Annotated in this window: 58 protein-coding genes, 2 pseudogenes and 1 riboswitch (1 of these 61 only partly in view); of the genes and pseudogenes, 31 read left to right on the top strand and 29 right to left on the bottom strand. The window is 62.9% G+C overall.

The annotated features are described in order from the left end of the window. On the top strand, positions 1-792 hold the 3' portion of the coding sequence (locus tag NKJ37_RS12530) for an alpha/beta fold hydrolase (protein WP_352773906.1). The gene continues 51 nt to the left of window position 1, outside the view; 792 of the gene's 843 nt are visible here — the last part of the coding sequence; the start codon falls outside the window, past its left edge; the stop codon is at positions 790-792. An 82-nt stretch (positions 793-874) separates the two neighbouring features. Here NKJ37_RS12530 and NKJ37_RS12525 read toward each other — a convergent pair whose 3' ends face one another. Further along, positions 875-1,660, bottom strand: a complete 786-nt coding sequence (locus NKJ37_RS12525; RefSeq protein ID WP_352773905.1) for an NIPSNAP family protein — start codon at positions 1,658-1,660, stop codon at positions 875-877. A 98-nt stretch (positions 1,661-1,758) separates the two neighbouring features. Here NKJ37_RS12525 and NKJ37_RS12520 point away from each other — a divergent pair, with 98 nt between their 5' ends. Next, positions 1,759-2,433 (top strand): TetR/AcrR family transcriptional regulator, encoded by a 675-nt coding sequence (locus NKJ37_RS12520; RefSeq protein ID WP_352773971.1) that lies wholly within the window; start codon positions 1,759-1,761, stop codon positions 2,431-2,433. A gap of 258 nt (positions 2,434-2,691) precedes the next feature. Here the strand turns inward: NKJ37_RS12520 and NKJ37_RS12515 are convergent, their stop codons facing one another. Beyond that, entirely contained in the window at positions 2,692-3,267 is a 576-nt protein-coding gene (locus NKJ37_RS12515; RefSeq protein ID WP_352773904.1) for a hypothetical protein, read from the bottom strand. Positions 3,268-3,324: 57 nt separating this feature from the next. Between NKJ37_RS12515 and NKJ37_RS12510 the strand changes: the two genes are divergently transcribed. After that, entirely contained in the window at positions 3,325-4,455 is a 1,131-nt protein-coding gene (locus NKJ37_RS12510) for a metallophosphoesterase (RefSeq protein WP_352442936.1), read from the top strand. A 57-nt stretch (positions 4,456-4,512) separates the two neighbouring features. On the opposite strand, the gene NKJ37_RS12505 is transcribed toward NKJ37_RS12510, so the two are convergent. Then, positions 4,513-4,692, bottom strand: coding sequence for a CsbD family protein (locus tag NKJ37_RS12505; protein WP_023814141.1), 180 nt, complete (start codon positions 4,690-4,692; stop codon positions 4,513-4,515). Between the two features lie 195 nt (positions 4,693-4,887). Between NKJ37_RS12505 and NKJ37_RS12500 the strand changes: the two genes are divergently transcribed. The 7 genes from NKJ37_RS12500 to NKJ37_RS12470 all read left to right on the top strand — a co-directional run bounded on the left by NKJ37_RS12500 (position 4,888) and on the right by NKJ37_RS12470 (position 8,408). Continuing rightward, the gene (locus NKJ37_RS12500) at positions 4,888-5,541 is read left to right on the top strand and encodes a glutathione S-transferase family protein (protein ID WP_023814142.1); all 654 of its coding nucleotides are present in this window, start codon (positions 4,888-4,890) and stop codon (positions 5,539-5,541) included. A 425-nt stretch (positions 5,542-5,966) separates the two neighbouring features. Beyond that, a complete protein-coding gene (locus NKJ37_RS12495) occupies positions 5,967-6,176 on the top strand; it encodes a cold-shock protein (protein ID WP_010915421.1) in 210 nt (69 codons plus the stop codon). Positions 6,177-6,541: 365 nt separating this feature from the next. Next, positions 6,542-6,769 (top strand): hypothetical protein, encoded by a 228-nt coding sequence (locus NKJ37_RS12490; protein ID WP_013532399.1) that lies wholly within the window; start codon positions 6,542-6,544, stop codon positions 6,767-6,769. Further along, entirely contained in the window at positions 6,769-7,176 is a 408-nt protein-coding gene (locus NKJ37_RS12485) for a hypothetical protein (protein ID WP_013532398.1), read from the top strand. The genes NKJ37_RS12490 and NKJ37_RS12485 overlap by 1 nt, the downstream gene beginning before the upstream one ends. A 1-nt stretch (position 7,177) precedes the next feature. Next, complete coding sequence (locus NKJ37_RS12480) at positions 7,178-7,345, top strand: hypothetical protein (RefSeq protein WP_023814145.1); 168 nt, start codon at positions 7,178-7,180, stop codon at positions 7,343-7,345. Between the two features lie 4 nt (positions 7,346-7,349). After that, a complete protein-coding gene (locus NKJ37_RS12475) occupies positions 7,350-7,715 on the top strand; it encodes a YkgJ family cysteine cluster protein (protein WP_023814146.1) in 366 nt (121 codons plus the stop codon). Positions 7,716-7,796: 81 nt separating this feature from the next. Continuing rightward, on the top strand, positions 7,797-8,408 hold the full coding sequence (locus NKJ37_RS12470) for a LysE family translocator (RefSeq protein ID WP_031213900.1): 612 nt from the start codon (positions 7,797-7,799) through the stop codon (positions 8,406-8,408). Between the two features lie 99 nt (positions 8,409-8,507). Here NKJ37_RS12470 and NKJ37_RS12465 read toward each other — a convergent pair whose 3' ends face one another. Together NKJ37_RS12465 and NKJ37_RS12460 are read right to left on the bottom strand one after the other, a co-directional pair. Next, positions 8,508-8,894, bottom strand: a complete 387-nt coding sequence (locus NKJ37_RS12465) for a nuclear transport factor 2 family protein (RefSeq protein ID WP_128306034.1) — start codon at positions 8,892-8,894, stop codon at positions 8,508-8,510. 16 nt (positions 8,895-8,910) lie between these two features. Further along, the gene (locus NKJ37_RS12460; protein WP_352442934.1) at positions 8,911-9,357 is read right to left on the bottom strand and encodes an OsmC family protein; all 447 of its coding nucleotides are present in this window, start codon (positions 9,355-9,357) and stop codon (positions 8,911-8,913) included. Positions 9,358-9,475: 118 nt separating this feature from the next. Here NKJ37_RS12460 and NKJ37_RS12455 point away from each other — a divergent pair, with 118 nt between their 5' ends. Next, entirely contained in the window at positions 9,476-10,084 is a 609-nt protein-coding gene (locus tag NKJ37_RS12455) for a TetR/AcrR family transcriptional regulator (RefSeq protein ID WP_352442935.1), read from the top strand. Between the two features lie 82 nt (positions 10,085-10,166). Here the strand turns inward: NKJ37_RS12455 and groL are convergent, their stop codons facing one another. From groL to NKJ37_RS12440, 3 genes are all read right to left on the bottom strand, one after another. Beyond that, a complete protein-coding gene (gene groL, locus NKJ37_RS12450; protein WP_127289069.1) occupies positions 10,167-11,822 on the bottom strand; it encodes a chaperonin GroEL in 1,656 nt (551 codons plus the stop codon). Positions 11,823-11,886: 64 nt separating this feature from the next. Beyond that, a complete protein-coding gene (gene groES / locus NKJ37_RS12445; RefSeq protein ID WP_006203049.1) occupies positions 11,887-12,183 on the bottom strand; it encodes a co-chaperone GroES in 297 nt (98 codons plus the stop codon). A gap of 233 nt (positions 12,184-12,416) precedes the next feature. After that, positions 12,417-13,211, bottom strand: a complete 795-nt coding sequence (locus NKJ37_RS12440) for a class I SAM-dependent methyltransferase (RefSeq protein ID WP_352442485.1) — start codon at positions 13,209-13,211, stop codon at positions 12,417-12,419. A 72-nt stretch (positions 13,212-13,283) separates the two neighbouring features. On the opposite strand from NKJ37_RS12440, the gene NKJ37_RS12435 reads away from it, so the two are divergent. Beyond that, positions 13,284-14,135 (top strand): ATP-grasp domain-containing protein, encoded by an 852-nt coding sequence (locus tag NKJ37_RS12435; RefSeq protein WP_023813508.1) that lies wholly within the window; start codon positions 13,284-13,286, stop codon positions 14,133-14,135. A 67-nt stretch (positions 14,136-14,202) separates the two neighbouring features. Here the strand turns inward: NKJ37_RS12435 and NKJ37_RS12430 are convergent, their stop codons facing one another. Continuing rightward, positions 14,203-14,829, bottom strand: coding sequence for a TetR/AcrR family transcriptional regulator (locus NKJ37_RS12430; protein ID WP_023813509.1), 627 nt, complete (start codon positions 14,827-14,829; stop codon positions 14,203-14,205). A 123-nt stretch (positions 14,830-14,952) separates the two neighbouring features. Between NKJ37_RS12430 and NKJ37_RS12425 the strand changes: the two genes are divergently transcribed. The 3 genes from NKJ37_RS12425 to NKJ37_RS12415 are packed head-to-tail and all read left to right on the top strand — an operon-like array spanning position 14,953 to position 18,570. Further along, positions 14,953-16,140, top strand: coding sequence for an MFS transporter (locus NKJ37_RS12425; protein ID WP_023813510.1), 1,188 nt, complete (start codon positions 14,953-14,955; stop codon positions 16,138-16,140). Positions 16,141-16,153: 13 nt separating this feature from the next. After that, on the top strand, positions 16,154-17,431 hold the full coding sequence (locus NKJ37_RS12420) for a D-arabinono-1,4-lactone oxidase (RefSeq protein WP_352442484.1): 1,278 nt from the start codon (positions 16,154-16,156) through the stop codon (positions 17,429-17,431). Beyond that, positions 17,431-18,570: a DSD1 family PLP-dependent enzyme gene (locus NKJ37_RS12415; RefSeq protein ID WP_352442483.1), complete on the top strand. Its 1,140-nt coding sequence runs from the start codon at positions 17,431-17,433 to the stop codon at positions 18,568-18,570. Before NKJ37_RS12420 ends, NKJ37_RS12415 begins: the two co-directional genes overlap by 1 nt. A 4-nt stretch (positions 18,571-18,574) precedes the next feature. On the opposite strand, the gene NKJ37_RS12410 is transcribed toward NKJ37_RS12415, so the two are convergent. Beyond that, positions 18,575-19,408: an AraC family transcriptional regulator gene (locus NKJ37_RS12410; protein WP_352442482.1), complete on the bottom strand. Its 834-nt coding sequence runs from the start codon at positions 19,406-19,408 to the stop codon at positions 18,575-18,577. A gap of 293 nt (positions 19,409-19,701) precedes the next feature. Then, a riboswitch (cobalamin riboswitch) is annotated at positions 19,702-19,908 on the top strand. Positions 19,909-20,070: 162 nt separating this feature from the next. Between NKJ37_RS12410 and NKJ37_RS12405 the strand changes: the two genes are divergently transcribed. The 3 genes from NKJ37_RS12405 (at position 20,071) to NKJ37_RS12395 (ending at position 22,974) form a co-directional block, all read left to right on the top strand. Continuing rightward, positions 20,071-20,859 carry an ABC transporter ATP-binding protein gene (locus NKJ37_RS12405; RefSeq protein ID WP_352442481.1) on the top strand — a complete coding sequence of 263 codons (789 nt, stop codon included), beginning with the start codon at positions 20,071-20,073 and terminating at the stop codon, positions 20,857-20,859. A gap of 45 nt (positions 20,860-20,904) precedes the next feature. Then, positions 20,905-21,852, top strand: coding sequence for an ABC transporter substrate-binding protein (locus NKJ37_RS12400; RefSeq protein WP_352629671.1), 948 nt, complete (start codon positions 20,905-20,907; stop codon positions 21,850-21,852). Positions 21,853-21,987: 135 nt separating this feature from the next. Then, positions 21,988-22,974, top strand: coding sequence for a FecCD family ABC transporter permease (locus NKJ37_RS12395; protein WP_352773969.1), 987 nt, complete (start codon positions 21,988-21,990; stop codon positions 22,972-22,974). A 24-nt stretch (positions 22,975-22,998) separates the two neighbouring features. Here the strand turns inward: NKJ37_RS12395 and NKJ37_RS12390 are convergent, their stop codons facing one another. The 4 genes from NKJ37_RS12390 to NKJ37_RS12375 all read right to left on the bottom strand — a co-directional run bounded on the left by NKJ37_RS12390 (position 22,999) and on the right by NKJ37_RS12375 (position 26,556). Further along, the gene (locus NKJ37_RS12390; RefSeq protein WP_502895153.1) at positions 22,999-23,847 is read right to left on the bottom strand and encodes a metal ABC transporter permease; all 849 of its coding nucleotides are present in this window, start codon (positions 23,845-23,847) and stop codon (positions 22,999-23,001) included. Next, on the bottom strand, positions 23,847-24,707 hold the full coding sequence (locus NKJ37_RS12385; RefSeq protein ID WP_127267054.1) for a metal ABC transporter permease: 861 nt from the start codon (positions 24,705-24,707) through the stop codon (positions 23,847-23,849). Before NKJ37_RS12385 ends, NKJ37_RS12390 begins: the two co-directional genes overlap by 1 nt. Further along, a complete protein-coding gene (locus NKJ37_RS12380) occupies positions 24,704-25,564 on the bottom strand; it encodes a manganese/iron ABC transporter ATP-binding protein (RefSeq protein WP_352773968.1) in 861 nt (286 codons plus the stop codon). The genes NKJ37_RS12385 and NKJ37_RS12380 overlap by 4 nt, the downstream gene beginning before the upstream one ends. A gap of 77 nt (positions 25,565-25,641) precedes the next feature. Then, positions 25,642-26,556, bottom strand: coding sequence for a metal ABC transporter substrate-binding protein (locus NKJ37_RS12375; RefSeq protein ID WP_502896775.1), 915 nt, complete (start codon positions 26,554-26,556; stop codon positions 25,642-25,644). A 177-nt stretch (positions 26,557-26,733) separates the two neighbouring features. Here NKJ37_RS12375 and NKJ37_RS12370 point away from each other — a divergent pair, with 177 nt between their 5' ends. Next, positions 26,734-27,162 carry a Fur family transcriptional regulator gene (locus tag NKJ37_RS12370; RefSeq protein WP_023813521.1) on the top strand — a complete coding sequence of 143 codons (429 nt, stop codon included), beginning with the start codon at positions 26,734-26,736 and terminating at the stop codon, positions 27,160-27,162. Between the two features lie 64 nt (positions 27,163-27,226). Here the strand turns inward: NKJ37_RS12370 and NKJ37_RS12365 are convergent, their stop codons facing one another. Genes NKJ37_RS12365 through NKJ37_RS12340 form a run of 6 tightly spaced genes read right to left on the bottom strand, consistent with a single transcriptional unit; the run spans position 27,227 to position 33,023 of the window. Next, the gene (locus tag NKJ37_RS12365) at positions 27,227-28,162 is read right to left on the bottom strand and encodes a phosphatidate cytidylyltransferase (RefSeq protein WP_352442479.1); all 936 of its coding nucleotides are present in this window, start codon (positions 28,160-28,162) and stop codon (positions 27,227-27,229) included. Further along, the gene (locus NKJ37_RS12360) at positions 28,162-28,824 is read right to left on the bottom strand and encodes a lysophospholipid acyltransferase family protein (protein WP_127289051.1); all 663 of its coding nucleotides are present in this window, start codon (positions 28,822-28,824) and stop codon (positions 28,162-28,164) included. The genes NKJ37_RS12365 and NKJ37_RS12360 overlap by 1 nt, the downstream gene beginning before the upstream one ends. Next, positions 28,821-29,264, bottom strand: coding sequence for a hypothetical protein (locus tag NKJ37_RS12355; protein WP_352442478.1), 444 nt, complete (start codon positions 29,262-29,264; stop codon positions 28,821-28,823). The genes NKJ37_RS12360 and NKJ37_RS12355 overlap by 4 nt, the downstream gene beginning before the upstream one ends. A 4-nt stretch (positions 29,265-29,268) precedes the next feature. Beyond that, positions 29,269-30,585 carry a phosphatase PAP2/dual specificity phosphatase family protein gene (locus tag NKJ37_RS12350; protein WP_352773903.1) on the bottom strand — a complete coding sequence of 439 codons (1,317 nt, stop codon included), beginning with the start codon at positions 30,583-30,585 and terminating at the stop codon, positions 29,269-29,271. 5 nt (positions 30,586-30,590) lie between these two features. Further along, entirely contained in the window at positions 30,591-32,375 is a 1,785-nt protein-coding gene (locus tag NKJ37_RS12345) for a bifunctional alpha/beta hydrolase/class I SAM-dependent methyltransferase (protein ID WP_502896774.1), read from the bottom strand. A gap of 39 nt (positions 32,376-32,414) precedes the next feature. Next, complete coding sequence (locus NKJ37_RS12340) at positions 32,415-33,023, bottom strand: CDP-alcohol phosphatidyltransferase family protein (protein WP_023813526.1); 609 nt, start codon at positions 33,021-33,023, stop codon at positions 32,415-32,417. Between the two features lie 213 nt (positions 33,024-33,236). Between NKJ37_RS12340 and NKJ37_RS12335 the strand changes: the two genes are divergently transcribed. The 3 genes from NKJ37_RS12335 (at position 33,237) to NKJ37_RS12325 (ending at position 36,728) form a co-directional block, all read left to right on the top strand. Then, positions 33,237-33,716: a MarR family winged helix-turn-helix transcriptional regulator gene (locus NKJ37_RS12335; RefSeq protein WP_023813527.1), complete on the top strand. Its 480-nt coding sequence runs from the start codon at positions 33,237-33,239 to the stop codon at positions 33,714-33,716. After that, positions 33,713-34,894 (top strand): HlyD family secretion protein, encoded by a 1,182-nt coding sequence (locus tag NKJ37_RS12330; protein WP_352752972.1) that lies wholly within the window; start codon positions 33,713-33,715, stop codon positions 34,892-34,894. The genes NKJ37_RS12335 and NKJ37_RS12330 overlap by 4 nt, the downstream gene beginning before the upstream one ends. Positions 34,895-35,195: 301 nt before the next feature. After that, complete coding sequence (locus NKJ37_RS12325) at positions 35,196-36,728, top strand: DHA2 family efflux MFS transporter permease subunit (protein WP_023813528.1); 1,533 nt, start codon at positions 35,196-35,198, stop codon at positions 36,726-36,728. Between the two features lie 9 nt (positions 36,729-36,737). On the opposite strand, the gene NKJ37_RS12320 is transcribed toward NKJ37_RS12325, so the two are convergent. Beyond that, complete coding sequence (locus tag NKJ37_RS12320) at positions 36,738-37,247, bottom strand: CAP domain-containing protein (RefSeq protein ID WP_023813529.1); 510 nt, start codon at positions 37,245-37,247, stop codon at positions 36,738-36,740. Between the two features lie 59 nt (positions 37,248-37,306). Continuing rightward, entirely contained in the window at positions 37,307-37,663 is a 357-nt protein-coding gene (locus NKJ37_RS12315; RefSeq protein ID WP_352442472.1) for a winged helix-turn-helix transcriptional regulator, read from the bottom strand. Between the two features lie 106 nt (positions 37,664-37,769). On the opposite strand from NKJ37_RS12315, the gene NKJ37_RS12310 reads away from it, so the two are divergent. After that, complete coding sequence (locus NKJ37_RS12310; RefSeq protein WP_352442471.1) at positions 37,770-38,486, top strand: glutathione S-transferase family protein; 717 nt, start codon at positions 37,770-37,772, stop codon at positions 38,484-38,486. 134 nt (positions 38,487-38,620) lie between these two features. Here the strand turns inward: NKJ37_RS12310 and NKJ37_RS12305 are convergent, their stop codons facing one another. Next, entirely contained in the window at positions 38,621-39,844 is a 1,224-nt protein-coding gene (locus NKJ37_RS12305) for a TadE/TadG family type IV pilus assembly protein (protein WP_128304793.1), read from the bottom strand. A gap of 300 nt (positions 39,845-40,144) precedes the next feature. Between NKJ37_RS12305 and NKJ37_RS12300 the strand changes: the two genes are divergently transcribed. Beyond that, the gene (locus tag NKJ37_RS12300) at positions 40,145-40,969 is read left to right on the top strand and encodes a DUF2189 domain-containing protein (protein WP_023813533.1); all 825 of its coding nucleotides are present in this window, start codon (positions 40,145-40,147) and stop codon (positions 40,967-40,969) included. A 48-nt stretch (positions 40,970-41,017) separates the two neighbouring features. Here the strand turns inward: NKJ37_RS12300 and NKJ37_RS12295 are convergent, their stop codons facing one another. Further along, positions 41,018-41,767 (bottom strand): CTP synthase C-terminal region-related (seleno)protein, encoded by a 750-nt coding sequence (locus NKJ37_RS12295; RefSeq protein WP_023813534.1) that lies wholly within the window; start codon positions 41,765-41,767, stop codon positions 41,018-41,020. A gap of 81 nt (positions 41,768-41,848) precedes the next feature. Here NKJ37_RS12295 and NKJ37_RS12290 point away from each other — a divergent pair, with 81 nt between their 5' ends. Continuing rightward, positions 41,849-42,718 carry a LysR family transcriptional regulator gene (locus tag NKJ37_RS12290; RefSeq protein WP_352773902.1) on the top strand — a complete coding sequence of 290 codons (870 nt, stop codon included), beginning with the start codon at positions 41,849-41,851 and terminating at the stop codon, positions 42,716-42,718. Positions 42,719-42,757: 39 nt separating this feature from the next. Here NKJ37_RS12290 and NKJ37_RS12285 read toward each other — a convergent pair whose 3' ends face one another. Further along, positions 42,758-43,390 carry a LysE family translocator gene (locus tag NKJ37_RS12285; protein WP_023813536.1) on the bottom strand — a complete coding sequence of 211 codons (633 nt, stop codon included), beginning with the start codon at positions 43,388-43,390 and terminating at the stop codon, positions 42,758-42,760. 131 nt (positions 43,391-43,521) lie between these two features. After that, positions 43,522-45,508 (bottom strand): annotated as a pseudogene (locus NKJ37_RS12280) (TadE/TadG family type IV pilus assembly protein). A 230-nt stretch (positions 45,509-45,738) separates the two neighbouring features. Here NKJ37_RS12280 and NKJ37_RS12275 point away from each other — a divergent pair. Both NKJ37_RS12275 and NKJ37_RS12270 read left to right on the top strand, forming a co-directional pair. Next, entirely contained in the window at positions 45,739-46,599 is an 861-nt protein-coding gene (locus tag NKJ37_RS12275; protein WP_352773901.1) for a TIGR01459 family HAD-type hydrolase, read from the top strand. Positions 46,600-46,605: 6 nt separating this feature from the next. Continuing rightward, entirely contained in the window at positions 46,606-47,586 is a 981-nt protein-coding gene (locus NKJ37_RS12270) for a bifunctional riboflavin kinase/FAD synthetase (RefSeq protein ID WP_023813539.1), read from the top strand. A gap of 18 nt (positions 47,587-47,604) precedes the next feature. Here NKJ37_RS12270 and NKJ37_RS12265 read toward each other — a convergent pair whose 3' ends face one another. After that, positions 47,605-48,159 carry an HdeD family acid-resistance protein gene (locus tag NKJ37_RS12265; protein ID WP_023813540.1) on the bottom strand — a complete coding sequence of 185 codons (555 nt, stop codon included), beginning with the start codon at positions 48,157-48,159 and terminating at the stop codon, positions 47,605-47,607. A gap of 194 nt (positions 48,160-48,353) precedes the next feature. Here NKJ37_RS12265 and NKJ37_RS12260 point away from each other — a divergent pair, with 194 nt between their 5' ends. Continuing rightward, a complete protein-coding gene (locus NKJ37_RS12260; protein ID WP_023813541.1) occupies positions 48,354-49,160 on the top strand; it encodes a MipA/OmpV family protein in 807 nt (268 codons plus the stop codon). Here the strand turns inward: NKJ37_RS12260 and NKJ37_RS12255 are convergent. Next, a complete protein-coding gene (locus NKJ37_RS12255) occupies positions 49,150-49,407 on the bottom strand; it encodes a hypothetical protein (RefSeq protein WP_352611820.1) in 258 nt (85 codons plus the stop codon). The two genes, NKJ37_RS12260 and NKJ37_RS12255, sit on opposite strands and share 11 nt — an antisense overlap. Before the next feature lie 43 nt (positions 49,408-49,450). On the opposite strand from NKJ37_RS12255, the gene ileS reads away from it, so the two are divergent. Together ileS and NKJ37_RS12245 are read left to right on the top strand one after the other, a co-directional pair. After that, positions 49,451-52,444, top strand: a complete 2,994-nt coding sequence (gene ileS, locus NKJ37_RS12250; protein WP_352773900.1) for an isoleucine--tRNA ligase — start codon at positions 49,451-49,453, stop codon at positions 52,442-52,444. Positions 52,445-52,650: 206 nt separating this feature from the next. Then, the gene (locus NKJ37_RS12245; RefSeq protein ID WP_023813543.1) at positions 52,651-53,331 is read left to right on the top strand and encodes a hypothetical protein; all 681 of its coding nucleotides are present in this window, start codon (positions 52,651-52,653) and stop codon (positions 53,329-53,331) included. A gap of 39 nt (positions 53,332-53,370) precedes the next feature. Here NKJ37_RS12245 and NKJ37_RS12240 read toward each other — a convergent pair whose 3' ends face one another. Further along, positions 53,371-53,820 carry a nucleoside deaminase gene (locus NKJ37_RS12240; RefSeq protein ID WP_352773899.1) on the bottom strand — a complete coding sequence of 150 codons (450 nt, stop codon included), beginning with the start codon at positions 53,818-53,820 and terminating at the stop codon, positions 53,371-53,373. 281 nt (positions 53,821-54,101) lie between these two features. Between NKJ37_RS12240 and NKJ37_RS12235 the strand changes: the two are divergent. Further along, positions 54,102-54,531 (top strand): annotated as a pseudogene (locus NKJ37_RS12235) (pseudouridine synthase); the annotation flags it as partial.

The raw sequence follows: 54,531 nt of genomic DNA, 5'->3' as shown, positions 1-54,531 counted from the left end.
CAGGGCGCCTGGGCCGGCCGCAAGCAGTTCGTCACTGTCGGCGATCTCGACATCGCCTATGTCGAGATATCGGGCGCCGAGCCGGCACTTCTGTTGGTGCACGGCTTCACCGACACCAGCCGCAGTTTTTCGCTTCTGGTGCCATATCTGGCCGGCCGCCGTCTGATCATGCCGGATCTGCGCGGCCACGGCGCCTCGCAGGCTGGCAAGAACTGCGGCATCGCCGATCTTGCCGATGATATCGCCGGGCTGATCCAGAGTTTACAACTCGACCGACCGGTCGTCGTCGGCCATTCGCTGGGCGCCATGGTGGCTGTCGCTTTGGCTGCGGGGCACAAGGAGTTGATCGGCGGGCTGGTGGTCCTGGCCGGCACGTTGAAGCCCGATTTCGCGCCGGGTCATCCGCTGGTGGTGAGCGTCGAGGCCCTGCGAGATCCGATATCGCCGACCGATCCGTTCTATGCCTGGTGGCATGCCTGTCGTCCCGACGTGCCCGCAGCCTTTCTCACCGGCTTGGCGCAAGAGGCCTCGGCGATGCCGATCCCGCGCTGGCGCGCGATTCTCGAGGAAATCCGCCGCGCCGACCTGACCGATGCTGCGCGGGCCGTGCAGGCCCGGACGCTGATCATCGCCGGGGCCTGCGACCCGCTGTTCGGCGCGGCGCACCAGCAGGCGTTGCAATCCGCTCTTGCCGGAGCCGTCTTCGTTCGGGCCGAGAGCTGTGGCCACAACCCGCATTGGGAAGATCCAGGCCTCGTGGCGAAGGTCATCTTCGAGGCGTTTGAAGTCTGATGCATGTCGCCCAAAAGTGCCCCCGGTTTTGGGAGAACGACATGCACAAAAAAGGCCTATTCCTAAAGCGCGTCGACGCGCTTTAGGAATAGCGCCCGACCAATGATTGCGATGTCGGCGACAGCCGCAAAGTCTCCGTTGGTTTGGTCAGGCCGAGCTGCGCGGCCTGCCAAAAATCCTGCCATGCCGGAGAAGCGGCGAGGGCGGCCTGGTGGCGGGCATGCGCCTCGGTGCTGGCAAAACCCATGACGCTGATGAAGACGCTTTCATCAGCCCGTACCGGCAGGCGCGGAAAACTGTTTTCGGCATGCTCGGTAACGAAAGCGGCGAACAGGCGTGCGTCGGCCGTCATCAGGCACGCCGTCTCAGTCTCGAAGCGATTGGCGAAATCAGCCTCTGTGCCGGGCTGCAAATGATGAATCTCGATGACAACGATGCCGGTCAGCGGTTTGTTTTGAATGGGCTTTTCGTCATCGGCCAGGCTTGGCCGCTGCTTGCCCGCGAGGTCGAAGCCGGCGCCCGGCCACGCCGGCTTGAGCAGCAGCACATCGTCGGAATCGATCATCGTTGAGTTGGCCGCATCACTGTGCGCCGCCCAGACCGGCCCGCCATAAAAAGCGGCGAGAGCATTTTTCCGCGCATCCATGCCGTCGAAGCCGCGCATCCAGACGAACATGTCAGGCCGATCGAGGTCCCGGAACTGGCCGATGATGGTCATGCCGGCGTCCTCCTGGCCCTCGATCAGCCTGCTGTCGAAGATGCCGATGAGCGTGTCGCGCCGGCCGGGTTTCAGCGTGTATTGCCGAAGCTCGACGACAGGCGAAGCGAGCGCTGAGGGTTTCGTCGCGACGTTCTGGGGCAGGTTCATCCGGCACTCTCCTTAAAACAGAGTGATCGTCCTGTTTTGTAAAACAGACCGGTTGTCCTGTTTTGTCAACATGCTAAAGTTCGGCAATGTCAGCAGAGATGACCGTCCAGCCAAAACCGCGCCCGGGAAAACGCATCAACGACCCTGAGGGCATGCGCAAGAAAGTGCTCGATGTCGCCGAGGACGCGTTCCAGGCGCGCGGCTATCACGCCTCCAGTATCGGCGATCTGATGGCGGCGGCTGATGTCAGCGGCGGAGCGCTGCATCACCATTTCCCGACCAAGAAGGCGCTGGCGCTGGCTGTGATCGACGAGCGTGTGGCGGCAGCGGTCGAAGAGACATGGATCGCGCCGGTGCTGGCGGCGGCATCGGCGCGCGAGGGCGTGCGCGCCGTGTTCGAGGCCGTGGCGGCGGAACTGGAGCAGCAGGGGTTCGTGCGCGGCTGCCCGCTCAACAATCTGGCGCACGAACTGTCGCTTGCCGATCCCGATTTCCGCCTTGCCCTTGCCGATATCTTTGGCGGGTGGCGGCGGGCGATTGCCGACAAGGTGCGTGCCGACCAGCAGGCGGGCAAGGACGAGGGCACGGACCCCGAACGCTTCGCCGCGCTGACGGTCGCCGCCTATTCCGGGGCGATGTCGATGGCCAAGACGGCGCAGGATGCCGGTGTGCTGCGGGATTGCCTGGCGGGGCTGGAGCGCAGCGCGCCGTCGCAGGGCGGCTTGGTTGCCAGGCGACGCAACAGGATACTGCCACGGCCGAGAATTATTTGATGTCGGCGGGACAGCACCCCCCTCTGGCCTGCCGGCCATCTCCCCCGCAAGGAGGGAGATCTGCAGCATCGGCGCTCGCTCGTACCTTCACCGGTGGAGATTGGCGAAAGCCGGTGTGACAGCCAATCTCCCCCCCTTGCGGGGGAGATGTCCGGGACAGAGGGGGGTGTGCAGGATCGCGACGCAGCCACTTCTCTCGACCTTGCGGCTTCGCTCTGGCTGACACGAGGGGGAAGCGAAGAAGCCTGGGCTCTTAACCTACTCGGCCAGCGGCTTGATCGTCTCGTAGCCGTTGACGGATTCCGAACTGGTGCCTTCATCGTAGCGCCGCGCGAGCGCGGCTTGCAGATCGGGCGCATAGAGGGTGGTGAATGAGTCCAGCGTCTCGCCGGCGCCGTTCTTGAAGGTCTCCTTGACCGCCAGGACATTGTATTTGCAATCGCCCAGACGGAATGTCTCCTTGCCCTTGACGACCAGGCTCAGCGTCTTGGTGCCCTTCGGCGGCTTGTTCGGCGACAGCTCGACGAACTCTATCGCGGCCTTTGCCCCCGCCTTCAGCGGGAACAGCTTTCGCAGATCGGAAAACGGGATCATCGCCTGGCGGCCGGTGTCGCTGTCGCGAAACACCTCGATCAGGCCGGCGAACAGATATTGGGTCTGGGGCGATTGCGATTCGTAGGTGTTGGCAACCGACATCATCCCGCCGGCCACGGGCCGAAATTCGCTCTGGATGCCGGATCTCGCCAGAACGAAACCCTTCCTGGCGGACTTGGCATCGACGCAACCGGCGGCATGCGCTTGCGCAAGCGAGACATGCCAGACCCGTGGCGTCATGTCGATGATGGCGCAGAGGCGCTGGACGACCGGCTGCTGTCCATGCTGAATCAGCAGATGATGAATCGCCGTTCGACTGGATCGCTTTCCCGACGCAACTTCCTGGTACAAGCTGCAGGATTTGCCGCGGCCGGCGCCTTGCCGCGGCCGGCCTTAGGCCAGACCGGGCAACGCGTCCAGTCGATCGACGCCACCTTCCTGTTCATCGCCGATGTCCATGCCTGCCGCATGGCGAGCGGCTTGAGCCCCAACTGCCTGCAAGAAGGCAAGACCGACGCCGCGCTGCTGCGCAACGTGGCGGTGCTGAATGCGCTTGGCGACAAGGACTGGCCGGCCGAGATCAATGGCGTCGCCACCGGCCTGCGTTCGGCCGGCAAGATAGGCGCGCCGCTCGGCCTTGTCGTCGGCGGCGACATCACCGACGATGGCGGCGGCCAGATCACCCAGCCGAGCGAGGGCACCCAACTGCTCCAGTTCAGCCAGCGCTACAGCCAAGGCGTCGGTCCGGATCGCGTGCACATGCCGGTTTATGTCGGGCTCGGCAACCATGATCTCGACCAGAACGGGCCGCCGCACCATGTCGACTGGTACCGGCGCGAACTGCGCGACTATGTCGAGGTCAACCATCGCGCCGGCGTGTTCTTCAAGCCGCCAGTGCCGGCCACCGACTATGATGTCGACACCGACTGCTACTCCTGGGACTGGGGCGGCCTGCATCTGATCCAGACGCATCGTTTCGCCGGCGATACCGGCCACGGTGCCGAGAGCAGCCTGCCATGGCTGAAGCAGGACCTGGCGACCTATGCGGCGGACGGCCGCCCGGTCGTCCTGTTCCAGCATTATGGCTGGGACACTTTCTCGGTGGAACGCTGGGATGCCGCCAGGAGCCACTTTGATGATGACGGCACCGGTGCGCCGCATTGGTGGAGCGAGGCCGACCGGCAGGCGCTGCTGGCGGCGCTCAAGGGCTACAATGTCGTCGGCATTTTCCATGGCCACCAGCACGAAACGCCGCTGATCTATCGCAGGGACGGGATCGACCTGTTCAAGCCGAAGGCTGCCTATATGGGCGGTTTCGCCCTGGCCAGGGTGACCAGCAACGGCATGGACGTGGTGCTGGGCGAGGCGATCGGCGATAATGGCGAGGTCGTGTTCACCAATGCTTTCAGCAAGGGCTGGAGCACCTGAAAAAGGCGGCCTTCGCGACCGCCTTTCCCTCGATAACAACGCGTTCCTCGATGCGGATCAGAGCGCCTTCCTGACCTTGTCCTTGACGTCGCCATAGGCCTTCTGCACCTTGCCGGCGATCCTGTCGGCCGTGCCTTCGGCCTGGGTCTGCCGGTTGCCGGTTGCCTTGCCGGCGGCTTCCTTGACCGAGCCCTTGACCTGCTTGGCCACGCCCGCGACCTGATCCTTGTTCACCATTTTTGCGCATCTCCCGGGATTTTGAATTCGAAGGAATTCATTGCGGTAGCTAACGAGCCGATGTCGGTTAGGTTCCAGGCGTCGCCCGATCGGCAGATCAGGTCGCGCGGCCGCCGCCTGGGGCAAGGTCGGTGGGCTAGGCTGTGAACACGCGTTGGCAATGGGATTTTGGAGGCCGTGCGTGCGGGGAGAAAAATGGCAGAATTTACGCTCTATATTGGCAACAAGTGTTTCTCCTCATGGTCGCTGCGGCCATGGGTGGCGATGAGGCATCTGGAGATCCCGTTCGAGGAAGGTTTCGTACGGCTGCGCACGCCTGAAACTTTTGCCAATCTGGCAAAAGTGTCGCCGACCGGTCAGGTGCCGGTGCTGAATCACAACGGCAAGATCGTCTGGGAAACCCTTGCCATCCTTGAATATCTCGCCGACCTGTTTCCCGAGAAAAAGCTCTGGCCCGCCGATATCGACGCCCGTGCGCTGGCGCGTTCGGCCGCGACCGAGATGCATTCCGGCTTTCGCGAGGTTCGCTATGGCTGGCCGATGAATTTGCGTCGGCCGAAGGGCCACAAGCCGCTTGACGCCGAGGGCGAGGCGCAACGCGCCCGCATCGAGGCGCTGTGGCGCGAGTGCCGGGAAAAATACGGCAAGGGCGGCCCGTTCCTGTTCGGCCACTTCACCGTGGCTGATGCCATGTATGCGCCTGTCGTCACCCGTTTCGATACCTATGGCGGCACGCTGGCGCAGGATACGCGCGCCTATGTCGATGCCGTGCTGGCAACGCCGGCGATGCGCCACTGGTATGCCGAGGCGGCCAGGGAGACGTGGCCGGAACCCGGCCCGGACGAATAGGATCCAAACGAAAACGCCCCTCGCACCTTTTATCGTGCGGGGGGCGTCTTTGCCATCAACTGTTATTCGATTGCTCTCATGAACTGCTGATGACACCGAATAAATGCGCGTCTGCGCAGATGGTTCCTGGATGCCGGAAAACGTTTTTCAAGTTGGCGCAAGCGCGCTGTTTGGGGTCCGATTTGCCGTCATGTCAGGTGTTTTGGCCAGGTGGTTTGGGAGAATTCCGCAGCTGTGGCTTTATGCAAATTTGACAGCGCCCCAAAAGAAGCCTATAAGCAAATCGTCGATATTTGTTTGACTGACTTTTGTTATCCGCGCTTTCGAGCGCGCCTTTGACGAACTTCCCACATCAAAAATCGGGACAAACGACGTTGTGCATCCGCATGGCGTCGAACGAATATTTGCCATGGAAAGGGTTCGTCATGAGCACCGGCACAGTTAAATGGTTCAACGCCACCAAAGGTTTTGGTTTTATTCAGCCTGACGACGGCTCGGCCGACGTTTTTGTCCACATCTCGGCCGTAGAGCGCGCCGGCATGCGCGACATCGTCGAGGGCCAGAAGCTCGGCTACGAGATGGTCCGCGACAACAAGTCGGGCAAGATGTCCGCCGACCAGTTGAAGGCGGCCTGAAAAACGAATTCAGCTCTCCCGGTGACCACGGATGTACTGGCACCGGTGAGTGGCGAATTCGGGCGCATGGCCGCGGAGACCTGAGTTTCCACGGCATATCATGTGCATAAGCAGGGCGTTCCCGTGCACCCCCGGTGCATCCTTTTGGATGTCGTCTGGTTGCGCGACGCTCTCATGGAAGGTCAGGCGGTGCCTGGCCTTTTTCATTTTGCGCGCCTTACCGCCGAAAGTGCGCTGCGCGCCGGCCTGGACGTGCTAAGGGACGCTCCAGCAATTTGAATTCGCCGCGCGTATTGCTTTGTGCGTGATCCTGACCGAAGACCCGGTCTCGCTCCATCGGCACAGGCTCCTGACAGGAGAAAGATTTGACCACCAGTTCAAAGACAACCGTCGATCAGGCCGTGTCCCTGTTCAGCAAGACGCAAACCCAGTCGATGTCGCTCAACCGCATCAATTCCGAGCGCGACGCCGTCAGCGAGGCACGCGAAGCCAAGACCGCGCGGCTGCGCGAATTGCGCCTGGAGAAGGAGGCCGACGAGATGGCCGCCGCCGCCGCGCTAGCCGCTTTGCCGAAGCGGGCCGGAAGACGCTGATGGCCACCAAACGCGTACCGCCAACACCGATCGCCGCCGATGCAACCATTGCCGATATGGTCGAAGGCCTCGACAAGCCGGTCGAATTCGTACGGCGTGTGCTGGAAAAGCTCGAACGCTGCAAGCGTGCCCACGGCGATGCCCAGGTGCGCGTCGGCGTGCGCGGCCGCGCCGAATGCCCGAATTACCTGATCGAATATGTCCGTGAAGACGCCAAAACCCATGAGCGGGTGACTTATCAGGACGCGGCCTACAGCGGCAGCACGCATCGCGAGCTGGCGGCCCATCACATCGAGGCGGTGAAAAACTGGTCGCCCGAGGAAATGAACATCACGGCCGTTTCGGCGCTGATCGGCCGCCTGCGCAATCCGCGCGCCCCATCATCGCGCTTCGCCGACGAGGACTGACATGGCCATAAAATTCTCCTCCAAGGATCAGCCGGCAGCCTCGGGTGCCGCGGCAAAACCGGCCAAGCCGGTTGCCGCGCCGAAGGCCGGCGACGCCATCGAGGCCGCGACCGATCTGTTCAAGTCGCCGGCGGATTCGCCGAAGGGCAAGACGGCTAAGAAGAAATAGCGCCTTGCCGCAAGACGCCGATCGCAACCCCGCCGCGCCAGGGCTGTCCGCCCTGGTGGCGAGCGTTTTGTCGTCGCAACAGGGCACCTTCGATTGCCAAAGCTGCGGTGCCTGCTGCTCCTATTCGGCCGAGTGGCCGCGCTTTTCCACCGAGGATGACGCGCAGCTCGACCGTATCCCGGAAAAATATGTCGCATCTGACCTGTCAGGCATGCGCTGCGAGGGCGTGCGCTGCTCGGCGCTGTCCGGCGAGATCGGCAAGTCGACCGCTTGCGGCATCTACGACGTCCGGCCAGACGTCTGTCGCGCCTGCATGCCCGGCGACGAGGAGTGTCTGATGGCACGCCGAGCGCTCGGATTGCCGGTGTAGCCAAGCTCCGATCACCTCCGCTTGTGCGCCGACCCGCAGCCCGATACGTTCCTGGCCGGGTCGGGTGCCGGAGGAACCATCGTGAGCATCGAATTTCTGTTGACGTCGCTGATCGTCGTGGCTTCGCCCGGCACCGGCGTTCTCTACACGCTGAGCGCCGGCCTTTCGCGCGGCGCGCGGGCCAGCGTCATCGCCGCCTTCGGCTGCACGCTCGGCATCATCCCACACATGGCCGCCGCCATCACCGGCCTTGCGGCGCTGCTGCACACCAGCGCGCTTGCCTTCGAGACGCTGAAATATCTCGGCGTCGCCTACCTCCTCTACATGGCCTGGAACACGCTGAAGGAAAATGGCGGCCTCAGCGTCGAGCAGGATGTGACGCCGCGCTCGGCCGGCAAGGTGATTGCCACCGGGATCCTCGCCAACGTGCTCAATCCGAAACTGTCGATCTTCTTCTTCGCTTTCCTGCCGCAATTCGTCAGCACCACCGAGCCCAATGCGCTGTCGAAGATGCTGGAACTGAGTTCCGTCTTCATGCTTTTGACCTTCGTGGTTTTCGTCGGCTACGGCATCTTCGCCGCCTCGATCCGCAGCCACGTCGTCTCGCGGCCAATGGTGTTGACCTGGATGCGCCGGACCTTCGCCGGCGCCTTCGTCATGCTCGGCGCGAAGCTGGCGCTGGCCGATCGGTAGCGCCACGGGGAGCGGTTCAGTCTCGCTGATCCGCTCCTCTTTGTTGCGCTATTCCGGGCGAAAAGCCGTTATGCGCTTTCGGGGAATTGCTCGGGCACGCTACCCCTTCACATAGCCCATCGCTTCGACGATCCGCCCGCCGGCCACGCGCATGAGGTTGACGCCGCGCAGCGAATTGCCGTCGGTCATGAAATAGCGCCAGCGGATCGTTGCCCGGTCGCCGGCAACGAAGGTTTCCTCGATATCGAAGCGCGTGCCGGCCTGGGTTGCTATCGCCGCCCAAAGCCCGACGCACGCCGCTTGACCGGCATAACGGGCGCCGTCCGGCGCTGGCACGGTGTTCTCGATCACGCAATCCTCAGCCACCAGCTCGGCGAGTGCCGAAGGATCATGGCGTTGGAATACGTCGTTGTAGCGCCGCATGATCTCGGCCGTCTGCTGGGACAGGTCGTACGCGGCTGCGTCCATGACAAGCTCCTGTGTCATCTTCTTTCTCCTGGCTTCATTGGCCTTTGGTGGCTTCGACGAGTGTTGCCTTGAGGGTGATCTGGGACACGCCGGCAAGGGCCCGCGAGACGAGGCAGCCCGCCTTGGCGGACTGTGCAAGGCGCTCGAATTCATCTTCGGCAAGTCCCGCGACCTCTGCCTCGGTTTCGAGTTCGATGCGGGTGATCGTCGGACCGGCAGCGGTTGCGCCAAGATGCACCTTGGCGACGGTGCTGATGCTTGTCGGAACATGATTGGCGTTGCCCAGTATGGCGCTCAGCGCCATCGAGAAGCAGCCTGCATGCGCTGCGGCGATCAGTTCCTCCGGATTGGTGCCCGGACCGTTCTCGAAACGCGACGGGAAGGAATAGGCGCCTTCGAAGACGCCGCTGCCGAGCCGCAACCGTCCCGAACCTTCCTTCAGCGTCCCCTGCCATTTGGCCGAGGCTTCACGAATTGTCATTGTCGTTCTCCCTTCGCATGGCATTCCTCAGGAATATATAGACTGATCTACATATTATGTAGACCGATTGTCATATTCTGCGCAAGGCCTATAATGATTCCTGCTGACAGAGGTTGACATGGCCAACGACACCCGCACCCGCATACTCGAGACGACTGGGCTGCTGCTCAGGCAGCGCGGCTATCACGGCACCTCGCTCAACGACATATTGAGCGCCAGCGGCGCACCGCGGGGCTCGCTCTATTTTCATTTTCCCGGCGGCAAGGACCAACTGGTCATCGAGGTGACGCGCGCTAGCGTTGCCGACGTGACGGAGAGGCTGGGCGAAGCGCTGGCTGCCGAAAAGAATCCGGCGGTGGCCGTCCATCATATCTACCAGTCGGTGGGGCGCATGCTGGAAGACAACCAGTTTTCGCTCGGCTGTCCGGTCGCGCCTGTCGTGCTGGACTCGCCCACCGACGTGCCGGAACTGGCGGAGTTGTGCCGCTCGGCCTTCGAACAGTGGATAGGCCTGCTGCGGGACGCCTTCGTCAGGGCGGGGGTGCCCGAGCGCCGCGCGCATGCATTGGCACTGCTGGTCGAATCGTCGCTGGAAGGACTGATGGTGATCGCCCGCGCCACCCGCGACCGCGCTCCGATACAGGCCGTGGCCGATGAAGTGGCGGCGCTGATCGAAGCCGCGGTGCTTGCCGGCGAGGTAAAGCAACGCGCGGATGCCGCCGTCTGAGAGGCCACGACGACCGCTGCGCAAAACAAAAAGGGCGGCATCTCTGCCGCCCTTTCCGTATCTGAAGGCTGATAGGGCTGGATTAGAAATCCATACCGCCCATACCGCCCATGCCGCCGCCCATGCCGCCAGGCATGCCGCCGCCGCCAGCCGACTCCTTCTTCGGAGCCTCCGCGATCATGGCTTCGGTGGTGACCAGCAGGCCGGCGACCGAGGCCGCGTCCTGGAGAGCCGTACGGACAACCTTGACCGGATCGACGATACCCATGGCGATCATGTCGCCATATTCGCCGGTCTGGGCGTTGTAGCCGAAGGTCAAGCCCTTGTTCTCAAGGATCTTGCCGGCAACGATCGATGCTTCCGCACCGGCGTTGGCCGCGATCTGGCGGGCCGGAGCCTGCAGCGCACGACGAACGATGTTGATGCCGGCGGCCTGGTCGGCGTTGACGCCGGTGGCCTTGATGTTGGCCGAAGCGCGCAGCAGGGCTACGCCACCACCAGCAACGATGCCTTCTTCGACGGCCGCGCGGGTCGCGTTGAGGGCGTCATCGACGCGATCCTTCTTTTCCTTGACCTCGACTTCCGTCGCGCCGCCGACGCGGATCACCGCAACGCCGCCGGCGAGCTTCGCCAGACGTTCCTGCAGCTTCTCCTTGTCGTAGTCCGAAGTGGTCTCTTCGATCTGCTGCTTGATCTGGGCGACGCGGCCCTGGATCTCGGCCTTCTTGCCGGCGCCGTCGACGATGGTGGTGTTCTCCTTGGAGATCGACACCTTCTTGGCGCGGCCGAGCATGTTGAGGCCGACGTTCTCGAGCTTGATGCCGAGGTCTTCCGAGATGACCTGGCCACCGGTGAGGATGGCGATGTCTTCCAGCATGGCCTTGCGGCGATCACCGAAGCCCGGCGCCTTGACGGCGGCGATCTTCAGGCCGCCACGCAGCTTGTTGACGACCAGCGTGGCCAAAGCCTCGCCTTCGACGTCTTCCGAGATGATGAGCAGCGGCTTCGAGGTCTGCACGACGGCTTCGAGAACCGGCAGCATGGCCTGGAGGTTGGACAGCTTCTTCTCGTGCAGGAGGATGTAGACGTCCTCGAGCTCGGCAACCATCTTGTCGGCGTTGGTGACGAAGTAGGGCGAGAGGTAGCCGCGGTCGAACTGCATGCCTTCGACGACTTCGAGTTCGGTCTCGGCGGTCTTGGCTTCTTCAACCGTGATGACGCCTTCGTTGCCGACCTTCTGCATCGCTTCCGCGATCATCTTGCCGACCGACTCGTCGCCATTGGCCGAGATCGTGCCGACCTGGGCGACTTCCTCGGAGGTCTTGATCTTCTTGGCAGCCTTGCCGAGAGCCGCGACGACTTCGGTCACGGCCAGATCGATGCCGCGCTTCAGGTCCATCGGGTTCATGCCGGCGGCAACGGCCTTGTGGCCTTCCTGGACGATCGACTGTGCCAGAACGGTCGCGGTCGTGGTGCCGTCGCCGGCGATGTCGTTGGTCTTCGAAGCAACTTCGCGGACCATCTGCGCGCCCATGTTCTCGAACTTGTCTTCAAGCTCGATTTCCTTGGCGACGGTGACGCCGTCCTTGGTGATGCGCGGGGCGCCGAACGACTTGTCGATGACGACGTTGCGGCCCTTGGGGCCGAGCGTGACCTTCACCGCGTCGGCGAGGATGTTGACGCCGCGCAGCATGCGCTCGCGGGCATCACGGGAGAATTTTACGTCTTTGGCAGCCATTTTTAGCTCCTGGCAGGGGCTTTGATCGAGCCCGGGAATTCAGTTGACGGGGAAAGGCCTGATATCAGCCGATGATGCCCATGATGTCGGATTCCTTCATGATCAGAAGGTCTTCGCCATTGAGCTTGACTTCGGTGCCCGACCACTTGCCGAACAGGATGCGGTCGCCGGCCTTGACGTCCAGCGGGACCAGCTTGCCAGCTTCGTCACGAGCGCCGGAGCCGACAGCGATGATCTCGCCTTCCTGCGGCTTTTCCTTTGCCGTGTCGGGGATGATGATCCCGCCAGCGGTCTTGGATTCGGATTCGACCCGGCGAACGACCACGCGGTCATGAAGCGGGCGGAACTTCGACTTTGCCATTTTTTCTTCCTCGATGAGAACGGTGAGAAACAGTTCCTCCATCCGGCGGCGCCGGACATATGAGTTAGCACTCACCAATGGAGAGTGCTAACGTGGCGCTGAAATAGGCTGACGGCTTTTGAGAGTCAAGGTGCGCGAAGGCCGCGATGCGAGCGAAATTTTTCTCATGCTGCCGCACGATTTAACAAAGCCTGGGTTGCGCCTGCCCCGGCTCGAGCGCCGTCCTGCTATCTTCAGTGTCTTGGCGCCCGCAGCACCAACAGCGGGCATCGCTCGGCGAGCCCATAGCTCCCGGTCAAAGCGATGCGAACATCACCAAAGAACGCTTCCGCCTCGCTCGCCAATGCAGTCGCCGGCGCGAAGGTGTAGATGGCCGGCGAGTTCCGATAGACATCGATGGTGCCGATGGTGGGCAGGTCCCAGCCCGTGCGAGCCGAAAGCTCTTTGCGGTCAGGAAACAGTGCATCGAACCTTTCCGCGATCGTCCTGACCGGAATGGCATGGTCGGGCGCGTCGCCCGTCGCGGTCATTGCGACGCGCCATTTGAGTTCGTGGAAGGTCGAGACACCGCCCGACAGTGCAAGCGCCCGCACCGCCGCCGGATCGTCCGGTGTTTCGGGACCGGCAAAGAGACGCAGTCCCGCTCGGCCGCCGGTGCGCAGTACGCCGGCGATCGCCGCAAATAGCGCCCGGCGCGCGGTTGAAAGGCCGAGCGCCGACAGGCAGCCATCGCCGATCACCGCATCTATGCTTGCGTCCGACACCGGCAAGTCGAGCCAGTCGCCGTTGATTGCCTTTCGCAACGCGGTGTCGCCTGGCCAGATACCGGCGATCATGTCGGAGGATTCGTCGACGGCCATCATCGTCGTCCCGAGCCCGGCGAGTTCCGGCGTCACGCCGAGCAGAATGACGTGCGCCTTCGAAAGGTCGAGCTCACGCTCATAGGCCTCAACCGCTTCCGCTGGCGGCCGCAACGGTGGCCCGAGCAACTGCCAGTGCCCTCGAATGGCATTCCAATGGTCGGTCATCCACACCCCCAAGCCGGCATTGTATTTGCAGGCATAATGGAGGACGCTGATGAAGCCAAGCTCGGGGGGCGCATGACACGCATCGCGGTTATTACGCATGAGTTCGACAGGTTCGAACGCCGGCGTGGCCTGCTGTTTCGCCGCCGGAGCTCCTATATGCTTTTCGGTTTGCTGGAGGAACTGAAGCGACGCGGTCATTCCGTCCGCATAATCCCCGGAACGTCGGCAAAGCCGGAGGCCGACATCGCGGTGCTGCACGTCGATGCGACTGTGACGCCCCCCGAATATGTCGAATACGCACGCGCTTTTCCCTTTTGCCTGAACATCGGAGCCGCCGACATCTCCAAGCGACGCGTCAGTGGCGCGGTGATCGGCAAGGAGGACGACTGGCAAGGACCGGTCATCGTCAAGAGCAATCTCAACAATCTCGGGATGCGGGAGCAAGCGCTCAACCGGCGATCGCTGCGAGCCGGGAAGCCGAAGCCGTTTCCCGGCGTCGAGCTCATCGAGGGTTATCGCGTCTATGCATCCCTTTCGGATGTTGCGCCGGAGGTCTTCGACCGCAGCGATCTCGTCGTCGAAAAATTCATTCCCGAGCCGGAGGCGGACGGCTTTGGAGCCCGCTTCTGGATATTCTGCGGCGAGCGCGAGCGCTGCACCCGCCATGTCTCGCCGCAGAGCCTCGTCAAGGGCGACGACACGATCCGACGTGAGCCGGTTCCGGTTCCCGACGAGCTTCGCACGTTGAGGCGCCGGCTTGGCTTTGACTACGGAAAGTTCGATTTCGTCATGCATGAGGGCAGGGCGGTGCTGCTTGATGCCAACAAGACGCCCGGTGGCGCCCGCAATCTTTCTGCGTTTCTCGCTGCCGGCAATGCCAATCTTGCCGACGGCTTCGAAGCCCTTGTCCGCCAGGTCGCATAGCGGGCGTTCTGATGCTTGCGATGCCCGACACCTCTCATTCGCGGCAGCTTGCTGACGATCGCCACGGCTACAAAAACAGCCGCAGCTGGGTGTGAATGATAGACCGGTAATCCTCGATGGTCTGGCGGCTTTCCGGTTCGCCCTCGGCGAGCGCCAGGCGCACCACGCCGCCGGCGAGCTGGAAGATCAGCAGAACCATGCGTTCGAACTGCTCGCGCCTCTCGGGCTTGAGCAAGGCGATGACGTGGTCGCAGAACATTTTGGCTTGGTACCGGGTTTCCGCGATGTCGAGGTTCTTGAGCGCCTTGTCGGCCTGGATGGCGTTCTGCAGATCCTGAATGGCCGGATCGCCGGCGACACGGTTGAGATAATCATCGAGCAGCCGGTCAGCGGCCACGATCACATCCTTCGCCTCGTGGATTTCGGCGATGATCGTCGTCAGCCGTGCCCGGCTGACCTCTGAAAACCGTTCATAGAGCATCGCCAGGATCGCCGATTTGTTGGGAAAATAGTGGTAGACGGTGGCGATCGGCCCGCCCGCCAGCATGCCGACCTCCTTCATGGTGACGGCGTCGATACCCTTTTCCCCGATCAGCCGCATGGTCGTCGACAGGATCGCGTCGATGCGCTCGCGGCTGCGTTCCTGCTTGGGCCTGCGCCTCGGCTCGGTCGCCATTCTTTTCAATTCGGTCATGCACCGATCTTTCGCACAGTTTTCAAATTCCGGTTGACAAGAAATATGATCAAGTATCAGTTTCTGAAATACTGACAGGTTGTCAGCTTTTTTGCCGCACGGCAAGGACGTTGGGAGGCGCCTTTGGCTTCGACAGACACCGGCCATGCAGGCAGTGGCGACTGGCTGGTCGGCAATCCGACCGGCTGGCAGCTTGCCTCGGCCCTGTGGATCGGTTCGGTGGGCCTGCTCATCCTCGGGCTGCAGCCCGTGTTGCTCGGCGCCCTTTACACTGAGGGTCATGTCAGCGGCGACGAACTGGCGCTGGTCGCCACCGCCGAGATGATCGCCATTGCCATCGGTTCGGCTGTCGTGGCGATGCTGCTTTCGGCGCACCACATGCGCTGGAAAAGTGCCGTCCTTCTGCTGCTGCTGGCGCTGGCCAATGTGTGGACGGCCTATGCCGCGAGCGCCGGCACGCTGATTGCGGCCCGCGCCCTGGCCGGGCTCGCCGAGGGCGGTCTGGTCGCCATCGCCACCGAACTGATCGCCCGCTCGCGGCGCGCCGAGCGCATCGGCGGCTATTTCGTCACCATGCAGACGCTGGCGCAATGCGCGCTCGCCCTGTTGCTGGCGCTCTATGTAATCCCGGCCGCAGGGTCGGCAGGGGGCTTCATCGTTCTTGCCGTCGTCTGCATCGCGTCTCTGGCGGTCGCCTTCACTGTTCCCGGTGACTATGCCGACCTGCCCAAGGAGGAGAATTTGGCCAATGTGCTGACGGTTCCTTCACTCACCGCGCTGCTGTCGGTCTTCTGCTATTTCATGTTCTTCGGCGCGGTCTGGGCCTTTCTGGAACCGCTTGGCGCACAGTATGGCATCGATGCCCGCACCGTCGGCCTGATCGTCTCGGCCAGCCTCGCCGTACAGGTCCTGGGGGCGATGACGGCGACGGCGTTCGAAGCACGCATCGACTATCGCCTTGCCATCGCGGCGATCGGCGTCGTCGCGCTTGTCAGCTCCCTGGTTCTTGCCAGTAGCCCTGGCCTGACGACGTTCTGGGTCGCTGCCTTGGCTATGGGCTTTATCCTGCTGTTCATCGTGCCCTACCAGATACGTCTGGCGATCACCGCCGACGAGACGCGGACCGCTGTGCTGCTGGTGCCGGCGGCCCAGCTTTTCGGCCTGGCGATCGGACCGATCGCGGCGTCGCTGCTCATCGATGGCAAGGATTTCCGGCCGGTGCCGGAATTCGCCGCCGCCAGCGCGGTGGCCAGCGTGGCGCTGCTCGGTCTGTTCGTCCTTGTGTCACGTCGCCGTCGTGCGGTTGCCTGAGCGGGGAGGTGGCATGTCAAACGTTTGGAGCAACTGGTCGGGCTTTGTAAGCGCCGAGCCCAAGCTGATCGCCAGCCCCGGCGATGCCGGTGAACTCGGTGATCTCGTCCGGACCGCGCCTGGCCCGGTGCGCGTCGCCGGTGCCGGTCATTCCTTCACGCCGCTGGTGAAATCGCAAGGCACGATCCTGTCCCTGGAAAGGCTGGAAGGGCTGGTCTCGCACGACGCCGAAACACATCAGGCGCGGGTGCGGGCAGGGACCCGGCTCGGCCCGCTGATGCGCATCCTGCAAGGCATCGGCCAGGGCCTGCCCAACATGGGCGACATCGACCGCCAGGCGATCGGCGGCGCGCTGGGCACAGCCACGCACGGCTCCGGACCGACGCTCGGCGCCTATCACACGCAGCTGGAGACGGTGCAGATCGTCGACGGGCTCGGCAAGGTCCGCGACTTCAAGCAGGCAGGGGATCAGGACATGATCCATGCCATCGGTGTCGCGCTCGGCGCTTTCGGCGTGCTCACCGAAGTGACGCTGAACAACATCGTGACCTACCGGTTGCGCCGCCGCAAATATGTGCTGCCGATCACTGAGATGCTGCGCGACTTCGAGGCGATGATGGCCGCGCATCGCTCGGCCGAATTCTATTACATTCCGTTTTCCGGCTATGCGCAGTTCATCGCCAGCGATTTCAGCGACGCCGCACCCACCGCACGGCCGCCGGAAGAGGACGAGTCGGGTTTGAGGACACTGCGCAGGCTGCGCACCTCACTTGCCTGGCTGCCATCGCTGCGTGGCCGTCTGATCCTGGGCGCCATCGCCAAATTGCCGGCCGAGGACTACGTGCAGGACTGGCTCAACGTCTATGCCAGCGACCGGCAGACCAAGTTCAACGAGATGGAATATCATTTGCCGTTCGAGGAAGGGCCGAAGGCGCTGGCCGAGATCATCGAGCTGACCGAGAAGCGTTTTCCCGAGGTCTATTTCCCGATGGAGGTGCGCTCGGTCGCGCCGGACCAGTTCTGGCTTTCGCCATTCTACAACAGGCTGACCTGCTCCATCGCCATCCACCATGACGCGGCGAACGATCCGTTGCCGTTCATGCGGGCGGCAGAGCCGATCTTCCGCAGATATGGCGGCCGGCCGCATTGGGGCAAGATGCACAGCCTGAAGGCGGCGGATCTGAAAAAGCTCTACCCGCGCTGGGACGACGCCATGGCGGTGCGCCGCGACGTCGATCCGCAAAACCGCTTCGTCTCGCCCTATATGGCCGGCTTGTTCGGCATCGAATGATGAGCACCTATTTTTCCACCCTGTCGGATGCGCTGAAGGAAGCCGGCATCTTCCAGCCCTGCCTGCTGCTCGATCGCGACCGGCTGGACAGCAACATTGCCCTGGTAAAGGAGAGACTGGATCCCGGCCTGGCCGTGCGGCTGGTCGACAAATCGCTCGCCTGCCTGCCGCTGCTTGCGCATATCGGCAAGGCGCTCGGCAGTGAGCGCTTCATGACCTTCCATCCGCCGATCAGCGAGGCGGTGCTGAAGGCGTTTCCGGATGCCGATCTGCTGTATGGCAAGCCGATGCCTGTCGATGCGGCAAGGGCTGTGCTTTCGAGGGGCGTGGTCGACTGGTCGCGTGTCTGCTGGCTGATCGACAGCGAGGAGAGACTGGCGGAATATGGCGCCCTCGCTGGCGAACTCGGCATCGGCCTGCGCATCGCTTTCGAGATCGATGTCGGGCTGCATCGCGGCGGGTTCGCCAATCCTGAGGCCTTGTCGAAGGCGTTGAGCGCGTTGCCGGCCCGGCTGCATTGCGAAGGCGTCATGGCCTACGAGGCGCATGCGCCGCTCATTCCCGGCCTTTTCGGCGGACCGGCAAAGGCATTGGCCAAGGCGTCGGCGCAGGCCTCGGCGTTCGTCGCCTGTCTCGGCGCCGACCAGCGCCGTATCCTGAACATCGGCGGCAGCAAGACCGCGCTGCTTCATCATGGCGGCATGGCCAACGAGGTCTCGATGGGCTCGGCCTTCGTGCTGCCCAGTGATTTCGATACGCCAGGCCTCGACGGCTTCCAGCCGGCGGCCTTCATCGCCACGCCGATCTTGAAAATGGTCGAGCCGATGCTGCCTGGCCCGCCGGCCGTCACCCGCCTGCTGCAGGCGCTCGGCCGCTTCCCGCGCAAGGGCTGCTATCTCTATGGCGGCAAGTGGATGGCCGAGCCCGTCTTCCCCGAAGGCATGAAGGCGAACGGGCTGCTCGGCCTGTCCTCCAACCAGCAATTCATGGGCTTGCCCGCCGACGCGACCGCAAAACCCGGCGACTACGCGTTTCTAAGGCCGACGCAGAGCGAAGCCGTGCTGCAGCAGTTCGGGTCGATCGCTGTGTTTTCCGGCGGCGGGATAGTCGATCGCTGGCCGGCGCTGCCGATGGCCTGACCGACTACGCCTTCACCGGTATCCAGATCTCCAGCCCGCCATTGCCGCTGCGTGGGTCGAACTCAGGGCCGTAGCGTTCGAATTCCGGCGCATCCGATATCTCGTGGCCGGAAGCCGGCAGCCACTTGTTCCAGATCGTGTTGACCGTCCGGCGAATGGTCGAAATGTGTTCGCGGTGGGCAAAGACCGCATATTTCTGCGCCGGCACCCGCACCCGGCTGAATTCCTTGGGCAGGTCGGAAAAATCAGACACTTCGACGCCGGCGATGTAGTCGAAATTGCCGGCATCGTCGCCGTTGACGCAGACGCCATAGGCGACGTCGCCGGCCTCGCCCGGAATGTTGCCGATATAGGGGCCGAAGCGCTGCCACTGCGTCGGGATGGCGGCGCTGGTTTCGCAGCTGTAGCGTTCGCCGAGGCCGGCAATCAGGAACGGCCGGCTGGTCTCGAAACGCGGCGGTTCGAGATTGGTGAGGAAGGACTGGTCCATCAGGATCGGCTCCAGCAGGTCGAGCTTGTCGAGTGTGCCTTGCGCGCGCACCAGTTCCGGCGTGGTGCCGAACTGATCGCGGAAGGCCCGGGTGAACGCCTCATGCGAGTTGTAGCCGGCGTCGAGCGCGACGCTGAGGATGTCGGGCGCCCCGCCGGCCAGCTTGCGCGCCGCCTCGGTCAGCCGGCGTGAGCGCATGTAGCCCATCACCGACCGGCCGGTGGCGGCCCCGAAAGCCCGCGTCACATGAAAACGCGACACCCCGCTGCTTTGCGCGACATCGTCGAGTGTAACAGCCTCCGGCAGATGACTTTCGACGAACCACAGCGCTTTCTCGGTCGAGTTCATTTTGCTCCTCGCATTGGCCAGATCATCCTGCCGTTTCCTGGCGCGGCCAGTTTGATCGAAATTGCGCATCCCGCGCAATCGCACCGATCCCGTCACAGTCGCACCGATATGGCGCAGCGTTGGAGCGCCCCTTGCCGCCGACGAGCCAAATTCGGCAGGCTTCACTTGACAGCGCCAGGCGGCATCCTCTAAATGCGTAATGTTATTACATATCGAGAGCGGGAAATGCATGTTTCCCCTAGCCGGCCCACCACTCCGTCCGAGAAATCCATTGCGAAGCGATTGGGGGAAATCTACGCTGAAGCGGTGATGGTCCCCGAGTCGAAAGGCGAGGGGTGAAAAGGGAACACGGTGAGATCCCCAGGGGTCGAGGCCGTGGCTGCCCCCGCAACTGTAAGCGGCGAGCAAAATCCGTGAATGCCACTGGCCGGCAAGGCTGGGAAGGCAGGATGGCGCAACGACCCGCGAGCCAGGAGACCTGCCATCACTGAGTTGACCGGACGGGGTGTGCCGGGAGGAAACGCGAATCCCGGTCTTGTCGGCCGCTTCGCCAGCTTCCTTCCGTCGCCAGTTTTGGAAAGTGACGGAAAGTTGGACGGCTCTATCGATCATCGCATCATCGTGAGCACGCATTGCCATCCCGGCAATCTGGCGGGCAGCCGATGCCCGTAGCGCTTCTCGAAGCCCGTGACCTCTGCGCCATGGCGAACGGGCGGGATCTGGTCCAGGCGGTCAGCTTCTCGGTGGCCGCTGGCGATCGCCTAGCCATCATCGGTCCCAACGGCGCCGGCAAGACGACGCTGCTGCGCATGCTGTCGGGCATGCTGCGGCCAAGTTCCGGCGAGGTGAACCTCGGCGGGCGCCGGCTGGACAGGATTTCCGCCGCCGAGCGGGCACTGCATATCGCCGTGGTCGGCCAGACCGACCAGCCCGATCCGCGGCTGGCGGTGATCGACTATGTCGAGCTGGGCCGGGTCCCGCACGCTCGGCTACGGCGCAGGAGCGAGGAGCGTGACATTGTCGTCGATGCGCTGCGCCGGACCGGCCTGCTGCCGCTGCTTGGCCGCACCATCGGCTCGCTGTCGGGCGGCGAGCGCCAGCGCGCCCAACTGGCCCGCGCCATCGCCCAGCAGCCAAAGATCCTGTTCCTCGACGAGCCGACCAACCATCTCGACCCGCGCGCCCGCGGCGAACTGCTCGACCTCGTGGCAGGCTTCGAGATGACGGTGATCGCGGTGCTGCACGATCTGGCGCTGGTGGCACCGTTCGCCACCAGGGTGGCGGTGATGAACCATGCCCGTCTGCAAGCGCTCGCCGCACCGCGCGAAGCGCTGACCCAAAAGCTGATTCGCGAAATTTTCGGCATCGATGTGCTGCGTCTGCGCCATCCGACCGAAGACCGCGAACTGACGGTGTTCGATGTTCCGAACCGTGCCGCGCCGCCATCCTGATTGAAGCCGTCCCATATCGATCATCCCGTCCACAGGAGCAAACCCTTGAAACGCCTTGCTTTTTCGCTTGCCTTCTCGCTGCTGGCCTCGACAGCCCTGGCCTTCCCGGTAACTGTCGACAGCTGCGGCAAGCCGCTGACCTTCGATGCGCCGCCGAAGCGCGCCGTCATCCAGGATCTCAACATGGCCGAGATGGCTTTCGCGCTGAAACTGCAGCCGTCGATCGTCGGCCTGACCGGCATCACCGGATGGTACAAGGTGGGTCCTGAGTTCAAGGCCGAGCAGGGTTCGATCCCGGAACTGGCGCCGAAATATCCGACGCTCGAAAACCTCGTCGCGGTCGAGCCCGATTTTTTCTTCGCCGGCTGGTATTATGGCATGAAGCCGGGTGGTGAAGTGACGCCCGACACGCTTGCTCCGCACGGCATCAAGACGCTGGTGCTGACGGAAAGCTGCGTCCATCTCGACAAGAGCCGCCCCGCCGCCTCGATGGACCTGCTCTATGGCGACGTCGAAAAGCTGGGCAAGATCTTCGGCAAGGAGGCCGAAGCTGAGAAGCTTGTCTCCGGCTGGAAGACGCGGCTCGCCGACATCACCGCCAAGGTCGGCGACGCCAAGGGAACGCGGGTCTTCCTCTATGATTCCGGCGAGGACAAGCCGTTCACCGCAGGCAAATTCGCCATCCCCAGCGCCATGATATCAGCCGCCGGCGGCGACAACATTATGGCCGACATGGACACCAGTTGGGGCAATACGGACTGGGAAACGGTGGCGTCGCGCAATCCGCAATTCCTCATCCTGCTCGATTACCAGGATGGCGGTGGCTACAGGAAACTGCTCGATTTCCTGAAGGCGCATCCGGCCATGAAGGAGACCGACGCGGTCAAGAACGAGCGCTTCGTCGCGCTGCGCTATGCCGAACTTACTCCCGGCCCGGCCAACATCGAAGCGATCGACAAGATCGCCAAGGCCATGCATCCGGAAGCGTTTTGATGCCTGTCGCCCAAAAGTGCGCAGCGGTTTTGGGGCAACGACATGCATGAACAAGAGATCCTGGAAGTGCGTCGCACGCGTCCTGACAGACGCGACGCATTTCCAGGCTTGCGCCATCCGGCATTTGCACCGGCCATGCTGGCGGGCGCGGCGGCGATCGCCGCTCTCGCTCTGCTGTCGATCGCCTATGGTTCGACACTGATCCCGCTGACCGATGTTGTTGCCGCGCTTGGTCGTGTAATCGGCTTCAGCGGGCACGACGTGGCAGGACCGGTCGGCAAGATCGTCGTCGACCTGCGGCTGCCGCGCACGATCCTGGCCATCTGCGTCGGCGTCGGTCTCGGCGTCGTCGGTGCGCTGCTGCAGACGGTGACCCGCAACGACCTTGCCGACCCGTTCCTGTTCGGCCTGTCGTCGGGCGCCGCCGCGGGTGCGGTTTCCGTTATCACCGTCTTCGGCGACAGTTTCGGCATCTGGACATTGCCGGTCGCGGCCTTCACCGGCGGCATATTGGCTGCCGGCGTCGTCCTGCTGCTGGTGGCGCGGGTGAGGGGGCAAGGCCCGGAGCGGCTGATCCTTGCCGGCCTTGCCGTGTCCTTCATGTTCACCGCCTTGACCAACTATCTTGTCTTTGCCGGCGATCAGCGCGCCGCCCACTCCGTGCTGTTCTGGACCATGGGCGGCCTTGGCCTGGCGCGCTGGGACAACATCTGGCTCGGCGCACTGGGTGCGGGGACCATTCTGGCTTACGCGCTGTGGAACCACCGCCGGCTCGATGCTTTCCTGGCCGGTGAAAATGCCGCCGAAAGCCTTGGCGTGCCGGTGGCGCGCATGCGCCGGATGACCTTTCTCGTCGCCGCCTTCTCGACGGCTATCCTTGTCTCGGTCGCTGGCGTCATCGGCTTCGTCGGGCTGATGATCCCGCATCTGTCACGGCCGCTGGCGGGCCCCTTGCACCTGCGCCTGGTTGCCAGCTGTGCCGTGTTTGGCGCGGTGCTTTTGCTGGCCAGCGACCTTCTGGCCCGAACGCTGCTGCCGCCGCAGGAACTGCCGATCGGCATCATCACCAGCTCGGTCGGCTCGTTCTTCGTCGTCACCATGCTGATCCGCAACCGGCTTTGAGTGCGGCCTGGGTCAGGGCCGCGATTACTCTCCCGAAATGCCCAGTTGCACCCGTTGCTTTGGGCGCTTCGACTGGAACAGGGCAAGCAAAAAAACGCCGGCCTGAACGACGACGATCGTCGGGCCGGTGGCTGCGTCGATGTGATAGCTGAGGATCGTTCCCACGACGCTCGACCCGATGGCGGCCGCGGCGGCAATGGCGAGCATGCGCTCAAAGCTCTTCGTCAAAAGAAAGCCGATCGCTCCCGGCGCGATCAGCATGGCGATGACAAGGATGATCCCGACAGCCTTCAGCGAGGCCACGATGGTCAACGCGAGCAGCGTCAGCAGCCCGAAATGCAGCAGGTTGACGGGCAGGCCGATCGCGCGCGCATGGGCCGGATCGAAACAATAAAGCAGCAGATCCTTGCGTTTTGCCAGAACGATGAGGATCGCCGGCACGACGATGACCGCCGCCTCGATCACGTCGCGCCACTGGACGCCGAGCATGTTGCCGAACAGGATATGATTGAGATGCTGGTCGGTCTCGACTTTGACGAACAGCACCAGGCCAAACGCGAACATGCCTGAGAAGACGATGCCCATGACTGCGTCCTCCTTGATCCGGCTGTGCTGCTTGAGGTAGCCCGTCGCCAGCGCGCAGCCAAGTCCTGCCACGAAGGCGCCGAAGGCAAGCGGGATCCCGGCGATATAGGCGAGCACGATACCCGGAAGCACGGCATGCGAAACGGCGTCGCCCATCAGCGACCAGCCCTTCAGGACGAGATAGCAGGACAACACTGCGCAAATGGCGCCGACCAGAACGGCGACGGCGAGACCGCGACGCATGAATTCGTGACTGAGCGGTTCGGCGATCCAGGACCAGATCGTCATCATGACGCGACCTGCGATGCGGCACGTGCCGCCCGGCGTGCGGCGAGCCGCCCATGTTTGGGTGCGAAGACGAAGGCAGTCAGAAAGACCACGGTCTGCAGCACCACGATCAGTCCGCCAGTCGCGCCATCGAGAAAGAAGCTGAGATAGGCGCCAACCGCGCTCGTCGCCGCGCCGATCGCCATCGCGAGCAGGATCATGACGCCGAACCGATCGGTAAGCAGGTAGGCGGTGGCGCCAGGCGTTACCACCATCGCGATCACGAGGATCGCGCCGACGGTCTGGAGCGCGGCGACGATGCAGGCGCTGAGCAGCACGAAGAACAGGACCCGCAGCCGCCACGGATTCAGGCCGACGCCGCGCGCATGGTTCTCGTCGAAGAACACCAGCATCATATCCTTCCATCGAAGCCCCAGTACAGCCAGCGAAACCGCTGCGATGAGGATGACCTGGGTTACATCCTCGTCGGAGATTGCGAGGATGTTGCCGAGTACGATGGACTGGATGTTTACGGAGGTCGGACTGATCGACGCAATCAGCAGCCCGCCAGCGAACAGCGTTGTAAAGACAAGGCCGATCACGGCGTCCTCGCGAAGTTGCGTCACGCGCCGCACCAAGGTGATGCCGAGTGCGGCGATGAGGCCGGAGGCGAATGCGCCGGCGGCATAGGGAAGGGCCAGCATGTAGGCGGCCGCAACGCCCGGCACCACCGAGTGGGCAAGCGCGTCGCCCATCAGGGCCCAGCCCTTTAGTATGAGATAGCAGGACAGGAACGCGCAGACCATGCCGACCAGGGCGCTGACCCAGATGGCCTTGGCCATGTAGTTGTAGGTGAAGGGTTCCAGCAGGATGTCGATCACGGGGCTGGCGATCCGCTGTCGGGCTTCATCATCTTCTCTTGATCCCGCTCGCCGTAAAGCACCAGAGGACGCTCGTCATCGGTCAGCACGGTCAGGTGGCGAGCGTCGGGGTCGTCATGAAGATCGGCGCCGCCGAGGCGCAGATGCCTCAGCACGCCGCCAAAAGCTTTCGCAACATTGGCTTGCGTAAACGTTGTCTCTGTTGGTCCGAAGGCCAGCACCGTCTTGTTGAAGATGACGACATGGTCGCAGAAATTGACGATGCTGCCGAGATTGTGCGTCGACACCAACATCAGCTTGCCGTCGTCGCGCATCGACCGAAGGAGATCGATGATCGCTGCTTCGGTCTGAACGTCGAGGCCGGTGAACGGCTCGTCGAGCAGGATGATTTCGCCGCCCTGCGCCAGAGCGCGCGCCAGGAACACACGCTTCTTCTGGCCGCCGCTCAGTTCGCCGATCTGGCGCTTGCGAAAATCGGTCATGCCGACCCGTTCCAGTGCCGCGTCGACCGCCATGCGATCGGCTCTGCCTGGGATACGCAGAAAATTCATGTGGCCGTAGCGGCCCATCATGACGACATCTTCCACCAGCACCGGAAAGTTCCAGTCGACATCCTCGCTCTGCGGCACATACGCGACTAGGCCGCGCTTCAGCGCTGCGTGGACGGGCAATCCGGCGATAAGCACTGTTCCGGTCGACGGCGTCAGGAAGCCCATCAGCGCCTTGAACAGCGTCGATTTGCCGGAGCCGTTGACGCCGACCAGCGCGCAGATGGTGGAGGCGCCGAGCCTGAAAGAGGCGGAGTGTACGGCCGTGACCCCGCTTGAATAGCTGACGGTGACGTCGTCCACGTCGATGGAGGCAACGACCCGGCCGCTACCGGTCGATGTTCGATCATGGCTGCTGTCCGGAGCGAGCGCGGTGCGAACCCCGGTCACCCGCCGAACCCCTGGACGATCGTCTCGACGGTGGTTTCGAGAAGCTTCAGATAGGTCGGAACCAGGCCGTCTTCCTCGCTCAGCGAATCGACGTAGAGAACGCCTCCATAGGTGGCTCCGGTTTCGCGCGCGACTTGCTTGGCCGCCTTGTCGGAAATGGTGCTTTCGCTGAACACCACCGGAATCTTGTTCTCGCGCACCAGGTCGATCAGCTTGCGCGCCTGTTGCGGGGTGCCTTGCTGGTCGGCGTTGATCGGCCACAGATAGGCTTCGCGCAGGTCGAAGTCGCGTGCCAGGTAGCTGAAAGCGCCTTCGCTTGTAACCAGCCAGCGTTGGTCCGTTGGGATCGCCGACAGGCGCTTGCGCATGGGCTCGTCGATTGCCTTGATCTTTTCCGAATAGGCGGCGGCATTGGCGGCATAGACCGGGGCGTTTGCCGGATCCGCCTTGGACAGCGCCTTGCGGATGTTCTCGACATAGATGAGGGCGTTCTTCGGCGACATCCACGCATGCGGATTGGGCTTGCCTTCGTAAGGTCCCTCCTTGATCCCCATCGGCTCTATGCCCTCCGTGACGACGGCACTCGGCACGTTCTTCACGTTGTCGAAGAATTTCTCGAACCAGCGTTCGAGGTTCATGCCGTTCCAGAGCACGAGGTCGGCCGATTGCGCCCTCACCACGTCGAGCGGCGTCGGCTGATAATCGTGGATCTCAGCGCCGGGCTTGGTCACCGACTCTACGATTGCCGCGGTCCCGGCCACGTTTTGCGCGATATCCTGGATGATCGTGAACGTCGTCACGACGCGCAGAACCTTCCCTGCCGAAGGCTGAGTCTCCTGTGCCATGACCGGAACGAGGCTCGCCATCGTCGCAAAACCGATGGCCACAAGGCCGCCAAGCGCCCGCAGCATCGTCCTGCGGGTTGGGGAAGCAGAAACAGTCATCGGATGCCTTTCGACTGGAGTTGATCGTCGCCCATGCGCTGCTCACGTCATGCTAATGCAAGTGATTTGCATCTGATATTGCAGTTGCAACTGATTTGCAAGTAGCTAATTGCAGTCGCGTGGCAACGCGGCTAAGTATGACGGATGAAAGCGGACAACGACCTTTTCGAGCGATTCCGGAGCAATTTGAAAGCCGCCGGTGTCCGGATGACCGAACAACGCAAGGTGATCTTGCGGCTGCTGGCGGATGCGCACGACCATCCGGACGCGAACGAATTGTATTCTCGTGCCCACCAGATCGACGGCAGCATTTCCTTGTCGACCGTCTACCGGACGTTGCGGCTCCTGGAGGAGAAAGGCGCCATCCAGCGTCATGCCTTCGACGAGGGCCGCGCCCGGTTCGAAAACGCGGACCGTGAACATCACGACCATCTCATCGACCTCGACACCGGTCAGGTGATCGAGTTCCGTTCCGACAAAATCGAGAAACTGCAGGCCGAGATAGCGTCGGAGCTTGGCTTCGAAATCGTCCGCCACAAGCTGGAACTGTATGTCAGGAAACGCGCTAAATAGCGTGGTTTCTGGTCGTCACCATGCTCATCCGCAACCGCTTTGAGCGCGGCAACAGATCGCCGGATCACACGGTCCAGAAATAGCGCACGATGTGGAAGAACACCGGGGCGGCGAAGACCAGGCTGTCGGTGCGGTCCATCATGCCGCCATGGCCTTCGATCAGATGACCCCAGTCCTTGACGCCCTGGTCGCGCTTGATGGCCGAGGCGACCAGCCCGCCGAGGAATCCCATCGAGCAGGCGACGAAGGCCACGGCTGCCGCCTGCTGCGGCGAAAACGGAGTCACGAACGACAACAGCGCGCCGAGCAGGCTCGCCGACACCAGTCCGCCGATCAGGCCTTCCCAGGTTTTCGACGGCGAGACGTTCGGCGAGAAACGGTGTTTTCCAAACAGCTTGCCGAAGATGTACTGCAGCACGTCGCTGCCTTGCACGACGATGATCAGGAAGGCGATCAGCAGCAGGGTGCGGCCTTCGAAGCCCGGCACCTCGAGTGTCAGCAGGGCAGGGACATGGCTGACGCAATAGACCGAGATCATCACCGCCCATTGCTGCGCGGCGATCCGCTCGAGGAAGCGTTCGGTGTCGCCATGCAGCGCCGTTATGGCCGGCATCAGCAGGAAGCAATAGACCGGAATGAAGATGACGAAGAGACCGTACCAGGCGGTCCACACCAGCCAGTATTGAAACGGGATGATGATGCCGAACATGCCAAGCAGCACCCAATGGTCGCTGCGGCGGGTGTGCGTCAGCGTCACGAATTCGCGCAGCGCGGCGAAGGAGATCAGAGCGAACAGAATGGTCATTCCGTAACGCCCGAAGAAGAAGGCGACCGTCATCAGCGCCACCATCACCCACCAGGCGTTGATGCGCTGGGTGAGATTGACCAGCGTCGAACTGAGCGGCTTCGGCGCTCGCGCCGAAAGTAGGGTGGCGACGATGCTGGCGGTGGTCAAAACCGCCAGCAGGCCGATGATCAGGATGGAGATTTCGTGGCGCATCAATCGTCTCGCTCGGGACGCGGGTTGAGCGCCAGAAGCGCGGCGTGGGCGCGTTCGAGGAAGGCGCGGCGTTCTTCGCCCGGACCGATCGCCACCGGCGCGCCGAAGACGACGCGGCACAGCAGCGGCACCGGCAGGAACTGGCCCTTGGGCAGCACGCGCGACATGTTCTCGATCCAGCACGGGATCAGCTCGACCTCAGGCCGCGCCGTCGACAGATTGTAGAGCCCGGAGCGGAATGCCAGCAGCGGCTCTTCGGTCATGTTGCGTGTGCCTTCGGGAAACAGGATCAGCGAGTGCCCCTGGTCGAGAACCGACAGCATGATCTCGATCGGATTTTCCTCAGGTCTCGTCCACTGCCGGTTGATCAGCACCGACGACAGCATGTCCTGCGCGATGAAGCGGCGCAGCCGCGACTTCCCCCAATATTCGCCTGCGGCAACAGCATGGGTGATCGCGCGCTCCCTTTCGCTGAGGCAGGCCGACAAAAGGATGAAGTCGCCATGGCTGGTGTGGTTGGCGAAATAGATGCGCTGGCGGTCGGAGGGCAGGCTGCCGTTCCAGATCGGCCGCACCCCGGTTACCATCCGGGCCAGCGCCGACAGGCCGACGGAGGTTACCGTCTGCAGCAAGGTGAAGGTCTTGAGCGAAAGCCTGTTCATCGCGGCGCCCAAAACCCTGCCGCCAGAAGTGCTGCGGCAAACAGAGCCAGGGCGGCACGCTGCTTGAGCAGCAGACGACGCGTGCCGGCCATGCGGTCATCAAGCGAACGTGTCGCGGACGGGGCCGTTTTCAGGCGCATGCGCGCCAGCATGTCGTCCACTGCGGCACCGCCGGAAGCTTCGTCATCATGGCTGGCCATGATCCGGAACAGCAGCGCGTCAAACGCCAGCAGTGTCGACAGCATCAGCACCGCCACCGCGCTCGCGGCGGTGATCGACAAAGCAACGGCCGCGGGCAAGTTTTCGAAAGCGCCGCGCGTCGAGGCAGCCAGCGGCGCAAGGATATTCGCGGCCACCACGATTGCGGCCGGCCACTCTGCCTGCCGCATCAGCATGCCGGCGAAGCGGTCGGTGCGGTCCTGATAGGCATTGCCGGTCATGACGCTACCGGATCCGTGGCTCTGCAAGATGAACCGGCCGGCCGAGGGCCGCGAGCATCTCGCGGGCGAGCGTCGACGTTTTGGCCCTGCCGGTCACCACCAGCCATTCGGCGACGACGCCGGCGCTGCGCTGGAAGCCGAGCGCGCAGCACACCAGCACGGTGCCATCCCGGCGCGCGCTTTCCAGCGCGCCGGCTGCCTGTTGCTGTACCGACACGGGCGGCGGCAACAGGTCGATCATCGGAAAGCTGATCCAGCGGCAATCGGCTGCCGCCGGTCTTTCGAGTTCGGCGGCGAGGTCGATGACCGTGCCGAAGCTGTTGGCTTCGCGTGTAGTGGGAAAGCGCCCGAGAAAGACGCCGTCGGCAATCGCCACTTGAGGAGCGAGATTGCGCGTCCAGGCCCATATGTTTGCCCTGGCGCCGACGCGGTAAGGCAAGAGCAGGACACGGCTTGCGAGCGTGATGCTGCCATCGACGGATTTCTGGAACACTTTTTCGCCTGCCCCTGCATAGGCGAGGGCGACGATGGCCAGCGCCAGCGCCGGCCAAAGCAGGAACAGCGCGACAGCGCAAACGAATGCACCGAGCGCGACGCCCGCCAGCGCGAGCACGGCGCCCAGCGCATAGAACCGCGCCAGCCGCCGCGCTTGCACATCGCTGGTTAGCCGGAAGCCTGAAAACGGCAACGCGCCGCTGCGCGGAAACAGCCACAACGCAAAGAGCCCGAGCAGCGCGCCGGTCGGGATGTCGATGAAATGATGCTGCCAGGTCGTCAGCACCGAGGCGCCGATCAGGAAGCACCAGCCGTGCCAGAGCGCCAGGAGAAAACCGCCGAGCCGACGGCGCCAATGATCCCAGATGATCACCAGAAGGGCGATGTGCAGCGAGGGCGCCTGGTTGAACGGCTTGTCGAAACCGCCGAGCACGGCAAACAGGAAGCCGGGCAGGCCGGTCGTCGCCGGTCGCACGAATGTCGCGGTCAGCGGGAACAGGATGAAGCAGGCAACGGCGACGATTTGCGCGGTGAGATAACGCCCGGCCAGGCGGTCCACCCCTTGCCTGTCGTTGTTGAGCAGCAGCGACAGGCCGTAGAACAGGTTGATCGACCAATAGGGCACGATGGTCCAGGCGACGAACGGGATGCCGTGCTCCCACGAGAACACGATGCTGCCGACATCGTCGCGCCGCGAGGCCAGCCAGTTGGCGAAGCCGTAGCTGAGATAGAAGAACGGCGCCAGCAAGGCCAGCCAGAGCGCCGCCCTGACGACCACCCGTCCATAAGGCTCGGCGCGCGCGGTGGGTGCAGGCGATGAGACCATGCTGTTCAGCGGCGCCGCGCGACCGAGACGGTGAAGATGCCCCATTGGTCGATGCGCTGGTCGAGCTTTTCGAAACCGGCGGCTTCGACGAGCTGGTCCATCTCGCCTTGCGTACGACGCCGCATGACCCATGCCTCGCCGCCGCGATGCGAGGTCAGGCTGCGTGCGATCATCTCGAGCTGCGGATGCCAGGGCTGGTTGGTGTAGAGCAGCAGGCTGCCCGGCTGCATGGCGCTGGCCAAACCACCAAGCGAGCGGGCGATCATCGCATTGTCGGAGAACAGCTCGTAGAGGCCGGAAACGATGGCGAGGTCGGGGGCCGGATCGACGTTGGCGAGCATGTCGGCATCGAAGGCATCGGCGCGCTGGAACGAGACATCAGCCGGCAATTGCCGCTCAGCGATCAGCTTGCGGCCAAGCTGCACGTTGAGGTCGGAATAATCCTGCAGGCGAACGCTCGCTGGCTGGTCGGGGCTCTTCGCGATGGCATCGAGAACATAGCGGCCATGGCCGGCGGCGATGTCGAGAATGTGCGCCGGCCGACCAGCGGCCTTGAGCGTCGCCAGGCAAGAGCCGATGAGCTCTTCGAGATGCAGCTTGCGCTGGCGGATGCCGCGCCAGCCGATGGCTTCCAGGAAAATGCGGTCGACGACGCGGCCAAGAGGTGTAAGACCCCGCGCGTCGTTCTCGTAGACGTAATCCAGCGTCGAGCCGGAATCGAAGCCGGTGGCGATGCCGGTCTTCATGCCCTGCGAGACCCAGGCGCCCATGCGGATGGAGGCACGGCTGAATGCCCAATAGAGACCTTTGGGCGACAACAGATCGAGCGGCGAGGCAAGCCTGTCGGCCTCGTCGCGGGTGTAGCCCGCAATATCCGCCTGCTTCAGGTCGACCGGCGCGTCCGGTGCCGCGAACTGCCTGGCCAGGAACGGCCGGATCAGCTCGAGGGCCTGCGCCCGGTCGCGTTCGCCCAGCGTGTCGTGAAAGAAGCCCGGCAGCACATGGCGTTCCTTGGCGCGGCTGCCGAGATTGACGAAGAACTCGTGCTGCGGGCCGTGGCGCACCACCCAGTCGCTGCCCGAAAGCAGAAGCTGGGTCGGCACGCGGATGGCGCGGGCGTCAGCGACGATGCGTGCGGCATGCTGGTAGAGTTCGACCAGGATGTTGGAAGCGATCGGCCGCGTGATCAGCGGATCGCTCTCGAAGGAGGCGATGCGCACGGGATCATGGGTCAGGAATTTCGCCTTGACGTAGGAATTGACGAAAAAGCGGCCCTTGATCTTCTGCCAGAGTGCGATGCCTTCCTTGGCGAAGGGCACGTAGAGTTTCACCGAGAAGGCCGGTGAGGCCAGCACCATGGCGCGCAACTTCGGCGCATAGTCATGCACCCAGGCGGCGGCAAGCACAGCGCCGAAGGATTGCGCGATCAGCGCGATATCCCCAGTGGCGAAGCCATCCCTGGCGGCAATCTCGCGCATGAAGCAGTCGATGTCGCGCACCAGGGCCGAGAAGGAAGGGGCATAGCCGCGCTCGCCGGACGAACGGCCATTGCCGCGGGCATCCCAGGCATAGAAGGCGTGGTCCGGCATCCGCAATTCGTCGACGAGATGGGCCATGCGGCCGCCATGCTCGTGGCCGCGATGGAACAGCACCACCGCGCCTTTGGCATCGGCCGAAGCCGCAGGCCAGAATCGGTAGAAGATCTCCGCCCCGTCATGGCTGCGGAAGACCCGCTCCTGCGCTTGCCGCGCAAAGCTTTGCGTGGCCGCGGCGGCGATCGGTTCGTGCATCATGGTCTTTCCCTCTGGCGGCATGGCGAGCCTCGATGCTCAGCTGGCGCTGCCAATAAGGCCGGCGCGTATCCGGTTTATGGCGGTCAGCAGCGAAAGCGTTGCCATGGCCGGAAACACAAACGGTGCTATCGATGCCGGCCAGAGCCCGGCGGCGCACAGCACGGCGACCACACCGAGCGCCAGCGCTCTGTCGCTCTTGCCGAATGGCCCGGCATAGTTGCGTCCGATCTTGGCGGCGATGCCGAGCACGCCGGCGAATTCGGTCAGCACGGCCGATATCGCGAAGGCGACGACGCCCCATGCGCCAAATTCCGGAAAGACGGCAAAAGGAAGAATCAGTGCGAGGTCCGAAACGACGTCGCACAACTCGTTCAGATACATGCCGAGCGTCGACGCCTGCCCATGTTCCCGTGCCAGCATGCCATCCACGGCATTCAGCGCCATGCGCACGAACATCACCACGGGGATAAGCAACAGCAGCCAGCGCCATTCGTGCAGGATCGCGATGGCCGCGCCGGCGGTTATCGACATCACGGCCGCCAGGATGGTTATGCTGTTTGCGGTGACCCCGATTGCCGCCAGCCGATTGACCAGCGGCCGCAGCCGTCCCTGGAAGGCCGGCTTGAGAGCGTAGAGCGTCGGCATTTTCGTGATCCCCCGATCCTGACCAACGGCTGTACATCAATATGTCAGACCCGACCAGCATGACGTGGCGGAGCGGCGAAGCCGGCTGGCATGGCGACAGGCGCTCACCAATCGGTAACCATGCCTGCATCGCATGACTGTCGTGCATATCTGCCGGCTTCTTATGCAACGCGGCATCTTGAATAGTGAGCACGCTTATTATATATCCCGCTCATGGTTTCCGATGGCATCGACAGATTGGGCTTCTTGATTCACGACGTGCAGCGCCTGATGCGCAAGCGCTTCGAGGCGAGGGCCAGTGGCTTGGGGCTTTCTTCGGCGCAATGGCGGCTTCTGGTCCGCGTTGCCAAGGAAGACGGCGTCGCGCAGGCACGGCTGGCCGAACTTCTCGAAATCGAGCCGATCAGCGTTTCGCGCCTGGTCGACCGCATGGAGGAGGGAGGCTGGATCGAGCGTCGTGCCGACGCCGCCGATCGTCGCGTCCGCATGATCTTCCTGACGCCCAAGGCGAGCGACGCCTACGCCGTGATCAAGAGCATTGCCGGGGAAGTCTATGAGGAATCGCTGGTCGGCGTGAAGCCGGAAGCCCGTCGCGTCCTCGTCGAAGGGCTCGAGGCGATGGTCCGCAACCTGACCGACGACGAGACGCCGTCCATTGAAAAAGTGAAGAATACAGAAGGCGCAGCAGCATGAACGCGGTAGCCAAGATAGACAAGAACACGACCGAACTGGAGATGGAAGCGCCGGCGCAGCCGGCCGCGGCCCCGGTGGCGGTTGCTCCCCCAGTGCAGCCGGCCCCGGCGCCGGTGAAGAAAAAGCGCCGGCTGGGCCGCTTCCTGCTGATGGTCGCGCTGCCCGCGGCACTCGCTGTCGGGGGCGGCTACGTCTGGGTCACCGGCGGCCGCTACCAGGAGACCGAGAACGCCAACCTGCAGCAGGCCAAGGTGTCGATCGCTTCCGACACGGCAGGCCGCATCGTCAAGGTCGACATCTTCGATAACCAGCTGGTCAAACAGGGTGACGAGCTGTTTGCCATCGACCCCGAGCCATACCGGATCGCGCTGGCGCAGGCCGACGCGGCGGTGGCGGGCGCGCGTCTCAATGTCGAGCAGCTGCGCGCGGCCTATGGCCAGTCGATGGCTCAGCAGAAGTCCGATGCCAGCCAGGTCGTCTTCGCCCAGTCGCAGTTCGACCGCGCCGCCGATCTTGCCCAGAAGGGCATCAACGCCAAATCGTCGCTGGACGAGGCCAAGAACGATCTCGACAAGGCCAAGCAGCAGCTGGCCGTTGCCGAGCAAGGCATCATCAGCGCCAAGGCAGCCCTTGGCGGCAATCCCGACATCGAGACCGACAAGCACCCGACCGTGATGGCCGCGCTCGCCGCGCGCGACAAGGCGGCCTACGACCTGGCGCAGACCACGGTCAAGGCGCCGGCGGACGGCATCGTCAGCCAGGCCTCGTCGTTCAAGGTCGGCCAGTATGTCGGTTCCGGCACGCCGCTGTTTTCGCTGGTCGAGACCGGCGACACCTGGATCGATGCCAATTTCAAGGAAACGCAGCTCACCCACATGAAGCCCGGCCAGAAGGCCGAGATCGTGGTCGACACCTATCCAGGGCGCACCTTCGAGGCGACGGTCAAGGCGATCGGCGCCGGCACGGGAGCCGAGTTCTCGCTGCTGCCAGCCCAGAATGCCACCGGCAACTGGGTCAAGGTCACGCAGCGCATCCCGGTTCGTCTCGAATTGACCGATGCGGACGCCAAGATGGCGTTGCGCACCGGCATGAGCGCCACCGTTACCGTCGACACCGGCGTGGCGCGTGGCCTGCCTTCGATCTTCGGTCACGCCACGGCTGGCGAGGCCGCGCAGTAACGTCAGAATGCCGCAGGACCAGCGGCGGAGGTGAATAGCAGGATTGGTCTGATGGGAGGAGCTGGAGGATCAGCGTTTGGGCGCGCCGCGTAGCGGCCTGGCCGAAATCTGAAATCTCCGACGCGGACCCGTCGGTCCTCATGTTTCCGGGCGGCAGGCATCCGCTCATCAGAGACTTTCAGTCGATGTAACCCCCACATCGACAATCGCGTCCCACCGCGACGAGGGTCTCTCAACGGAAGGCGTTGCCGCCCGGAAACCCCTTGTACACGTTTTTGTTACCTGCTGGAAGTTTCATGCCATGAGCACGCCCGAACCCTTCAAAGAAGTGCCGCATCGCGGCCTGATCACGGTCGCGCTCATGCTGGCGACGATCATGCAGGCGCTCGACACGACGATCGCCAACGTCGCGCTGCCGACCATGACCGGCGATCTCGGCGCCTCACCCGACAACATCAACTGGGTGCTGACCTCCTACATCGTTGCCGCCGCCATCATGACGCCGGTCACCGGCTGGCTGGCCGATCGCTTCGGCCGCAAGGAACTGTTCCTGGGGGCGGTTGTCGGTTTCACCGTGTTTTCGATGCTGTGCGGTATCGCCTGGAGCCTGGAGAGCATAGTGTTCTTCCGGCTGATGCAAGGCGTGTTCGGCGCCGCCATCGTGCCACTGTCGCAAACCTTCCTGCTCGACATCAACCCCAGGGAGCGCCACGGCCAGGCAATGGCCATCTGGGGCGCTGGCATCATGCTGGGGCCAATCCTGGGTCCGACGCTCGGCGGCTGGCTGACCGAAAATTTCAACTGGCGCTGGGTGTTCTTCATCAACCTGCCGGTCGGCATCATCGCCTTCCTCGGTATGGCCGCCTATCTGCCGGCGGTTGCCCGGCGAGTGCGCAGCTTCGATTTCTTCGGCTTCGCCATGTTATCGCTCGGTGTCGGTGCGCTGCAGTTGCTGCTTGACCGCGGCGGCGAGGTCGACTGGTTTTCCTCGGTCGAGATCTGGATCGAGCTTGCTCTTTCGATCACCGGATTCTGGGTGTTCATCATCCACACGCTGACGGCGGAACGTCCTTTCATCGATCCCAAGATCTTCCTCGACCGCAATTTCGTGACCGGGCTGGCATTCATCTTCGTCATGGGCGTGCTGATCCTGGCCTCGATGTCGCTGCTGCCGCCGATGCTGTCGACCATCTTCGGCTATCCGACCGTCACCATCGGTGTCGTGTTGGGGCCGCGCGGTGTCGGCACCATGATTTCGATGCTTGTCGTCGGGCGGCTCATGAGCAGGATCGACGCCAGGATTCTTGTCGTCATCGGCTTTCTGCTCACGGCGCAATCGCTCTACACCATGTCCAGCTTCACGCCACAGATGGACAATTGGCTGATCCTCAGCTCCGGCGTCATCCAGGGCCTGGGGATGGGAATGGTGTTCGTGCCGCTGTCGACCGTCGCCTTCGCCACGCTTGACGTGCGCTTCCGCACCGATGCCACGGCTTTGTTCAGCCTGGTGCGCAATCTTGGCTCATCCATCGGCGTGTCGGTCGTGACGGTTCTGATGGTGCGCAACACGCAGGTCAACCACACCGAGCTTTCGGCCTTCATCAACCCGTTCAATCCGAATCTGTGGGCGGTCTCTCCAGCCGCCGCGAGCGGCGATCCTATGGCGCTCTCACAGGTCGATCGCATGGTCAATCTCCAGGCGATGATGATCTCCTACGTCAACGACTTCAAAATGCTCATGGTGATGACGCTGCTTGCCATTCCGTTTGTTTTCCTGCTGCGCAAGCCGAAGCAGGCGCCTGCCGGCGGCGCGCCGGCAGCGCATATGGACTAGCTTTCCATCCTATTTTCCGAGCACCAGGCTCCAGTAACGGAGCTTGCTGTCGCCGCCGTCGCGCACATAGGCAAGGCCGAAGCGGGTGAAGCGCGGGTCGAGCATGTTGCGGCGATGGCCGGGCGAATGCACCCAGATGTCGAACAGCTTCTCAAGATCGAAACGGCCCTCGGCGATGTTCTCCGCCGCGGCACCGGAAATTCGATTGTCCCTGACGCGCGAGGCGAAATCCTTGCCCCAGCCGGTGGTGTGGCTCATGCGGCGGCGCTGCGCCATGTAGCCGGCCTGCTGCAGGGCGGCCTGTTCGAGCTGCCGGTCGGGGACCATCGGCGCCAGCCCGGCCGAGGCGCGGATACTGGCCAGCGTGCCGGTGGCGGAGGAGGAGACCCCGGCGCCTTCGCCGGTTGGCAGTGAAACAGTGCTGCAGGCGGCGAGTCCCGCTAGGGCGGCGAGGCCGGTCAACACCATGCGCCTGTTCAGATTCGGCATCGGGTAGGTTTCGATTTTCGCTATGGTCATGCCCCTGAGATAACGTCGATCATGGCTTTTGCCGGGCAGGGCGGCGAAAATCGAAGATGTTAGGCGGCAGTATCGAGATCTGCGTCCGAGGAACCGCGCATCCGGTCGTCTTCCGTATGCACCCACCACGAGCCCAGCGCGTCGATGAGCGGTACAAGCTTGCGGCCAGGCGCCGTGAGGTCATAGTCGACCCGCAGCGGATAGCCCGAGCGGGCCGTTCGCCTCACGATACCGGCGTCCTCGAGCTTGCGCAGTTCCAGAGCCAGAATGCGGTGCGACACGGTGGGGTTGTCGCGTCTCAGGTCACTGAACCGCTTGGTCCCGTCCTTCAGATAATAGAGCAGCAGCGTGGGCCAGCGGCCGCTGAGCACGCGCATGGTCTCTTCGATCGGGCAGCGTGAGACGACGTCTTTCATGGGCGGATCCTGGTTACAGAATTGTGCGTAATTTACATGGGACGACCAGCGTTTAGGGTCAAGTTTCGCTGCGCGGCGTGATCTCCTCAATCACGGAAGAAAACAAATGGAACCTATCCTGCTTTATGGCTTCCCGGCGGGAAGCTCGATGGGGCTCGTCGCTGCCTTCGAACGCGTCGGGCAACCCTATCGCCTGTGCCGCGTCGACATGCTCACCGAGATGAAAAACGATGCCTATGCCAGCATCAACGACCGTCAGGAAACGCCGGTGCTGATCACCGACGAAGGCCGGGTGCTCACCGAGACAATGGCCATCGCCGCATGGCTCGAAGCCCGCGACACACAGCGTCGCATCAGCTTCGAACCGCGCACGCCGCAAGCCGACCGCATGCACCAGTTGATGGCCTTCGTGAACACCGGTTTCACCGCCGCCTTCAGCCCGCTCTGGGTGGCATTGGAAATGGCGGCGGATGAACCCGCGCTGAAGGCGACCTTGCGGGAGTTCGGCCGCAAGGCCGTTGCGGAACGTCATGATCGGCTCGAGGCGATGATCGCCGGTACGGATTTCCTGGTCGGCGACGGGCTGACTCTTGCCGATACCACGCTGATCGGCGTGGCACGCTGGGCGGAATTTCACCAGGCGATCGACGGCGCTGCCTATCCCAAGCTGGCCGGATTGCGCCTTCGCATCGAAGCCGATCCGGCCGTGCGTTATGCCCTGGCTGTCGAGGATGGCGAACAACCCGCCGGTTCTGGCGCCTGCCTTGGCCACGTCCCCCTGACTGAGGTGATCGATCGCTTCGCTGCACCGGCGCAATCGTAGCGATACCCCATTTTCAACCAGGATGTGCCTTTGTGAGAGGCACTGATCTGCCGGAGTGCGGTCGCCGCACTCCGGCATTGTTAAACGCGACCGCCATTTTTCTCAACGCGACCGCTTGGGCCGCCTGTCGTTTCTCATTTCACCAGAGTGATCATCCGATCGGCATACATTGTGCGATTTCCAAGCGCCGCCGCGCAGTCCGACTTGACGGACGAGTTTCCGGTCATCTGTATCGTATTGCCGACAAGCCTGAGACAGTTGCCCTGGGCGCTCATATCAGAGTTGCCGGCGTAGGAAATGGGCGCGTCCGGCGCGTAGATAAAACCGCTGATCACGGAATTTGCGCCGCCATTCAATGTCAGAGCAGACGTGTTGCCGTGATCCTGAAAAATGGTGATACCGGCATAAGGGCCGCTGGTGGGCGGGGAAAGGTTCACCTTCTCATTGGCATTTATGTAGATCTGAGCGCTTTCCATGAGAAATATGGTCACGCCCTGGCCAGTCAGGCTGCCGTTTCCCCCTGGCTTTATGGTGGTGCCGCGCATGATGTAGACGCCCGGATTAAGCGTGATGTTTCCCGACAATGTCTTGTCGCAATAAGTGCCTGGCGACAGCGTGTAGGTTTTGCCGTTCGGGACCGGCAAACACAATGTGTAAGGGGGAGGAACGACGTCGGCCAGCGGATCAAAGGATGCGTACCGATGTTCGTGCGGCGTTCCGCAGGCGAGACTGGCGCTGGGTGGCAACAGCCCGCTGGTGCCGCCGACAGTTGAGACACAGCCCGCTGAAACCAGGGCGGAGCCGCCCCTGTTCACGGAATCGGGGGCGTCCGAGTTCGCCGCGATCACACAATTGTCCATCGAGACGTTGGTCGAGCCCTGCAGGTTCACGGCGGCGGACGCATGCGGATCGAGCGCCAGCACGCAGGCCTGCGCGCCAGGTTTTATCTTGACCGAGGCCGAGCGGTAGGCCTGCCAGGGGGCCGAGGCGCTGATGAAGCTTGGGCGGCTTATGCTGGACGACAGCGAGATAAAGTAGGCGCTTGGGCTGCCGCTTGCCGTTGCCGCGAAAGCGGAGACGCTGCCCAGATATTCCTGCTGGTCGGCCACGCTCATATTGGCGGCGAAGAATTGCAGCCCAAGCTGCTGGACATCGCCGGCCGCCATATCGGGAGAGAACTTCGTGCCGATGGCGAGCCCCGCCGCGTCAAGCGAGTTCTGTAGTTGCGAGGCGTCATGGCTCGTGCCGATCAGATCAACGGCGCCGGCCAAACCAATCATTATCGGCAGCATCCCGATGGCGGTCGTTATGGCAAAGTTGCCACGCTCCGAAGACCAAAAGCCTTTCAATGCGAACATAGTTCCTCGCCGAACTTCGTAAAGCTCAGGTGATACGCCAAAGATCCCTACGAGCAATTTAAGTAAATGCTAAAATGCGTAAATGCTAAAATGCAGCACAATGATTGGTCAAAATGAAGGACCGCCAAGGTACGCCATATGAGAGGCCATACGGAGAGTTGAACACTACGAGGAGTTGCTCCCCAGGCAATTGACGCGGCGACAATCGCCGCCAACTCTGCTATCGTGCCTCTCGTTCTTGAAGTGGCAGCTCTGGCGGCCATCCTGGCGGTGACCGCCCCGACACACGGGAGGAAGGTTATGGCCGGCTTTCATGTCATGGCGGACGCACGTGGAATGCATGTGCAGCCAACGGTGCGCCGCATCACCACGTCGGACCTTTGGGATGCGCTGCGCCTCGGCGTCGAGGATTTCTGGGCAAAACCTTCGCACTATGTGTTCCTGTGCTTGATCTATCCCATCGTCGGCCTGATCCTGACGCAGTGGACGTCCGGGGCCAACGCCATCCAGCTCATCTATCCCCTGATGTCGGGTTTCGCGCTGGTCGGGCCCTTTGCGGCGCTCGGCCTTTACGAGATCAGCCGCCGGCGCGAACTCGGCATGAACACCTCCTGGCGGCACGCGTTTGATGTGCGGCGCTCGTCCGCGGTTCCGTCGATCGCCGTCATCGGGATCATGCTGGTGGCGCTGTTCCTGTTATGGCTCTACACCGCGCAATCGATCTACACCGGCCTGTTCGGCGACCAGCCGCCGGCCTCGATCGGTGGCTTCATCCGCGACGTGCTGACCACCAGCAAGGGCTGGACGCTGATCCTTGCCGGCAATGCCGCGGGCTTTGTCTTTGCCGTAATCGTGCTGGCCACCACCGTGGTTGCCTTCCCGCTGCTGCTCGACCGTGACGTCGGCGCCGTTTCGGCGATCGAGACCTCGGCCCGGGCGGTAATGGCCAACCCGCTGCAGATGGCGCTGTGGGGCTTGCTGGTCGCCGTGCTTCTGGTGATCGGTTCCATCCCGCTGTTTGCCGGGCTAGCCGTCGTCATGCCGGTGCTCGGCCATGCCACCTGGCATCTCTACCGCAAGGTGGTCGAGCCCGAGCGGGCGCAGCAGACAAGGCGGCCGATGTAGGGTGCGCTGTCGCTAACTTCTTGCAATCACTCAACGACGATAGGCCGTTCAGCGATTGAGCTGGGAAACATCACCGCCCCAAAACGCGGCGCGCGGTCTTGACCGGGCGCTTTCCAGGAAGGCGACAATGATTGGATGCGGGTGCTGCTTTGTCGACGTCAGCTGCGGCACGAAGAGCGTGGCAAGGTAGAATGGGTGGGATGGCAGCAGGAGGACGCGAGCCTCGCCATTCGAATCCCTGCCGACAATGTGAAAGCCGCCGGCGTCCAGTTCTTTCTGGTAGGCTGGATTGATGCCGAAGTTGCAATAGTAGCGCTCTTTCGTGTTCGTTTGTCCATAAATCCGCGCTGCCCGGCTCCCTCGCGTCAGAAATACGTCCATGGTTTGCCCAACGAGTGAACAGGTCAGCTGTGTGACGAACAGGGTGGAAGCATAGGGATCGTATTCCGCATGCTCGGCGTCCTGGAAACCCAGCACGTTGCGGGCATATTCGACGACCATATGCTGGCAACCGCCGCAGGTTCCCAAAGCAGGAATTTCGTTTTCCCTGGCATGCCGGATGGCATTCAGAGCGCCATTCATGCTCCTGTACGGGCTGCCTGGAGCGATCCAGATCGCATCAAAAGGTGCCAGCTTGTCGCTGACCCCGGTGATCAGTTCTTCGGTCGAAATCCACTGGTGTTCGTACTGGATACCGAGCGTGGACCCGGCATGATCCAGCGCTTCGTCCATCTTGGCGTGTGGTTCGAAAGATGGCGTGTATTCACCGATCAGCGCCAATGCGAGTCGTTGTGTCATGAGAGCTCCTATGAATTGAAGTGAGCTTCCAGATGCGTTATCGGAGATGCATAAGTAAAATGCATTCGGATGATATCTATCATGACTATCACTAATATCACTCTCGCTCAGCTGCGGGTCCTGACCATGATTGTCGAAGACGCGAGCTTTTCGACGGCCGCTACGCGGATCGGCATGACGCAGTCGGGCGCAAGCCAGGCGATGAGAAGCCTTGAAGGCGTTCTTGGAGTGAAGCTTCTGGTTCGCGGCAAGAACGGGGTGTTTCCGACGGAAATTGGACAAGCAGTGCTTCAGGATGCGCGAGATGCCGTTCTGGCCATCGAGCGAATCCAGCAAAGGAGCGCCGCAGCTTCAGGCGCTCAGACCGGGCGGTTGCGCATTGGAAGCGTGGCAAGCGCGGTAGAGCGTTTGCTGCCGCAAATACTTGCCCGCTTCCAGCGGCTTTTCCCCGGCGTCGAACTGGTTTTGCTGGAAGGAACCGATCATGAGGTTCTGGAATGGGTTGAAACAGCAGTCGTTGACGTCGGCCTGACCTCCGAACAATCAGCCGAAACTGTCGGGGATGTAGTCCTGGAGGATGATTTCGTCTTTCTTGCTGCTTGCGACCACCCGCTAGCAGCGACGGCGCGCGTCAAATTGTGCGACCTGGCCGACGAGAATTTCATCATGTCGGGCTCTGGTTGCGAGCCGGTCATCCGTCAGCTCTTCGCATCCGTGAACATCTCGCCTAAGGTTGTCCTTACGGTTCGCGATACGGCTGCCCTGGTGGAAATGGTGTCGCAGGGGATCGGTGTGACACTGATGCCTGAGCTTTCCACTCCGGAAGGAGACGCTCGCGTGTGTCGAATTCCCATTGTTCCTTGTGTTCAGAGGCGGCTGCTCGTTGTCAGTCTTGCAAGGGCCAATCGTTCGCCAGCCGCGGAGAAATTCGTGCAGCTGCTGGCGCCCTGACGTTTCTAGCTCAGCTCGCGATCATCGTCCAAGGCGAATTCAGCGCTGCGCCTCTGTCGCCATCTTCAGCGCAAGTGCCGCCAGCACGGTGCCCATCATCCAGCGCTGGATGACCAGCCACAAAGGCCGTCCGGCGAGAAAGGTGGCGATCGAGCCGGCCGTCACCGCGATGACGGCATTGACGCTGAGACTGATCGAAATCTGCGTCGCGCCGAGCACCAGTAGCTGCGACAGGACGTGGCCTTTGCCGGGGCTGATGAACTGCGGCAACAGCGACAGATAGAGCACGGCCACCTTCGGATTGAGCAGATTCGTCATCAGGCCCATGGCGAAAAGCTTGCGCGGCCTGTCCCTCGGCAATTCGCGCACTTCGAACGGCGAGCGTCCGCCCGGCTTCACCGCCTGCCAGGCCAGCCACAAGAGATAGAGCACGCCGGCAAAGCGCAGCGCGTCATAGGCGTAGGGCACGGCGAGCAGCAGCGCGGTGATGCCGAACGCCGCCGCCAGCACATAGAAGACAAAGCCGAGTGCCACGCCGCCAAGCGAGATGAGCCCCGCCTTCGGCCCCTGCGACAGGGAACGCGAGATCAGATAGATCATGTTGGGGCCAGGCGTCAGCACCATGCCGAGGCAGACCAGCGCGAAGGCGAGATGATTGGCCGTTTCGGGCATCTGTTCTTCCCCAGCGCGCCGCGAATGGATGCACGATCCGGCAGGCGGCCAACATGTGCCTGTCCCGGCAGGCGCGCGCAAGTGCATGGCGGCGCCAGCCGTTGTTCCAGCTAGCCGCCGGTGCCTACGGATCAGCCGACGACGCGCAGGTTCGACAGTTCGTTGCCGATTTCCTTGAAATCGTTCGACAAGCTGGCGCCGGTGGCGTTCCAGAACAGTTTTGCCGGCTTGCTCGCGTCCGTTGGATCCTTGCGGAAGCGCGAGTTCGACGAGCAGGATTTCAGCGCCTCGATCGCCTGCTGGTCGGCGATTTTAGTCGTCGACAGATCGAGCGCCACAGTCATCACCATGATGTTGGCTGCCTTGGCGTTGTTGCAAAGCGTCGCCATCTGCTCGTTGAGCGCGTTGGTATAATTGCCGTTAGAATAATCGAATTGGCCAATGGTGCTCGATGTGCCCATGAACAGGCGGCCCACCGACGTGCCGTTGTAGCCGGGTTTGAGATAGCCGAAGGACGCATAGGTCGACTTCGAATCGGCGGGGTCGGAATAGCCGAGCGAGGAAGGCGTGTAGTAGGTGTTGGCGCCGTCGGTCAGCACGATCACGACCTTGTCGTTGCCCCTCTCGGTTTCCGGGCGTCCTTGCGTGAAGGGCTCGCCGCTCGAAACCACGCGCCATCCCCAGGCGATGCCTTCGGGAACATTGGTGCCGCCATCGGGCTTCATCAGGTCGATCGCGGCCTTGATCGCCGTGGAGCCCAGTGGCAACGCTGACATCGGTCAGCGGCGTGATCGGGTTGGTGGAGCAGCTGTAGTTCGGCCCGTTGCCGGCGGCCAGCGCCGGCGCATTGATCGGCCGCGGCTGGAAATATTTGGCCATGTTGCGCAACCGGGATTGGCCGGTGCTGCTTGTCGGGTCGTCATTCCACCAGCTGTTGATAGCGCCATAGGCCGTCGGCGCGGCCTCATCCGGATCCTGAGTGATCTTCCAATGGTTGCCGGGTTCGTCAGGGGCGAACATCGGCACGAACATCGTCGCCGGATCGCCAATCCCTATGCCGGTGTTCGCAGAGCCGCCGGAAGGCGCCGCGTCGTTGACATTGTAGGGATAGGGCCTGGCCTCGACGCAACCCTGCCAACTGGCGAACGGGCCATAGGAATCGATGTAGTCGTATTCGTCGTGGTCGCGTTTGCAGGTGTTGTTCGAGTTGTATTCGTCGCAAACCACGCGCTTGCTGTTGGTGACACGCTCATGGTTGGTGACGACCTTCATGTCTCGGTAGAGCGAAAACCGGGTCAGCATCTGGCCTTCGCCGGTACCCCATCCGGTGCCGCGCTTGTACCAGATACCGTTGGTCTGCTGGGCGTATTTGTCGACCGCGTTCAGCGTCGACCAGTCGAAATTCTCGTTCGATACCGGCGACAGTCCTTCGGTGTCCATCCAGGACGCGTTACCGTTGCCGGGTCCGACATTGACCGAGGCGGCAAACGGCACGAGGCCGAACTGCACCGGCCTGTCGACCTGCTTGATCATCGCCGCCTGCTGGGCCAGCGTGTCGACCAGCTGTTTGGCCGCGGTCTTGAGAAGGTCGATCCGCGTTTGCCCCGAGCCCGTTCCGGTCTTGGTCATCGACCCGGAATTGTCGAGCACCAGGGCGACTTCAAGAGTGTTCTTCAGCCGCACTTCCGAGGAGACGTTGAAGCTGATCTTCTGGTTGGCGTCGGTTTCGGATTTGCCGACGAGCTGACCGAAGACCGGATAGAAATAGGGCTTGTAGTCAAGCCGCGCGCTCATCTTGAGCAAGCCCCCGCCGGCGGTGTTGCTTGGCAAGGTGACGCTGAGCGTCGTGTTGGCAGGGTTGATCTTGTTGAGGTTGGCATTGAAGAAATCGAGCGCATAGGCTCTCAACTGGTCGTCGGTAGCACCTTCCGTCAGCCGGCGCGCCGTGGCGAAGTTTGCGGCATCGAGCGCATTCGAAACCGCCTGTTTTTCGCGGCTCATCTCGGTGAAGTCGACGGCCATCGCCAGGGCGCCCATGAGCGGAACCATCGCGACGACGGTCATAAGAGCATAGTTGCCGCGTTGGTCGCGGCAGAACTGACGCCAAAGTCCATGCATGTCTTGCAGCGGCCCCCGCCGGCGGATTCTCGATCAATGCCAGCTTTCCACAAAACGCTGAAGGCCGTGTTTGGGAAATCGCTCGATTGCCGGGGCAGCGCTTCACCAACCGCTAACCAATCGTGCCTGGCGAAAGCTGATGACAGGCCGGGGCGGTTCGGCTAATCCGAACCGGCTGCGGCGAACCGTCGGTCGCGGCGATCGCAACGATCATGACTGAAGGAAACGGCATGGCGGATTCGCCTGAAATCATCAGCTCGCTCGAAGACGTGTCGAAGGCCTATTCGGCAATCCTGTGCGACGTCTGGGGCGTGGTGCACAATGGTGAAACGCATTTCCCGGCGGCGGCCTCGGCATTGGCAAGGGCTCGAGAGGCGAAAATCCCCGTCGTCCTCATCACCAATTCGCCGCGCAGAAGTGCCGATGTCGTGGCGCAGATGAACGCGATCGGTGTTCCACCGTCAGCCTACGACCGGGTGGTTACCTCAGGCGACGTGACGCGGGATCTGATCGCCGAAGGGCCGCGCAAGATTTTCCATATCGGCGCCGACCGGGACGTCACCCTCTATGAAGGTCTCGACGTCGAGCTTGTCGAGGAGTTCGAGGCGTCCGGCATCGTCTGCACCGGCCTGTTCGACGACGAGGTCGAAAACCCCGAGGATTACACGGAGCTCCTGCGGCGGCTGCGCGCCCGGAACCTGCCTTTCATCTGCGCAAATCCCGACATCGTGGTCGAGCGCGGCGAACGCATCATATGGTGTGCCGGCGCGCTGGCGCGTGACTACGCCCAGCTCGGCGGCCGCACATTGATCGCTGGAAAACCTTACGCGCCGATCTACAATCTCGCGATGAAAGAGGTCGCCGAGATTCTTGGCCAGCCGGTCGAGCGCGGCCAGGTGCTGGCCATCGGCGACGGCATGATGACCGATGTGAAGGGCGCCGCCGACAATGGCTTCGATGTTCTTTATGTCTCCGGCGGCATCCATGCCCGCGACTATGGCGATGCCCTGTACCCGGACCCGGCAAGACTGGCGGCGTTCCTGGAAAAGCATGGCTATGGTCCGGTGGCCGTCATTCCCAGTCTTCGGTAGGTGACGATGGCAGCCTTCCAACGCATCCTGGCAACCGCGCCGCTTCCCGCCGACCTGCGCGGCGGCGTGGTGGCGATCGGCAATTTCGATGGCGTCCATCGCGGCCATCAGGCGGTGCTCGAGCGGGCCTCTGCCGAGGCCGGACGGCGTGGAGTGCCGGCCCTGGTGCTGACATTCGAACCGCATCCGCGCAAGATCTTCAGGCCTGATATCCCGTTGTTCGTGCTGACGCCGCCGCCGATGAAGGCGAGGCTCCTGTCGCTGCTGGGCTTTGCCGCGCTGGTCGAACAGCCGTTCACGCGCGACTTCGCCTCGCTGTCGGCGGAAGCGTTCGTGACGGATGTGCTGGAAACGAACCTTGGCATTACCCACGCCGTGACCGGGTTCGATTTCCACTTCGGCAAGGATCGTCAAGGCGGCCCGGCCTACCTGATGGCGGCCGGCGAACGTCATGGCTTCGGCGTCACGCTCGTCGACGCCTTCCGGGACGAGGGCGCCGAGGTGGTGTCGTCCAGCCGCATCCGCGGATTGCTGGGCGAGGGCGAGGTGGCTGAAGCCGCCGGTCTGCTCGGCTACCGCTTCACCGTCGAAAGCGAGGTGGTCGGCGGACAGCAGCTTGGCCGCACCCTTGGCTTTCCAACCGCGAATATGAGGCTGTCGGCTGAAGCCGCACTCAAGGAGGGCATCTATGCCGTCCGCTTCCGCCGCGCCGACGGCACGCTTCACGACGGCGTCGCCAGCTTCGGCCGTCGCCCGACGGTCGACGACAATGGCGCGCCGCTGCTTGAAACCTTCGTCTTCGACTTCTCCGAAGACCTCTATGGCGAGGTCTGTCAGGTTTCCTTCTTCGGTTTCCTGCGCCCGGAGGTGAAGTTCGAAGGGCTCGATGCGCTGGTCGCGCAGATGAAGCGCGATGAAGCCGAGGCACGCGCGCTGCTTGCCGGCGTCAAGCCGCTCTCCGATCTCGACGCGGCCATGGCTTTTTGAGTCCAGGCGTGATCCCGGCTATTTTTTCAGCGCGAGGCCGACGGCGATGAAGGTCCAGCCCTGGAAGATCAGATCGATCGCAAGGAACAGACCGAGCACCCACAGGCTGTTGACCGGCCAGCCCATGGCGATGATCAGACCTGCAAGGGCGCTGATGACACCGGCGGCGACGATCCAGCCCCAGCCGCGTTCCGGCCGATGGCTGTAGCCGACCCAGGCCCTGAGCACCCCTGACGCGACCAGCGCGATCGCCAGCAGGAACGTCAGCACCGCCGAGGCAAGCAACGGATTGCCGAAAGCGAAGAAGCCGGCAACGGCGTACAGCAGTCCGCTGAGCAGCCAGTAGAAGAAGCGGCTCCAGGTCTTGACGCCGAACGCATGCACGATCTCGATGATGCCCGCCATCAGCATCAGCCATCCCACGACGTAGACGGAAGCCACCGTGGCGACGAACAGATTGGCAAAGGCAATGCCGCCGAAGATGAGCAGCAGCACACCGAGCGCGACAAACCATCCCCATTTTGTCCGTGTCTGTTCGATCGCGATTTTCAAGGCGTCGCCATGCAGGGTCATTGTCGCGGTCTCCATCGAGGGCTGCGGAATACTGCGAATGGAAGGTAATCCGGGCGCGGGCCAACGTCCAGTCGATGACCGGCAGCCGGATCGCGGCAAAGCGCGAGCGTATGTCTCGGGTTTAAATCAAATTTTACCAAACGGCCGTCAAAGCTGTCGTCGGTAACCGTGTGTGTTGTGTTAGTGGAGTGGCCATGAGTCCGGTCGGAAGAATCTCTCTGGTGTTGGCCGCTGCGATGCTGGGTGGCGCGGGCGTTGCCAATGCGGGCGAGGGCAGCTGGCTGTCCGGCGACTGGTATCTGACCGTTGGCGCCACTGGCATGGTGGCGCCGAATTTCGAGGGCGGCAAGAAGTACCTGCTCAGCGCCTCGCCGATCATTTCGCTGGGCAAGGCCGGACCTGCCGCCCGCTTTGTCTCGCGCAACGACAACATCTCGCTGGCGCTGGTCGATGATGGCGGTGTCCGCGCCGGCCTGACCGGCAAGTTCCTGTTTTCCCGCGACGATGACAACGCCGATGAGCTGAAGGGCCTCGATCCGGTGCGCTGGGGCGGCGAAGTCGGCGGCTTCTTCGAATTCTATCCGACGGACTGGCTGCGCGCCCGCGCCGAGCTGCGCCACGGCATTCGCGCCCACAACGGCTTTGTCGCCGACATCGCCGCCGACGCCTTTTACGACGTGACGCCGACCGTCAGGATTTCGGGAGGACCGCGTGTTTCCTTCGCCTCAGGCAACTATTTCGACGCCTATTATGGCGTCAACGCGCAGGAAGCGGTGGCTTCGGGCTTGAGCGAATATCATCCCGGTGGCGGGCTGAAATCGACCGGCCTTGGCGGCGCCATAACCTGGAAGGTGACCGAGCCGATGACCGCCAGCCTGTTTGGCGAATATTCGCGCCTGATGGGACCGGCGGCCGATTCCAGCCTGGTCAAGGAGCGTGGCGACCGCAACCAGTTTATGATTGGCGTGTCGACCACCTACCGCTTCGATTTCACGATGTAGGTGAATCGAACGAGAGACGCTTTATTCCTGCGTCTATCTCCGCTAAAAGCCCACCAATGACGAGCTTTTTGCGCCTTCGCGTGCTGACGATACGAATTACCGGCCCGGTGTTCCGGGCGGCCTGAGGGTCGCCGGAACCGCCGGGAATTCTGCGCGCGGCCTCTCGCGCTTTTTCCAGATCATCAGGCATGTCGCCCAAAAGTGGCCCCGGTTTTGGGAAAACGACATGCGCAAAAGTATAGTTCAACGCCCGAGCTCTTTTGCCGCCGGGCAATGCACATGGCAGACCAATGACCGATACAACTGAAACGATCGACTATTCCAAGACGCTTTACCTGCCGCGGACGGATTTCCCGATGCGTGCCGGCTTGCCGGAGAAGGAGCCGCTGCTGGTCAAGCGCTGGCAGGACATGGACCTCTACCGCAAGCTGCGCGAGAGCGCTGCCGGCCGCACGAAATACGTGCTGCATGACGGCCCGCCCTACGCCAACGGCAACATCCATATCGGCCATGCGCTGAACAAGATCCTCAAGGACGTCATCACCCGCTCGTTCCAGATGCGCGGTTACGACTCGAACTATGTGCCCGGCTGGGACTGTCACGGCCTGCCGATCGAATGGAAGATCGAGGAGCAGTACCGCGCCAAGGGCAAGAACAAGGACGAGGTGCCGGTCAACGAATTCCGCAAGGAATGCCGTGAGTTCGCCGCAGGTTGGATCACGGTGCAGGGGGCCGAGTTCCAGCGCCTCGGCGTCATCGGCGACTTCGAGAATCCCTATACGACGATGGCTTTCCATGCCGAGTCGCGCATCGCCGGCGAGCTGTTGAAATTCGCCATGTCGGGCCAGCTCTACCGCGGCTCCAAGCCGGTGATGTGGAGCGTGGTCGAGCGTACGGCGCTGGCCGAGGCCGAGATCGAGTACCACGACTATGAGAGCGACACGATCTGGGTGAAGTTTCCGATCCAGTCTGCTGATGGGGATACGATTTTACACGTCGAGGACGAAGGTGGTGAGCGAACTGGCAGGAAAATTGTCGTAAAGCCGCCGCACAGTTTGTCCCATGCTTCAGTTGTCATCTGGACGACAACGCCTTGGACGATCCCGGGTAACCGGGCGGTAGCCTATTCGCCACGCATTGCCTACGGACTTTACGAGATCGTGGCAGCCGAAAATGACTTTGGCCCTCAGCCCGGTGAGAAGCTGGTCTTTGCCGACGCGCTTGCCGATGAAAGCGCAGCCAAAGCCAAGGTGAATTTTAAGCGACTTCGCACCGTGACAAGCGAGGAACTTGCCAACGTAACGTTAGATCATCCGTTTTTTGCGTTAAACGGAGGGTATCATTTCGATGTGCCCATGCTCGTCGGCGACCATGTCACCGACGATGCCGGCACCGGCTTCGTCCACACCGCGCCCGGTCACGGCCGCGAGGACTTTGACGCCTGGATGGATGCGGCGGTGGATCTGCGCACACGCGGCATCGATCCCGCCATCCCGTTCACCGTCGACGATGGCGGCTTCTTCACCAAGGACGCGCCGGGGTTCGGCCCCGACCGCGAGGGTGGACCGGCACGCGTCATCGATGACAATGGCAAGAAGGGCAACGCCAACCAGGCCGTCATCGACGAGTTGATCAAACGCAACGCGCTGTTCGCGCGTGGCCGGCTGAAGCACAGCTACCCTCACTCCTGGCGGTCCAAGAAACCGATCATCTTCCGCAACACGCCGCAATGGTTCGTCTACATGGACAAGGACCTCGGCGATGGCTCGACGTTGCGCAGCCGGGCGCTCAAGGCCATCGACGACACCCGCTTCGTGCCCGCCGCCGGCCAGAACCGCATCCGCGCCATGATCGAGGAGCGCCCGGACTGGGTGCTGTCGCGCCAGCGCGCCTGGGGCGTGCCGATCGCCGTCTTCGCCGATGCCGACGGCAATGTGCTGAAGGACGAAGCGGTCAACCAGCGCATCATGGACGCCTTCGAGAAGGAGGGCGCCGACGCCTGGTTCGCGGCTGATGCCAAGGAGCGTTTCCTTGGCAATCACGACGCTTCGAAGTGGAAGCAGGTGATGGACATCCTCGACGTCTGGTTCGATTCGGGCTCGACGCATGCCTTCACGCTGGAGGATCGTCCTGACCTGAAATGGCCGGCCGACGTCTATCTCGAAGGCTCCGACCAGCATCGCGGCTGGTTCCATTCGTCGCTGCTGGAGAGCTGCGGCACCAGGGGCAGGGCGCCTTACGACACCGTCGTCACCCATGGTTTCACCATGGACGAGGATGGCCGCAAGATGTCAAAGTCGCTGGGCAACACCGTGGTGCCGCAGGACGTCATCAAGCAGTCGGGCGCCGATATCCTGCGTCTGTGGGTGGTGACGACCGACTACTGGGAGGACCAGCGGCTCGGCAAGAACGTGCTGCAGACCAACATCGACGCCTACCGCAAGCTGCGCAACACCATCCGCTGGATGCTGGGTACGCTTGCCCATGACGATGGCGAAGAGGTGCCGATGGAGAAAATGCCGGAGCTGGAGCGGCTGATGCTGCACCGGCTGGCCGAGCTCGATGAGGTCGTGCGTTCGGGCTACGACGCCTTTGAATTCAAGCGCATCACCCGCATGCTGCTCGATTTCATGGTGGTCGAGCTGTCGGCGTTCTATTTCGACATCCGCAAGGATGCGCTCTACTGCGACGCGCCGTCGAGCCTGAAGCGCAAGGCTTCGGTGCAGGTGGTGCGCCATCTCTTCGCTTGCCTGGTGAAATGGCTGGCGCCGATGCTGCCTTTCACCACGGAGGAGGCCTGGCTTGACCGTCATCCCGACGCCGTCTCGGTGCATCTCGACCAGTTCCCGCAAATCCCGGCGGACTGGAAGAACGAGGCGCTGGCGGAAAAGTGGCGCCAGGTGCGGCAAGTGCGGCGCGTCGTCACCGGCGCGCTGGAGATCGCGCGCGCCCAGAAGGTGATCGGATCGTCGCTGGAAGCGGTGCCGGTCGTCACAATCAACGACGCAGCGCTCGAAGCGGCGATTTCAGATGTCGACATGGCCGAGATGGCGATCACCAGCGATCTGGTCATCGCTCATGGCGAGGCACCGGCTGGTGCCTTCGCGATCGACGACGTCAAGGGTGTCGCCGTGGTGGTCGAGAAGGCCGAGGATCGTGGCCTGTTAAAATGTGCACGCTCCTGGCGCTACACCGCCGATGTCGGCCAGGATCCGGAATTCCCGGATGTTTCGGCTAGGGATGCGGCGGTGCTGCATGAATTGAAGGCGCTTGGCCGACTTTAACGGTTAGTCGGCTGGATCGGTGCACAAATGCCACGCCGGGCGGGCGAAAACCGCCCGCGCGTTGCCCTTAACGAGTGGTTGAGGTAAACACGCGAAACTCCGGAAGACAAATTGTCGCCGGATTTCCGTCGCAAGTGCTTGGACGATGGGGACCGGCCACAAGGCCGGCGGCAATCGAGAGGCTGTCTAGAGTGGGACTTTTTGGCATGACCGAGAGATATAATGCGCGCTTGGCGCTGCTGGCGCCGCTTGTCGCGTCGGGCCTCGCTTTGTCCGGCTGCATGGGCTCTCCGACCTACGGCACCGACAAGACCGCCGGCGAACAGCTGGCCGGCGATATTTCAGGTGCCTTTTCATTCGCGCCGAAGCGCAAGGAACAGATCGACTACAAGCCGCGTCCGACGCTTGTGAAGCCGGCGCCAGGCCAGAAGGAAGCGCTGCCGGCCCCGCAGGACAGCATCGAGACGGCGAGCGCCGAATGGCCCGAATCGCCCGAGCAGCGCCGCGCCCGCTTGCGCGCCGACGCCACCGCCCATCAGAACGACCCGGCCTATCAGTCTGAGATCGTCGACGACGTGCAGACGGACCCGGCCTCGGTGAAGAGGGCGATGGCGGAGTCAGGGTCGAGCCACCCGCCGGCATGGACACCGGCCGATTCCGACAAGGGCCGTGCCGCCGAGATCCAGCGCCGCCTTGCCGACAGCAAGCAGGGCGATCCGAACACCCGCAAATATCTGAGCGAGCCTCCAGTGCAGTATCGTGTCGCGGCCGGCACCGCGCCGCAGAACGAGCTTGGCGAGGACGAATACAAGAAGGAACGCCGCCTCAAGAAAGAGGCGGAAGGCAAGAAGGGCAGCGGCTGGTTCGACTGGATGCCGTCCCTGTAAAAACCGCCTCTTTGTTGTTTCTTGCGAAGGGCGCCCGGTTCAACCGCGCCGTTCCAGGAAAAATCCTTTGAGCAACAGGGCCGCCTCGGTCTCGCCCATGCCTGGATAGATCTCGGGCGTGTGGTGGCAGGTTGGCGATGCGAAGAAGCGCACGCCATTGACCACCGCGCCGCCCTTGTCGTCGGCGGCACCGAAATAAAGCCGGCGCAGCCGGGCGAAGGAAATGGCGCCGGCGCACATGGCGCAAGGTTCCAGCGTCACATAGAGATCATGGCCGGTCAGCCGTTCGGCCGACAGTTTGCGGCAAGCTTCGCGGATGACCAGCATCTCGGCATGCGCGGTCGGGTCGGCAAGTTCGCGTGTGCGGTTGCCGGCGCTGGCGACAACACCAGCGCCATTGGCGATGACGGCGCCGACCGGCACTTCGCCTCGCAAGGCGGCAGCCTCGGCCTCCTTCAGCGCCAGCGCCATGAAATCGGGCCGCTTCACGCGATTTTCACTCCGATTATCTCCTCGCCACCTGACGGAGCAAGTTCGTTTCGAATGAAACGCACTTGCTCCAGGCTTTTGATTTTCGTTTGTCTTTTAGGAAAAACCGGTCTCCACTTTTCCCTGACAAACTCCAGTGATCCTGTTATTGAGCGCAGGACCTCGAAAATCGGGACTCGGTTTTCGGAAATGATCATGCGCCACATCAAAAGTGCTACAGCGTTCGTTGCGCGCCCGAAAGGATGCGCCACGCTGTAGCAGCGCAAACGGATAAAGGCCACATGGACGACAACGACAAGAAATTCCGACCCAGGAAGGGTCCGGCCAAGAGTGGGCCGAAAGCCGCGGGACCGCGCAGCCGTGATGGCGCCGCCGGCAAGGGCGGCAAGCCGTCCTTTGGCGCCAAGAAGCCTTACGCACCGCGTGGCGATCGGCCGATGGCCGCCGATGGCGATCGGCCGAAGCGCGATTTCAAGGGCGGCGACAAGCCTTTCAGCAAAGGCCCGCGACCCGAAGGGAAGCCTTTTGAGAAGCGCGAGGGGCCGCGCAAGCCCTACGCACCGCGCGGCGACCGCCCGGTGGCCGCCGAGGGTGAGCGCAAACCGTATGAGAAGCGCGAAGGACCACGCAAGCCCTACGCACCGCGCGGCGACCGCCCGGTGGCCGCCGAGGGTGAGCGCAAACCGTATGAGAAGCGCGAAGGACCACGCA

The organism is Mesorhizobium sp. M0140 (genome assembly GCF_040322475.1).
GTDB lineage: Bacteria > Pseudomonadota > Alphaproteobacteria > Rhizobiales > Rhizobiaceae > Mesorhizobium.
This window is presented reverse-complemented; position numbering and strand designations above follow the sequence as displayed.

Bases quoted from the DNA above. Each gene is read 5' to 3' on its own strand.
- groL (WP_127289069.1), bottom strand. From the start codon at position 11,822: ATGGCTGCCAAAGACGTAAAATTCTCCCGTGATGCCCGCGAGCGCATG.
- NKJ37_RS12340 (WP_023813526.1), bottom strand. From the start codon at position 33,023: ATGCCGACGCTCTACGCTCTCAAGCCGGCCTTCCAGGGACGGCTGCGG.
- NKJ37_RS12300 (WP_023813533.1), top strand. From the start codon at position 40,145: ATGGCCGGCTTTCATGTCATGGCGGACGCACGTGGAATGCATGTGCAG.
- NKJ37_RS12495 (WP_010915421.1), top strand. From the start codon at position 5,967: ATGAGCACCGGCACAGTTAAATGGTTCAACGCCACCAAAGGTTTTGGT.
- NKJ37_RS12360 (WP_127289051.1), bottom strand. From the start codon at position 28,824: ATGAACAGGCTTTCGCTCAAGACCTTCACCTTGCTGCAGACGGTAACC.
- NKJ37_RS12515 (WP_352773904.1), bottom strand. From the start codon at position 3,267: ATGACGCCACGGGTCTGGCATGTCTCGCTTGCGCAAGCGCATGCCGCC.
- NKJ37_RS12370 (WP_023813521.1), top strand. From the start codon at position 26,734: ATGAAAGCGGACAACGACCTTTTCGAGCGATTCCGGAGCAATTTGAAA.
- NKJ37_RS12510 (WP_352442936.1), top strand. From the start codon at position 3,325: ATGATGAATCGCCGTTCGACTGGATCGCTTTCCCGACGCAACTTCCTG.
- NKJ37_RS12265 (WP_023813540.1), bottom strand. From the start codon at position 48,159: ATGACCCTGCATGGCGACGCCTTGAAAATCGCGATCGAACAGACACGG.
- NKJ37_RS12350 (WP_352773903.1), bottom strand. From the start codon at position 30,585: ATGGTCTCATCGCCTGCACCCACCGCGCGCGCCGAGCCTTATGGACGG.
- NKJ37_RS12335 (WP_023813527.1), top strand. From the start codon at position 33,237: ATGGTTTCCGATGGCATCGACAGATTGGGCTTCTTGATTCACGACGTG.
- NKJ37_RS12415 (WP_352442483.1), top strand. From the start codon at position 17,431: ATGAGCACCTATTTTTCCACCCTGTCGGATGCGCTGAAGGAAGCCGGC.
- NKJ37_RS12465 (WP_128306034.1), bottom strand. From the start codon at position 8,894: ATGACACAGGAGCTTGTCATGGACGCAGCCGCGTACGACCTGTCCCAG.
- NKJ37_RS12525 (WP_352773905.1), bottom strand. From the start codon at position 1,660: ATGAACCTGCCCCAGAACGTCGCGACGAAACCCTCAGCGCTCGCTTCG.
- NKJ37_RS12260 (WP_023813541.1), top strand. From the start codon at position 48,354: ATGAGTCCGGTCGGAAGAATCTCTCTGGTGTTGGCCGCTGCGATGCTG.
- NKJ37_RS12355 (WP_352442478.1), bottom strand. From the start codon at position 29,264: ATGACCGGCAATGCCTATCAGGACCGCACCGACCGCTTCGCCGGCATG.
- NKJ37_RS12500 (WP_023814142.1), top strand. From the start codon at position 4,888: ATGGCAGAATTTACGCTCTATATTGGCAACAAGTGTTTCTCCTCATGG.
- NKJ37_RS12270 (WP_023813539.1), top strand. From the start codon at position 46,606: ATGGCAGCCTTCCAACGCATCCTGGCAACCGCGCCGCTTCCCGCCGAC.
- NKJ37_RS12320 (WP_023813529.1), bottom strand. From the start codon at position 37,247: ATGACCATAGCGAAAATCGAAACCTACCCGATGCCGAATCTGAACAGG.
- NKJ37_RS12375 (WP_502896775.1), bottom strand. From the start codon at position 26,556: ATGCTGCGGGCGCTTGGCGGCCTTGTGGCCATCGGTTTTGCGACGATG.
- NKJ37_RS12245 (WP_023813543.1), top strand. From the start codon at position 52,651: ATGACCGAGAGATATAATGCGCGCTTGGCGCTGCTGGCGCCGCTTGTC.
- groES (WP_006203049.1), bottom strand. From the start codon at position 12,183: ATGGCAAAGTCGAAGTTCCGCCCGCTTCATGACCGCGTGGTCGTTCGC.
- NKJ37_RS12325 (WP_023813528.1), top strand. From the start codon at position 35,196: ATGAGCACGCCCGAACCCTTCAAAGAAGTGCCGCATCGCGGCCTGATC.
- NKJ37_RS12390 (WP_502895153.1), bottom strand. From the start codon at position 23,847: ATGACGATCTGGTCCTGGATCGCCGAACCGCTCAGTCACGAATTCATG.
- NKJ37_RS12455 (WP_352442935.1), top strand. From the start codon at position 9,476: ATGGCCAACGACACCCGCACCCGCATACTCGAGACGACTGGGCTGCTG.
- NKJ37_RS12310 (WP_352442471.1), top strand. From the start codon at position 37,770: ATGGAACCTATCCTGCTTTATGGCTTCCCGGCGGGAAGCTCGATGGGG.
- NKJ37_RS12410 (WP_352442482.1), bottom strand. From the start codon at position 19,408: ATGAACTCGACCGAGAAAGCGCTGTGGTTCGTCGAAAGTCATCTGCCG.
- NKJ37_RS12305 (WP_128304793.1), bottom strand. From the start codon at position 39,844: ATGTTCGCATTGAAAGGCTTTTGGTCTTCGGAGCGTGGCAACTTTGCC.
- NKJ37_RS12440 (WP_352442485.1), bottom strand. From the start codon at position 13,211: ATGACCGACCATTGGAATGCCATTCGAGGGCACTGGCAGTTGCTCGGG.
- NKJ37_RS12485 (WP_013532398.1), top strand. From the start codon at position 6,769: ATGGCCACCAAACGCGTACCGCCAACACCGATCGCCGCCGATGCAACC.
- NKJ37_RS12295 (WP_023813534.1), bottom strand. From the start codon at position 41,767: ATGACACAACGACTCGCATTGGCGCTGATCGGTGAATACACGCCATCT.
- NKJ37_RS12315 (WP_352442472.1), bottom strand. From the start codon at position 37,663: ATGAAAGACGTCGTCTCACGCTGCCCGATCGAAGAGACCATGCGCGTG.
- NKJ37_RS12275 (WP_352773901.1), top strand. From the start codon at position 45,739: ATGGCGGATTCGCCTGAAATCATCAGCTCGCTCGAAGACGTGTCGAAG.
- NKJ37_RS12395 (WP_352773969.1), top strand. From the start codon at position 21,988: ATGCTGGCGGGCGCGGCGGCGATCGCCGCTCTCGCTCTGCTGTCGATC.
- NKJ37_RS12520 (WP_352773971.1), top strand. From the start codon at position 1,759: ATGACCGTCCAGCCAAAACCGCGCCCGGGAAAACGCATCAACGACCCT.
- ileS (WP_352773900.1), top strand. From the start codon at position 49,451: ATGACCGATACAACTGAAACGATCGACTATTCCAAGACGCTTTACCTG.
- NKJ37_RS12505 (WP_023814141.1), bottom strand. From the start codon at position 4,692: ATGGTGAACAAGGATCAGGTCGCGGGCGTGGCCAAGCAGGTCAAGGGC.
- NKJ37_RS12460 (WP_352442934.1), bottom strand. From the start codon at position 9,357: ATGACAATTCGTGAAGCCTCGGCCAAATGGCAGGGGACGCTGAAGGAA.
- NKJ37_RS12345 (WP_502896774.1), bottom strand. From the start codon at position 32,375: ATGCACGAACCGATCGCCGCCGCGGCCACGCAAAGCTTTGCGCGGCAA.
- NKJ37_RS12430 (WP_023813509.1), bottom strand. From the start codon at position 14,829: ATGACCGAATTGAAAAGAATGGCGACCGAGCCGAGGCGCAGGCCCAAG.
- NKJ37_RS12480 (WP_023814145.1), top strand. From the start codon at position 7,178: ATGGCCATAAAATTCTCCTCCAAGGATCAGCCGGCAGCCTCGGGTGCC.
- NKJ37_RS12330 (WP_352752972.1), top strand. From the start codon at position 33,713: ATGAACGCGGTAGCCAAGATAGACAAGAACACGACCGAACTGGAGATG.
- NKJ37_RS12285 (WP_023813536.1), bottom strand. From the start codon at position 43,390: ATGCCCGAAACGGCCAATCATCTCGCCTTCGCGCTGGTCTGCCTCGGC.
- NKJ37_RS12290 (WP_352773902.1), top strand. From the start codon at position 41,849: ATGACTATCACTAATATCACTCTCGCTCAGCTGCGGGTCCTGACCATG.
- NKJ37_RS12405 (WP_352442481.1), top strand. From the start codon at position 20,071: ATGCCCGTAGCGCTTCTCGAAGCCCGTGACCTCTGCGCCATGGCGAAC.
- NKJ37_RS12420 (WP_352442484.1), top strand. From the start codon at position 16,154: ATGTCAAACGTTTGGAGCAACTGGTCGGGCTTTGTAAGCGCCGAGCCC.
- NKJ37_RS12435 (WP_023813508.1), top strand. From the start codon at position 13,284: ATGACACGCATCGCGGTTATTACGCATGAGTTCGACAGGTTCGAACGC.
- NKJ37_RS12365 (WP_352442479.1), bottom strand. From the start codon at position 28,162: ATGCGCCACGAAATCTCCATCCTGATCATCGGCCTGCTGGCGGTTTTG.